The 57,671-nt window shown below is 32.4% G+C and carries 60 protein-coding genes (1 of these 60 cut by a window edge); 43 read left to right on the top strand and 17 right to left on the bottom strand.

Translation table 11 applies throughout. From position 1 onward, the window contains the following. Position 1 precedes the first annotated feature (1 nt). The 8 genes from Q0856_RS12650 to purD all read left to right on the top strand — a co-directional run bounded on the left by Q0856_RS12650 (position 2) and on the right by purD (position 8,835). On the top strand, positions 2–907 hold the full coding sequence (locus Q0856_RS12650; protein ID WP_298505530.1) for an ATP-grasp fold amidoligase family protein: 906 nt from the start codon (positions 2–4) through the stop codon (positions 905–907). A gap of 1 nt (position 908) precedes the next feature. Continuing rightward, positions 909–2,018, top strand: a complete 1,110-nt coding sequence (locus Q0856_RS12645; RefSeq protein WP_298505528.1) for a glycosyltransferase — start codon at positions 909–911, stop codon at positions 2,016–2,018. Between the two features lie 3 nt (positions 2,019–2,021). After that, positions 2,022–3,119 carry an EpsG family protein gene (locus Q0856_RS12640; protein ID WP_298505526.1) on the top strand — a complete coding sequence of 366 codons (1,098 nt, stop codon included), beginning with the start codon at positions 2,022–2,024 and terminating at the stop codon, positions 3,117–3,119. A 19-nt stretch (positions 3,120–3,138) separates the two neighbouring features. Further along, positions 3,139–3,960, top strand: coding sequence for a glycosyltransferase family 2 protein (locus Q0856_RS12635; RefSeq protein ID WP_298505524.1), 822 nt, complete (start codon positions 3,139–3,141; stop codon positions 3,958–3,960). Further along, positions 3,947–5,233, top strand: a complete 1,287-nt coding sequence (locus Q0856_RS12630) for an O-antigen ligase family protein (protein WP_298505522.1) — start codon at positions 3,947–3,949, stop codon at positions 5,231–5,233. The genes Q0856_RS12635 and Q0856_RS12630 overlap by 14 nt, the downstream gene beginning before the upstream one ends. A gap of 117 nt (positions 5,234–5,350) precedes the next feature. Then, positions 5,351–6,544, top strand: coding sequence for an MraY family glycosyltransferase (locus Q0856_RS12625; protein WP_298505519.1), 1,194 nt, complete (start codon positions 5,351–5,353; stop codon positions 6,542–6,544). Continuing rightward, on the top strand, positions 6,541–7,521 hold the full coding sequence (locus Q0856_RS12620; RefSeq protein WP_298505517.1) for a UDP-glucuronic acid decarboxylase family protein: 981 nt from the start codon (positions 6,541–6,543) through the stop codon (positions 7,519–7,521). Before Q0856_RS12625 ends, Q0856_RS12620 begins: the two co-directional genes overlap by 4 nt. A 42-nt stretch (positions 7,522–7,563) precedes the next feature. After that, positions 7,564–8,835 (top strand): phosphoribosylamine--glycine ligase, encoded by a 1,272-nt coding sequence (gene purD, locus Q0856_RS12615; RefSeq protein WP_298505514.1) that lies wholly within the window; start codon positions 7,564–7,566, stop codon positions 8,833–8,835. Here the strand turns inward: purD and Q0856_RS12610 are convergent. Then, positions 8,830–9,051: a uracil phosphoribosyltransferase gene (locus Q0856_RS12610; protein ID WP_298475019.1), complete on the bottom strand. Its 222-nt coding sequence runs from the start codon at positions 9,049–9,051 to the stop codon at positions 8,830–8,832. The two genes, purD and Q0856_RS12610, sit on opposite strands and share 6 nt — an antisense overlap. Before the next feature lie 40 nt (positions 9,052–9,091). Here Q0856_RS12610 and Q0856_RS12605 point away from each other — a divergent pair, with 40 nt between their 5' ends. Genes Q0856_RS12605 through Q0856_RS12595 form a run of 3 tightly spaced genes read left to right on the top strand, consistent with a single transcriptional unit; the run spans position 9,092 to position 11,722 of the window. Then, the gene (locus Q0856_RS12605; protein WP_298505511.1) at positions 9,092–10,027 is read left to right on the top strand and encodes a hypothetical protein; all 936 of its coding nucleotides are present in this window, start codon (positions 9,092–9,094) and stop codon (positions 10,025–10,027) included. Positions 10,028–10,058: 31 nt separating this feature from the next. Further along, complete coding sequence (locus Q0856_RS12600) at positions 10,059–10,661, top strand: DUF4254 domain-containing protein (protein ID WP_298505508.1); 603 nt, start codon at positions 10,059–10,061, stop codon at positions 10,659–10,661. 14 nt (positions 10,662–10,675) lie between these two features. Further along, entirely contained in the window at positions 10,676–11,722 is a 1,047-nt protein-coding gene (locus Q0856_RS12595) for a glycosyltransferase family 9 protein (RefSeq protein WP_298505505.1), read from the top strand. A gap of 3 nt (positions 11,723–11,725) precedes the next feature. Here Q0856_RS12595 and Q0856_RS12590 read toward each other — a convergent pair whose 3' ends face one another. From Q0856_RS12590 to Q0856_RS12555, 8 genes are all read right to left on the bottom strand, one after another. Further along, positions 11,726–12,343 (bottom strand): TetR/AcrR family transcriptional regulator, encoded by a 618-nt coding sequence (locus Q0856_RS12590; protein ID WP_298505503.1) that lies wholly within the window; start codon positions 12,341–12,343, stop codon positions 11,726–11,728. A 367-nt stretch (positions 12,344–12,710) separates the two neighbouring features. Further along, a complete protein-coding gene (gene arsS, locus Q0856_RS12585) occupies positions 12,711–13,766 on the bottom strand; it encodes an arsenosugar biosynthesis radical SAM (seleno)protein ArsS (RefSeq protein WP_298505500.1) in 1,056 nt (351 codons plus the stop codon). A 102-nt stretch (positions 13,767–13,868) separates the two neighbouring features. Beyond that, positions 13,869–14,204, bottom strand: a complete 336-nt coding sequence (locus Q0856_RS12580) for an arsenosugar biosynthesis-associated peroxidase-like protein (protein ID WP_298505497.1) — start codon at positions 14,202–14,204, stop codon at positions 13,869–13,871. A 3-nt stretch (positions 14,205–14,207) separates the two neighbouring features. After that, complete coding sequence (locus Q0856_RS12575) at positions 14,208–15,071, bottom strand: metallophosphoesterase family protein (protein WP_298505494.1); 864 nt, start codon at positions 15,069–15,071, stop codon at positions 14,208–14,210. Beyond that, positions 15,056–16,435, bottom strand: coding sequence for a sodium:solute symporter (locus Q0856_RS12570; protein ID WP_298505492.1), 1,380 nt, complete (start codon positions 16,433–16,435; stop codon positions 15,056–15,058). The genes Q0856_RS12575 and Q0856_RS12570 overlap by 16 nt, the downstream gene beginning before the upstream one ends. A gap of 59 nt (positions 16,436–16,494) precedes the next feature. After that, positions 16,495–17,943 (bottom strand): SusD/RagB family nutrient-binding outer membrane lipoprotein, encoded by a 1,449-nt coding sequence (locus Q0856_RS12565; RefSeq protein WP_298505488.1) that lies wholly within the window; start codon positions 17,941–17,943, stop codon positions 16,495–16,497. 9 nt (positions 17,944–17,952) lie between these two features. Continuing rightward, on the bottom strand, positions 17,953–21,156 hold the full coding sequence (locus Q0856_RS12560; protein ID WP_298505486.1) for a SusC/RagA family TonB-linked outer membrane protein: 3,204 nt from the start codon (positions 21,154–21,156) through the stop codon (positions 17,953–17,955). Positions 21,157–21,216: 60 nt separating this feature from the next. Beyond that, positions 21,217–21,915 carry a DUF2064 domain-containing protein gene (locus Q0856_RS12555; RefSeq protein ID WP_298505485.1) on the bottom strand — a complete coding sequence of 233 codons (699 nt, stop codon included), beginning with the start codon at positions 21,913–21,915 and terminating at the stop codon, positions 21,217–21,219. A 377-nt stretch (positions 21,916–22,292) separates the two neighbouring features. On the opposite strand from Q0856_RS12555, the gene Q0856_RS12550 reads away from it, so the two are divergent. Then, entirely contained in the window at positions 22,293–23,087 is a 795-nt protein-coding gene (locus tag Q0856_RS12550) for a patatin-like phospholipase family protein (RefSeq protein WP_298505483.1), read from the top strand. Here the strand turns inward: Q0856_RS12550 and Q0856_RS12545 are convergent. After that, complete coding sequence (locus tag Q0856_RS12545) at positions 23,084–24,133, bottom strand: ferredoxin--NADP reductase (RefSeq protein WP_298474992.1); 1,050 nt, start codon at positions 24,131–24,133, stop codon at positions 23,084–23,086. The two genes, Q0856_RS12550 and Q0856_RS12545, sit on opposite strands and share 4 nt — an antisense overlap. A gap of 133 nt (positions 24,134–24,266) precedes the next feature. Between Q0856_RS12545 and Q0856_RS12540 the strand changes: the two genes are divergently transcribed. The 23 genes from Q0856_RS12540 to Q0856_RS12430 all read left to right on the top strand — a co-directional run bounded on the left by Q0856_RS12540 (position 24,267) and on the right by Q0856_RS12430 (position 44,198). Beyond that, positions 24,267–24,605 (top strand): PadR family transcriptional regulator, encoded by a 339-nt coding sequence (locus Q0856_RS12540; RefSeq protein ID WP_298505482.1) that lies wholly within the window; start codon positions 24,267–24,269, stop codon positions 24,603–24,605. Between the two features lie 12 nt (positions 24,606–24,617). Then, a complete protein-coding gene (locus Q0856_RS12535; RefSeq protein ID WP_298505481.1) occupies positions 24,618–25,265 on the top strand; it encodes a hypothetical protein in 648 nt (215 codons plus the stop codon). Further along, on the top strand, positions 25,262–25,906 hold the full coding sequence (locus Q0856_RS12530; protein ID WP_298505476.1) for a hypothetical protein: 645 nt from the start codon (positions 25,262–25,264) through the stop codon (positions 25,904–25,906). The genes Q0856_RS12535 and Q0856_RS12530 overlap by 4 nt, the downstream gene beginning before the upstream one ends. Continuing rightward, the gene (locus tag Q0856_RS12525) at positions 25,903–26,562 is read left to right on the top strand and encodes a hypothetical protein (RefSeq protein WP_298505473.1); all 660 of its coding nucleotides are present in this window, start codon (positions 25,903–25,905) and stop codon (positions 26,560–26,562) included. The genes Q0856_RS12530 and Q0856_RS12525 overlap by 4 nt, the downstream gene beginning before the upstream one ends. A 2-nt stretch (positions 26,563–26,564) precedes the next feature. Then, positions 26,565–27,071: a hypothetical protein gene (locus tag Q0856_RS12520; protein ID WP_298505471.1), complete on the top strand. Its 507-nt coding sequence runs from the start codon at positions 26,565–26,567 to the stop codon at positions 27,069–27,071. A 256-nt stretch (positions 27,072–27,327) separates the two neighbouring features. Then, positions 27,328–27,732: a DUF2059 domain-containing protein gene (locus tag Q0856_RS12515; protein WP_298505469.1), complete on the top strand. Its 405-nt coding sequence runs from the start codon at positions 27,328–27,330 to the stop codon at positions 27,730–27,732. 173 nt (positions 27,733–27,905) lie between these two features. Continuing rightward, a complete protein-coding gene (locus Q0856_RS12510; RefSeq protein WP_298505467.1) occupies positions 27,906–30,455 on the top strand; it encodes a hypothetical protein in 2,550 nt (849 codons plus the stop codon). A 3-nt stretch (positions 30,456–30,458) separates the two neighbouring features. Then, the gene (locus Q0856_RS12505) at positions 30,459–30,881 is read left to right on the top strand and encodes a polymer-forming cytoskeletal protein (RefSeq protein WP_298474976.1); all 423 of its coding nucleotides are present in this window, start codon (positions 30,459–30,461) and stop codon (positions 30,879–30,881) included. Further along, a complete protein-coding gene (locus tag Q0856_RS12500; protein WP_298474973.1) occupies positions 30,859–31,089 on the top strand; it encodes an AtpZ/AtpI family protein in 231 nt (76 codons plus the stop codon). The genes Q0856_RS12505 and Q0856_RS12500 overlap by 23 nt, the downstream gene beginning before the upstream one ends. Continuing rightward, complete coding sequence (locus Q0856_RS12495; protein ID WP_298505464.1) at positions 31,089–31,478, top strand: hypothetical protein; 390 nt, start codon at positions 31,089–31,091, stop codon at positions 31,476–31,478. The genes Q0856_RS12500 and Q0856_RS12495 overlap by 1 nt, the downstream gene beginning before the upstream one ends. Before the next feature lie 119 nt (positions 31,479–31,597). Continuing rightward, on the top strand, positions 31,598–32,674 hold the full coding sequence (gene atpB / locus Q0856_RS12490; RefSeq protein WP_298474968.1) for a F0F1 ATP synthase subunit A: 1,077 nt from the start codon (positions 31,598–31,600) through the stop codon (positions 32,672–32,674). 32 nt (positions 32,675–32,706) lie between these two features. Next, a complete protein-coding gene (atpE, locus tag Q0856_RS12485; RefSeq protein WP_031446173.1) occupies positions 32,707–32,898 on the top strand; it encodes an ATP synthase F0 subunit C in 192 nt (63 codons plus the stop codon). A gap of 81 nt (positions 32,899–32,979) precedes the next feature. Then, entirely contained in the window at positions 32,980–33,480 is a 501-nt protein-coding gene (locus Q0856_RS12480; protein WP_298505461.1) for a F0F1 ATP synthase subunit B, read from the top strand. A 5-nt stretch (positions 33,481–33,485) separates the two neighbouring features. Then, complete coding sequence (gene atpH / locus Q0856_RS12475; RefSeq protein ID WP_298505458.1) at positions 33,486–34,025, top strand: ATP synthase F1 subunit delta; 540 nt, start codon at positions 33,486–33,488, stop codon at positions 34,023–34,025. 46 nt (positions 34,026–34,071) lie between these two features. Then, positions 34,072–35,652 carry a F0F1 ATP synthase subunit alpha gene (gene atpA / locus Q0856_RS12470; RefSeq protein ID WP_298474956.1) on the top strand — a complete coding sequence of 527 codons (1,581 nt, stop codon included), beginning with the start codon at positions 34,072–34,074 and terminating at the stop codon, positions 35,650–35,652. Positions 35,653–35,725: 73 nt separating this feature from the next. Further along, positions 35,726–36,586 (top strand): ATP synthase F1 subunit gamma, encoded by an 861-nt coding sequence (gene atpG / locus Q0856_RS12465; protein WP_298505456.1) that lies wholly within the window; start codon positions 35,726–35,728, stop codon positions 36,584–36,586. A 107-nt stretch (positions 36,587–36,693) separates the two neighbouring features. Continuing rightward, the gene (locus Q0856_RS12460; RefSeq protein ID WP_298505453.1) at positions 36,694–38,169 is read left to right on the top strand and encodes an oligosaccharide flippase family protein; all 1,476 of its coding nucleotides are present in this window, start codon (positions 36,694–36,696) and stop codon (positions 38,167–38,169) included. Continuing rightward, positions 38,150–38,584 carry a dUTP diphosphatase gene (dut, locus tag Q0856_RS12455; RefSeq protein WP_298505451.1) on the top strand — a complete coding sequence of 145 codons (435 nt, stop codon included), beginning with the start codon at positions 38,150–38,152 and terminating at the stop codon, positions 38,582–38,584. Before Q0856_RS12460 ends, dut begins: the two co-directional genes overlap by 20 nt. A gap of 141 nt (positions 38,585–38,725) precedes the next feature. Continuing rightward, positions 38,726–39,742, top strand: a complete 1,017-nt coding sequence (locus tag Q0856_RS12450; protein ID WP_298505448.1) for a sugar phosphate nucleotidyltransferase — start codon at positions 38,726–38,728, stop codon at positions 39,740–39,742. A 189-nt stretch (positions 39,743–39,931) separates the two neighbouring features. Beyond that, positions 39,932–40,885: a hypothetical protein gene (locus Q0856_RS12445; RefSeq protein WP_298505445.1), complete on the top strand. Its 954-nt coding sequence runs from the start codon at positions 39,932–39,934 to the stop codon at positions 40,883–40,885. A 15-nt stretch (positions 40,886–40,900) separates the two neighbouring features. Then, positions 40,901–41,686 carry a DUF4292 domain-containing protein gene (locus Q0856_RS12440; RefSeq protein WP_298505444.1) on the top strand — a complete coding sequence of 262 codons (786 nt, stop codon included), beginning with the start codon at positions 40,901–40,903 and terminating at the stop codon, positions 41,684–41,686. After that, the gene (locus Q0856_RS12435) at positions 41,676–42,911 is read left to right on the top strand and encodes a peptidoglycan DD-metalloendopeptidase family protein (protein WP_298474941.1); all 1,236 of its coding nucleotides are present in this window, start codon (positions 41,676–41,678) and stop codon (positions 42,909–42,911) included. Before Q0856_RS12440 ends, Q0856_RS12435 begins: the two co-directional genes overlap by 11 nt. 69 nt (positions 42,912–42,980) lie before the next feature. After that, entirely contained in the window at positions 42,981–44,198 is a 1,218-nt protein-coding gene (locus tag Q0856_RS12430) for a bifunctional alpha/beta hydrolase/OsmC family protein (protein ID WP_298505441.1), read from the top strand. Positions 44,199–44,261: 63 nt separating this feature from the next. On the opposite strand, the gene Q0856_RS12425 is transcribed toward Q0856_RS12430, so the two are convergent. Together Q0856_RS12425 and Q0856_RS12420 are read right to left on the bottom strand one after the other, a co-directional pair. Continuing rightward, on the bottom strand, positions 44,262–44,777 hold the full coding sequence (locus tag Q0856_RS12425; RefSeq protein WP_298474938.1) for an acyl-CoA thioesterase: 516 nt from the start codon (positions 44,775–44,777) through the stop codon (positions 44,262–44,264). Between the two features lie 113 nt (positions 44,778–44,890). Further along, positions 44,891–45,877: an SPOR domain-containing protein gene (locus tag Q0856_RS12420; protein ID WP_298505438.1), complete on the bottom strand. Its 987-nt coding sequence runs from the start codon at positions 45,875–45,877 to the stop codon at positions 44,891–44,893. 104 nt (positions 45,878–45,981) lie between these two features. Here Q0856_RS12420 and dprA point away from each other — a divergent pair, with 104 nt between their 5' ends. Together dprA and Q0856_RS12410 are read left to right on the top strand one after the other, a co-directional pair. Then, on the top strand, positions 45,982–47,085 hold the full coding sequence (gene dprA, locus Q0856_RS12415) for a DNA-processing protein DprA (RefSeq protein ID WP_298505436.1): 1,104 nt from the start codon (positions 45,982–45,984) through the stop codon (positions 47,083–47,085). Positions 47,086–47,329: 244 nt separating this feature from the next. Next, positions 47,330–48,085, top strand: a complete 756-nt coding sequence (locus Q0856_RS12410; protein ID WP_298505435.1) for an FKBP-type peptidyl-prolyl cis-trans isomerase — start codon at positions 47,330–47,332, stop codon at positions 48,083–48,085. Between the two features lie 31 nt (positions 48,086–48,116). Here the strand turns inward: Q0856_RS12410 and trpS are convergent, their stop codons facing one another. Beyond that, positions 48,117–49,085, bottom strand: coding sequence for a tryptophan--tRNA ligase (gene trpS, locus Q0856_RS12405; RefSeq protein WP_298505434.1), 969 nt, complete (start codon positions 49,083–49,085; stop codon positions 48,117–48,119). A 102-nt stretch (positions 49,086–49,187) separates the two neighbouring features. Here trpS and Q0856_RS12400 point away from each other — a divergent pair, with 102 nt between their 5' ends. Further along, positions 49,188–49,925, top strand: coding sequence for a lysophospholipid acyltransferase family protein (locus Q0856_RS12400; RefSeq protein WP_298505432.1), 738 nt, complete (start codon positions 49,188–49,190; stop codon positions 49,923–49,925). Here the strand turns inward: Q0856_RS12400 and Q0856_RS12395 are convergent. From Q0856_RS12395 to recA, 4 genes are all read right to left on the bottom strand, one after another. Continuing rightward, positions 49,915–51,438 (bottom strand): hypothetical protein, encoded by a 1,524-nt coding sequence (locus Q0856_RS12395; protein WP_298505430.1) that lies wholly within the window; start codon positions 51,436–51,438, stop codon positions 49,915–49,917. The two genes, Q0856_RS12400 and Q0856_RS12395, sit on opposite strands and share 11 nt — an antisense overlap. Positions 51,439–51,494: 56 nt before the next feature. Then, positions 51,495–52,058 (bottom strand): sigma-70 family RNA polymerase sigma factor, encoded by a 564-nt coding sequence (locus tag Q0856_RS12390; protein WP_298474927.1) that lies wholly within the window; start codon positions 52,056–52,058, stop codon positions 51,495–51,497. A gap of 21 nt (positions 52,059–52,079) precedes the next feature. Continuing rightward, a complete protein-coding gene (locus Q0856_RS12385) occupies positions 52,080–52,502 on the bottom strand; it encodes a hypothetical protein (RefSeq protein ID WP_298505428.1) in 423 nt (140 codons plus the stop codon). Positions 52,503–52,582: 80 nt separating this feature from the next. Continuing rightward, positions 52,583–53,593 (bottom strand): recombinase RecA, encoded by a 1,011-nt coding sequence (gene recA, locus Q0856_RS12380; RefSeq protein ID WP_298474923.1) that lies wholly within the window; start codon positions 53,591–53,593, stop codon positions 52,583–52,585. Positions 53,594–53,954: 361 nt separating this feature from the next. Between recA and Q0856_RS12375 the strand changes: the two genes are divergently transcribed. From Q0856_RS12375 to Q0856_RS12355, 5 genes are all read left to right on the top strand, one after another. Next, a complete protein-coding gene (locus tag Q0856_RS12375) occupies positions 53,955–54,986 on the top strand; it encodes a rhodanese-related sulfurtransferase (protein ID WP_298474921.1) in 1,032 nt (343 codons plus the stop codon). 6 nt (positions 54,987–54,992) lie between these two features. Continuing rightward, positions 54,993–55,241, top strand: a complete 249-nt coding sequence (locus tag Q0856_RS12370; RefSeq protein WP_298505426.1) for a hypothetical protein — start codon at positions 54,993–54,995, stop codon at positions 55,239–55,241. 127 nt (positions 55,242–55,368) lie between these two features. After that, positions 55,369–56,547: a regulatory iron-sulfur-containing complex subunit RicT gene (gene ricT / locus Q0856_RS12365; RefSeq protein ID WP_298474919.1), complete on the top strand. Its 1,179-nt coding sequence runs from the start codon at positions 55,369–55,371 to the stop codon at positions 56,545–56,547. Beyond that, positions 56,540–57,028, top strand: coding sequence for a gliding motility lipoprotein GldH (locus tag Q0856_RS12360; protein ID WP_298474917.1), 489 nt, complete (start codon positions 56,540–56,542; stop codon positions 57,026–57,028). The genes ricT and Q0856_RS12360 overlap by 8 nt, the downstream gene beginning before the upstream one ends. Positions 57,029–57,032: 4 nt before the next feature. Continuing rightward, positions 57,033–57,671 carry the 5' portion of a transglycosylase domain-containing protein gene (locus Q0856_RS12355; protein WP_298505423.1) on the top strand. The gene runs 1,722 nt beyond the window's last position, so only the first 639 of its 2,361 coding nucleotides appear in the window; it begins with the start codon at positions 57,033–57,035; the stop codon falls past the right edge of the window.

Genomic DNA, 57,671 nt, shown 5'->3' with positions numbered 1-57,671 from the left:
AATGGTCAAAACATTATTATATCCGTTTAAAAAGGTTTATGATTTTTATAGATTTTCTATTCTAACAGAAGAAACTTATATAAAAAATAGATTTAAAAGAATATTTGGGTTTGATTTGAGTCTAGAAAATCCTAAAACTTTAAATGAAAAAATTCAATGGCTTAAGTTAAATGATAGAACAGATTTGCATACAATATGTTCTGATAAGTTTGAGGTTAGAAATTATGTGAAGGAAAAAATAGGAGAAGAATATCTTATTCCCTTATTATATACAAGTAATAATTATAAAGATTTACTTCCTGAAAATATACCGACAGAAGCTCCATTTATTATAAAAACTAATCATGATAGTGGAGGGTATGAGATTATTATGAATAAATCAGAAATAAATTGGGAAAAAGTAAGAAATAGATATAAAAATTTACTTAAAAGAAATTATTACAAAGAATCCAAGGAATGGCAGTATAAAAATATACCTCCAAAAATAATTATTGAGAAATTATTATTAGAGGATAATGGCAAAATACCAATGGATTATAAGTTTCATTGTTTTCATGGGAAGGTTGAATTAATTTCTGTTGACATTGATAGGGAGACTGAGCATAAACGCAATATTTACTCTAAAGATTGGGATTTATTACCCTTTACTTGGAGTATTAAAGAAAATGAAACTATAGTATGGGACAATGGTAGGAGAATATCTAAACCACAAAACTTGGATATGATTATACCTATTATAGAAAAGCTATCTCGAGAGTTTAAATACGTAAGAATAGATTTTTATCAAATTAAAGATAAATACTTCTTTGGAGAAATGACTTTCCATCATGGGGGAGGATTTGAATGCATTCACCCTGTAGAATGGGATTATAAACTAGGAGAGAAGCTAAGGTTGAATATAGATTAATATGACAAACATTTGCTATTTTGTATCATCACTTGTTAGAACAGGGCCTACGAACCAATTATCTTACATAATAAATCATCTAGATAGGAATCAATTTAATCCTATTATAATAACATTGTTTAAAGAGTCAAATAAAACAATAATAGAATATTTCACAAGAGAGTTAAATATAGAAGTAATTTGTTTAAATACTAGTAAAATACGAGCCCTTATATCAGTAAAAAAGGAGTTATCTAATTTGCTTAAAAGTAAGAAAATTGATATTGTACAAACTCAAGGCATTCTTGCAGATTATATTTCTTTTAAGCAAATAAGTGATGATATTAAAAGAGTTTCTACAATTCGAAATTATCCATTAGATGACTATAAAAACATTTTTGGAAAGTTAGCAGGAAATATTTTAGCAAATATGCATATAAATTTGATTAGGCATAATGCACGAAGTTTTATTGCTTGCTCAAGAACAATTCACAGTACTTTTAAAAAAAAGAAAAATATTAATATTAGTTATATTCAGAATGGTGTTGATATAGAAAAATTTGCACCTTCTATGAATAAGAAAGAGAGTAAAACAAATGTGAAACTTCCTCTTGATAAAATTATATTTATTTCCGTTGGCAGTTTAATTCCTAGAAAAGATTTTACAACGTTGATAGAAGGATTTAAACTTTTTAACATAAAAAAAAGTGCTATTTTGTTAATTGCAGGAGAAGGAAAAGAAGAATTGATGTTAAAAAAAATAAGCGATAATCAAATTAAATTTTTAGGGAATGTACCTAATATTTTAGAGTATTTACAAGCTAGTGATTGTTTTATTTCTTCTTCTTTATCTGAAGGTTTGCCAAATTCTGTTATGGAGGCAATGGCATGTGGATTACCTTGTGCTTTATCAGAAATTCCTTCCCACGAAGAATTAAAAGGAAACGAAGGGCTTGGTCATGTTTTTTTTAAGGAGAAAAATATTAAGGGCTTATCCGATGCATTAAATGAAATGGTTTGTAAAAAAGATAGCCTTTCTGAAAAATCCTTTAAAATTGTTAATGAAGAGTTTTCGGCAAATGCTATGAGTGTTAAATACCAAAATTTATATATCAAAATTCTTAAAAAATAGAAAATGTTTATTTATTTATTTATAATAGTTATTTCATTTTTATTTGCTTTTTTAAGCCTAGATAAATCAATAGTTTTCTCAAAAAAAAAAATTTTTTATTTATGTACTTTTTTAAGTACAGTATTAATTTTTGTTGCTTCTATTCGCTTTGAAATAGGATTTGATTTTTTTTTGTACCGAAAAATTTTTGAAGAACTCCCCTCTTTTTTCAGTTTGTTTTCCAATATGGAATTCGAGATCGGATATACTTTATTTAGTTTTATTGTTAAATTAATCAGTAATTCTTTTCAGTTTTTTTTATTCGTAATTGCAATTACGACTATAATTTTATCTCAAAAGAGTATAATTAAACATTCTCCTTACCCACTTATCAGTATGTTTATCTATATCTGTTTTTTTTATTTTTTTGTAGTTATGGGACAAATGAGACAAGGATTATCTATGGCTGTTTTATTTTACTCATATAAATACATTATTAAAAATAATTTTAGGCATTTTTTTATAACAGTTTTAATTGCATCATCATTTCATATTAGTTCATTAATCTTTTTACCGGCGTATTTTGTTGTTAGGAAAAAGATTAAAGTTTCAAAAATATTAAAGGCTTTTATAGCTATTTTATTAATAAACACGTTTTTAATAGACTATATAGTAAAACTAGTACATACTTTGTATTTTTCTAACCCATCAAGTTATGTTTTATATAAGTTTTATATATATTCTGTTCATTATGTAGGAGATTTTTCCCCATTGGCATACTACGAGAAAATTGTTTTAGCAATTGTCATTATTGCATTATATAATAACAAAAGAATTTTGAAAGTAATTCCAGATTTTCACATAATTAGTAATATTATGTTATTAGGAATTTTTATTTATATGATATTTATTCAAAATTTTACAGTTATTGGCGCTAGAGGAGCTAATAACTTTTTGGCTTTTTCAGTTTTTATATACCCAATGTTTTTGAAAAGTACTGGAAAAATTAGTGTTAAATATTTTATTTTTTGTTTAATATCTTTTTATCCAATGATTAGATGTTTAATTAAATTATATTCAGAGGAATCGTATTTTCCTTTTCGAACTTTCTTTTTTGTTTAATTTTTTTTAGATAAATATTATGTTTATTACGATTTCATTAGTTACCTATCATAATTCTTTTAAGGATTTAAAAAAAATTATAAATAGTGTAAAATTAATAAGTGAAAAATTTTTATTTTATATTGTAGATAATTCTAATAATAGAGATATTGAAGTATTATGTGATATAGATAGCATTATTTATATAAAGAACGAAAAAAATATAGGATTTGGAGCGGGGCATAATATTGCTATTAACAAAGCAATAGATTTAAAGTCGGATTACCACTTAATAGTAAATCCAGATATATATTTTGATAAAAATGTTATTGAAGAATTAATTGTTTTTTTTAGAACTGATGAATCTATTGGATTGTTGATGCCCAAAGTACTTTTTCCAAATAAAAATACACAATACCTTTGTAAATTACTACCAACACCATTTGATTTATTTTTTAGAAGATTTTTACCGTTCAAAAAGATAAAAGAAAACCTTAATATAAGATATGAATTGCGTTTTACTAAGTATAATAAAATAATGAACGTGCCATATCTTTCCGGATGTTTTATGTTTTGTAAAACTAGTGCATTAAAGAATGTTGGGGGATTTGATGAAAGGTTTTTTATGTACCTTGAAGATATTGACTTGTCTAGAAGGATACATGAAAAATATAAAACATTATTTTTTCCTAATGTTCACATATATCATAAATTTGAGAAAGGTTCGTATAAAAATAAAAAATTATTAAAGTATCATATATCTTCTTCAATTAAATACTTTAATAAATGGGGTTGGTTTTTTGATTTTAAAAGAAAAAAAATAAATGCGAAAACTTTATCTCGACTTAATGGAAAATTTTAATAAAATTTCTATTTGTGATGTAACAAGTCTGTTTTTTTTAATTTTTTCGTTTTCAATTCCTATGATTGGATATCATGTGCCAAAATATGTTTTGGGATGTCTATTATTATTGAAATTTATAGATGTTTATACAAATCCAGAAGTTTATAAAAGTTTTTTTGTTAGAAATAAAATTAAGTTTTTATTTCTTTCATTCTTTTTCATGTTTTCAGTTTTTTCTTTTTTATATACTGATGATTTGAAAAGTGGATTTGGGTTAATTGCTAATTATTTATTTTTTATTATTTTTCAAATAATATTTATATCTAATCAATTACTGTTAAGGGACATTTTTAAATCTTTTTTGTATGGGATTTTATTTTTGGAATTTGTAAATATAGGTATCGCTATATATAATTTTGATATTACTCAAGACTATGTAAATGTGATTAATTCCATTACATATGAGAGATTGTCTAACATGGTAAAACTACATCCTGGATATTATTCTTTAATGATTTTAATTTCAATTTTCATTAATAATTATTTTGTTCAGGGTAAAAAGAAATGGTTAATATTTTTGTTCCAGGCATGTTTTCTGTTTTTTCTAGCCTCTAGACTGCTTTTACTTTTACTTTTGTTTTTTTGCATTTTTCTTATTTTTAATTTAGATAAAAAGTATAAATTAGGAGTTACCGGGGTTATATTAGTTTGTTTGTTTTTTCTTTTCAAAGTTGATTTTGTAAATGAAAGTGTTTTTAGATTCTCCAATTTTGATAATGCGTTAGGAATTATTTTCAACGAATGGAAATGTGGCATGGAAATTTGCATAAAGGAAATCACTAGTGATTTTATTGCTAGAATATATCAAATTAAATCTTCTTTGCAGTTAATCTTTAAGAGCTTTACGTCTTTTTTATTTGGTTATGGTATTGGGGACTTTAAATTTGAATTACTTAAGCAATATGAAGTAAATAATTTTGAATGGGGTATAAATGCAAAGTTTAATTCCCATAATCAATATTTGAGCACAATGTTGATTGGAGGGATATTTAATTTAGTTGCCTTGTTTATTTACATATTTTCTCCTTTAGTTTATTTGAAAAAAAGTGTATATAAGAAATTGTATATATTAATAGCTATTGTCTTTTTATTATATTCTTTAACAGAAAGTTTTTTATTGAGAGAAAATGGTGTTCTTGTTTTTACTTTTTTTGTTTCCGCATTTGCTTTAGGTAATGATTTTTTTGATACGAGAAAGTTTCTAGAGAAGAATGAAACGAAATGCATTTAATTTTTTACATGTCTCAGCTTTTTTTTGGAGAATAATATACTTTAGATTTAAGTGTTTTTAAATAAAGAAATTCTATTTTTACGAGGATATAAAATATAACAGCAAAATATAAGCAAATTGTTCTTTTTAGAAACTGCTATCGCATTATTTATAGGGGCTTTTCTCCTTACTTATTTAACAATACCTAAAATTATTAGTGTTGTTGAGCATAAGCGGTTAATGGATGATCCAAACCAAAGAAGTTCTCATGTAAGTAAAACTCCTACTTTGGGGGGGATTTCTTTTTATTATACTTTAATATTTGCTCTTTTTTTTATTAGCGGAAGAGATGCATTTAATGAAGCAATGTATTTAATTCCGGGTCTTACTATTTTGTTTATAGTAGGGCTTAAAGACGATTTGGTTATAATATCTCCCGGTGCAAAATTAATAGCCCAAGCTTTTGCTGTTGCATTTATTTTAGCAAATCCTAGCTTTACGATTACGTCGTTGAATGGATTTTTAAATGTGAATGAAATTCCATATTATTTGTATTTGGCTATAGCGGGTTTTATGATGATTACAATTATCAACTCTTATAATTTAATTGACGGAATAGATGGTTTGGCTTCCGTAGTTGGTATTGTAATTATGGTTCTTTATACCACCATTTTTTATCTAACAGAGGAATACTTCTTTGCCCTTTTAAGTATTACTTTAAATGCTAGCTTAATGGCTTTTCTTGGATTTAACCTCTCTTCGGATAAAAAGATTTTTATGGGAGATACGGGCTCGTTAATTGTTGGGTTTGTTATAAGTATACTTACTTTAAAGTTTTTGGCTTTAGGGCCAGAAAGCTATACAGAAATGCCCTTCCTTTTAGAAAATGCACCTTTGATTGCAATTAGCATTTTAATTGTTCCCCTTTTTGATACGGCAAGAGTATTTACCATACGAATTGCTAATAAGAAAGGACCTTTTTCTCCAGACAGAAACCATACCCATCATGTATTGATAGATTATTGGGGACTTAGCCATAAACAGGCCAGTTTTATTATTGGTTGTTTTAATCTTCTTTTTGTAATGCTTTTTATCGTTTTAGGAAGTAAAGCTAAAAATCTCGGGATGGTTATAATGCTCGTTTCTGTTGTAATCTTTTTAGGATATATATTCTTTAAATACAATTATAACTTTACTACGTTAAAGCAAAAAATTATGCTAAAAAGAAAAGTAGAGAGTTTTAAGTCTAAAGGCAATGGAAAAAAGAAAAAACACAAACAAAAAACAATTCATATTATAAAGGAAAAATCCAAAGAAGAAAAAGTAGAATGAAAAGAATACTCATAACAGGAGCTGCAGGATTTTTAGGGTCTCATTTATGTGATTGTTTTATTAAAGAAGGTTTTCATGTTATTGGTATGGACAACCTTGTTACAGGCGATCTTAAAAATATCGAACATCTTTTTCCTTTAAAACAATTCGAGTTTCAACATCATGATGTTAGTACTTTTGTGCATGTTGCAGGAGAGTTAGATTATATACTGCATTTTGCTTCGCCAGCGAGTCCCATTGATTATTTAAAAATTCCAATAGAGACTTTAAAAGTTGGTTCTTTGGGTACTTTAAATCTTTTAGGGGTGGCTAAACAAAAAAATGCTAGGATTTTAGTAGCCTCTACTTCGGAAGTTTATGGGGATCCTTTGGTGCACCCACAAAATGAAGAATATTATGGAAACGTGAGCCCTGTAGGTCCAAGAGGAGTTTATGATGAGGCTAAGCGCTTTATGGAGTCTATTACAATGGCATATCATCGTTTTCATGGACTGGATACTCGTATTGTGAGAATTTTTAATACCTACGGCCCTAGAATGCGTCTAAATGATGGTAGAGTAGTGCCTGCTTTTATGGGGCAAGCTTTACGTGGTGAAGATTTAACCATTTTTGGAGATGGTTCTCAAACTCGTTCTTTTTGTTATATAGATGATCAAATAGAAGGAATTTATAGATTATTAATGAGCGATTATACAGATCCTATTAATATTGGCAATCCGCATGAAACTACTATAAAAGAATTTGCAGAAGAAATTATTAAACTTACAGGTACTTCGCAAAAAGTGGTATATAAACCCTTACCACAAGATGATCCATTGCAAAGACAGCCCGATATTTCTAAAGCGAAAGAAATATTAGACTGGGAACCCAAAGTAAATCGTGCAGAGGGATTAAAAATTGTTTTCGATTATTTTAAATCTTTATCACCAGAAGAACTTCAAAAAAAAGAACATCGTAATTTTTCAAATAATATATAATTTTTAAAAGGGCAAAGAGTATTTTTGCCAAAACCTTTTACCATGAACATACTTATTCTTGGCTCTGGCGGGCGTGAACATACATTAGCTTGGAAAATAAAACAAAGCTCTAAATTAAAAGAATTATTTGTAGCACCAGGAAATGCGGGTACCGCAGAAATAGCAACTAATATACCTATTGGTGTAAACGATTTTGAGGCTATTAAAAATGCAGTTTTAGAGAATAAAATAGAAATGGTAATTGTTGGCCCGGAAGACCCATTGGTTAATGGCGTGCATGATTATTTTTTAAACGATTCAGATTTAAAAGATATTCCCGTAATAGGCCCGCAAAAAGCAGCAGCAACTTTGGAGGGAAGTAAAGAGTTTGCAAAGGAATTTATGTATAGACATAATATACCAACAGCGAAATATGAAAGCTTTACTTCGGCTAATTTAGAAGAAGGTTTTGCCTTTTTAGATGCGTTAAAAGCACCTTATGTTTTAAAGGCAGACGGTCTAGCGGCTGGGAAAGGTGTTTTAATTCTTAACGATTTGCAAGAAGCTAAGGACGAGTTAAAAGCCATGCTTTTAGATTCTAAATTTGGGAATGCTAGTGCTACAGTAGTTATTGAAGAGTTTTTAGATGGTATAGAACTTTCTGTTTTTGTTCTTACAGATGGTGAAGGTTATAAGGTTTTGCCAACAGCCAAAGATTATAAACGTATAGGCGAAGGAGATACGGGTTTAAATACCGGTGGTATGGGAGCAATTTCTCCTGTTCCATTCGCTAATAAAGAGTTTATGGATAAAATCCACGAAAGAGTTGTTGTCCCAACCGTGGAAGGCCTTAAAAAAGATAATTTACCTTACAAAGGCTTTATATTTATTGGTTTAATAAAAGTGAATAATGATCCTCTTGTAATTGAATATAATGTTCGTTTGGGTGATCCAGAAACTGAAGTAGTTGTTCCAAGGATAAAAAATGATTTAGTGGAAGTTTTCCAGGCAGTTGGAAACCAAACTTTAAATAATATAGATTTACAATTAGATAAGCGTACAGCGACTACGATAATGACTGTTTCTGGTGGTTATCCTGAAGCTTATGAGAAAGGTAAAGAAATTACTGGCTATAATGCTATGGAAGATTCTTTAGCATTCCATGCAGGCACAACAATAGAGAATAATAAGGTGGTTACTAATGGGGGTAGAGTAATGGCTATAACATCTTTTGGTAAGGATTACAAAGAAGCACTAAAAAAATCTTATCAAAATATAGAAAAACTACATTTTGATAAGATGAATTATCGAAAAGATATTGGATTCGATTTATAGGTAAGAGTGGGAGGTACTACTCTTATCTTCCTCTCCTTTCGCGTCATATTTTTTCAACTCTAACATCCAGTATACGAATGCTATAGAGCCAATTAACATAAAAAGCCAGTTAATTATGTTAGATAGCGCCCAGCTATCCATAAAACGGAAAAAATCGTACGGTACAAAAAGACCATCTACAAATAAATCCTGTATGCTTTCAAAAAATGCCTTCATCTTATAGTATATTTACGCAGCAAAAATATAAAAATCGAGGATGATTTCAAGCATTTTTGGAAAAACAAAACCAATAAACTATATAATTGTATTAACTTTTTTGTTTTTACTCTATTGGTTAGTTCAATTTTACTCAGCAACTAACACCTTTGATATTGGGCAGTTACTGGTTAAAATTGCGTCTTTTATTGCGCTGATATTGAGTGTTTTTTTTGTAAATTTTATCATTCAACGAAACAAAATAACAGGACCAAATTCTTTTGCAATTTTGTTTTTTGGACTCCTTTTTCTGGTATTTCCGGAGACTTTATTAGATTTTAAAGCTATTTTTTGCGCTTTTTTCTTAATATTAGCTACTAGAAGAATATTAAGTGTTAGGTCATTAAAAGACATTAAATTAAAAGTTTTCGATGCTACTCTTTGGGTGTTAATTTCTTCTTTATTCTGTAATTGGTCTTTGTTTTTTTTACTATTAGTTTTTTCTGCAATATATATTTATGAACCTAAGAATATTAGAAATTGGCTAGTACCATTAGTTAGTGTATTTGTTTTCGGGATGATTACCCATACTATATCAGTAGTTTTAAATACTAAAAATTTTCTTTTAGAGCAATACTCTTATTCCATTCAATTTGATAAAGGATACTTTTTAAATTGGGGAACAAGCACGAGGTTTTTATTTTATGTATTATTGGTAATTACATTAGGAGGTTGGGTTTTTATTAAACTTGGAAACTCGGGATTAGGGAAGGTTACAAGTATGCGATTATTGGGCCTCTCCTATATTCTAGGGTTGGTTGTATATATGTTTTCTTTTTCGGATGGGGATACCATTATACTCACCTTTTTCCCAGCTGTAGTTTTCCTAACTAATTATATAGAATCTATTCAAAAAGAAAAAATTAAAGAAGTTGTGCTTATTATGAGTGTTTTTATTCCTTTTTTAGTTTTTGTATCCCGTCTTATCCTTTCATAAATTAGGTATCTTTGCGCAAAATTCTTTAATTATGTTTAGTCTTTCTGCATTTGATATTTTTGAAAAAAGTATTCAGCAATATCATGTTATAAACCAAGTAGATCAACCTTTTAGTAATCCTTTTCCTAAAGATGATATAAACCATCTTTTATATAGAAAAAATTGGATTGATACAGTACAATGGCATTATGAAGATATTATTCGTGATCCGCAAATTGATCCTGTTGCTGCTTTGGCATTAAAAAGAAAAATTGACGCTAGTAATCAGGATAGAACCGACCTAGTAGAGTATATTGACAGTTATTTTTTAAATAAATACCAAAAGGTACAAATTAAAGAAAACGCAACTATAAATACGGAAAGCCCTGCTTGGGCTATAGATCGTCTTTCTATATTGGCTTTAAAGATTTATCATATGCAAGAGGAAGTAGATCGTACAGATGCTTCTCCGGATCACCTAGCCAAGTGTACTACTAAGTTGAATATTTTATTAGAACAAAAAAGCGATCTTACAGCAGCCATTGATCAATTGATTACAGATATTGAAAAAGGTGCAAAATACATGAAAGTGTATAAACAAATGAAGATGTATAATGATGACGAATTAAACCCTGTTTTAAGAGGGCAAAAGTAACAGAATATTAGGTAGTGAGTACAAAGAGACACATTCTTGTTATACGATTATCTGCTATGGGAGATGTCGCAATGACGGTTCCTGTAATCACTGCAGTATTAAAACAAAATCCTACTATTAAAATTACGGTACTTACTAGGGCTTTTTTTAAGCCTATGTTCTCCCAACTGGCAAATACAGATGTTTTCGAGGCAGATGTTAAAGGAAGGCATAAAGGTGTTTTAGGATTATGGAAATTATATACAGAATTAAAACAATTAGGGATTACAGAAGTTGCCGATTTACATAACGTTTTACGAAGTACTATTTTAAAGACTTATTTTTCTTGGGGTTCTATGCCCTTTATTCAGATAGATAAAGGAAGAAAAGAGAAAAAAAATTTAACAAGACTTGCTTCAAAAATACTAAGGCCATTAAAGACAACACCCGAACGTTATGCGGATGTGTTTAGAAAGTTAGGACTTACTGTTAATCTATCTAAAGAAGCTGTTTTACAAAGAGAGAAATTATCAGATAAAGTGTTAGAGTTGGTTGGTAATCATCCTAATAAATGGATTGGTATTGCACCATTTGCCGCTTTTTCTGGAAAAATGTATCCATTAGAATTAATGGAGAAAGTTCTGGAAGAAGTTAATAATACAAGTCCGCATACTATTTTACTTTTTGGTGGCGGAGAAATCGAAAAAAAACAATTAGAAATATGGGCTACTAAGTTTTCTAGTTGTACGAATATGGCTGGAGTTTTGCCGTTTACGGATGAATTAGCACTTATTTCTAATCTAGATGTAATGTTGGCTATGGATAGTGGTAATGCGCATTTGGCAGCATTATATGGGATTCCTACTATAACATTATGGGGCGTTACCCATCCTTATGCAGGTTTTGCACCTTTTGGGCAAGAAGTAAGCAACTGCCTTTTATCGGATATAAAAGAATACCCTTTCATACCAACCTCTGTTTACGGAAATAAATTTCCTGCTGGGTATGAAAAGGTAATGCATACTATTGCGCCAACAGATGTAACGCAAAAAATATTTGAGTTGTTAGTTAAAACCGAGTAATCTTTAAGCGTTTACTTGTTTTTGTTCAATACTTCTAAAGTACTGTTTTAATTGGCTCATAAAACGATATTTACGAGCACTTGGAGTAGATTCTGCCATTAACGTTCTAATGCCAATATAGGAACTCATAAGATATACAGCTACAGCTTCACAATCCGTATGCCTATCGATATAGCCGTTAAACTTTCCTTTTTGTAGAGCAGTTACTAGGTTTACTTCCCAAATTTTCATGATATCTTGTAAATGCTTCATTATTTTTGGATTTCTACCATTAAATTCGGACATAAAATTACTTATAGCAAAACCGAAATCGGTCTCATTATGTACTGCCGTTTCTAAAGCATTATCAAAACAATTAGTAATTTTTTCTAATGGATTATCATAACTTTCAATAGGTTCTATTAACATTCCGTATGCTTTACGTACTAATAGACCTTCAATTATCTGAATAAAAAAATCTTCTTTAGACTCAAAATGGTAATAAAAAGCTCCTTTAGAAAGAGAAAGTTCTTTTAATATATCGTCTACACTAGTGTTGTAGTATCCTTTTGTATAAAATAACTCTAGACCAGTTACTTGCATTCTTTGCATGGTTGCCATGCGTTTTAAACTCGTACTCATAAGATTTGGGTTTTGGGTTAAACAGACCGCTAAGTCTCTATACAAAGAACCGTTACATCTCTTTTTGGAGTAAGAATAAAAGATATAACGAACAAAAAACTCGGTCAAAGGTTAAATTACCGATGAATTACTTCTTTTAGGAACAAACAAACCGACTAGCCAGTTCGTTTATAGGTTTAAGAAGCCCGATAAAATACTTTTATGATCGACTTATATTTTGTTTGCACGGAAGGGATAGGAGTGTAAATCCCTTAAAAATTGTATAAATGCGGACTTGTGATGGATAACCCGACCTTTTGTGCACAACATAACATGGGGTAAAGAAAACAACCTCCCTGCTATAACGAGGAAGGTTGCGATATAATTTTTAGGCTACAGTTCCCTGGCAACTACTACCGGCTCCGGCAGTACAACCGTAGCAGTGTTGCGAGATGATAATGTTTCTATCATTAAGGATATCCTCATTATAATCTTTTATGTGTTTTATTTTACTAGCTACTTTAAGATCTAGCATTTGGTTAAAGTCGCAATCGTACAACCAACCATCCCAACTAATAGAAATGGTATTGGTACACATTACATTGGCAACTGCTGAAGGATTGTATGCTTCTACAAGAGCATACATATAATCTTCATAATTTCCTGAAGCTATTAGGTAATCTAAAAAACGAGCAATAGGTAAATTTGTAATTGCAAAAAGATTATGAAAATCAATATTAAAATCTTCTTTTAAAGCCTTTTTAAAATCGGCTTCTAATGCCATTTGGTCTCCTGGTAAAAATGCTCCAGAGGGATTATACACTAAATCTAAACGCAAATCGCTACCTGGCATACCGTAACCTCGGTCATTTAATTCCTGTAGCGCTTTTATAGATTTATCAAAAACACCATCACCACGTTGTTTATCTGTTTTACCACGAGTATAATGTGGCATAGAAGAAATAACATGTACATTGTGTTTTTTAAAAAAGTCTGGCAAATCGTAATACTTCTTATTAGCCCGAATAATGGTTAGGTTAGAACGGACTATAAAGTCTTTAATACCTGCTTTTGCGGCTTCCTCTACAAACCAGCGAAAATCTGGATTCATTTCTGGGGCACCACCAGTTAAATCTAAGGTATGCGCCCCTGTATTTTTTATAACTTCCAAGCACTGCTGCATGGTTTCTCGGGTCATAATTTCTTTACGGTCCGGTCCGGCATCTACATGACAATGCTCGCAAACCTGATTACACATATAGCCAACATTTATCTGAAGAATTTCTAACTTTTTTGGACGTAAAGGAAAATGACCAATTTTAGCAATATTATCCTTAAAATAAGGAAGCTCTCCATCTGCAAAAATACCTCCATTTAAAATTTCTAGTTGTTTATTAGCTATTGCTAAGTCTTCCCCCTTTGCTTGTAATGATTTTGTAGCCATTTTTTCTAATTAGTAAAAGTAATACATGATTAGTACTCTATTTAACGTATTACTTTCATTTAATAAAAATATTTTTTAGTTTTCCTTCAGATACTTAGAAGGTTACATAGATAATTTATCATGTTTATTCATCATTTGTACGCCATGTACTAAAACAGCACCACTTTTTATTGCAGCTCCTACATGAACTGCTTCCATCATTTCTTCTTTGGTAATACCTCTCTGTAAACCGTCTTTGGTATACGCATCAATACAATAGGGGCATTTTTCTGTATGCGCTACGGCCAACGCAATTAAAGATTTTTCGCGAGCACTTAATGCTCCTTCTTCAAAGACTTTACCGTAATAGTCAAAAAATTTACTTCCTAATTCTTCACTCCATTCCGTGATTTTTCCGAATTTTCTTAAATCTTTTGGGTCGTAATAGGAATCTGCCATATTTTAGGTTTTTATAGTTTGATGTTTATATTTTTTTGGATTAAAATTATAGGAAATACCTCGAATTTTTTGTTCTTTGGATGGTAAGATATCCATATTATCCCAGATACCATTAACTAAAGTATTGGCATATTCCAGAGGTAAGTTGTTCTCCTTCATTAAGGAAAAGGCCGTAATATAGTCATACTCTAGGTACTTATGAGTATATTGTAGCTCTTCCTCTATATGCTCTAGTATCATGTACCATACTCTTGGGCTTCCTTCATTTGCTGGCATGCCTATTACCCCAGAGTTTAGCCATAATTTATCCTTAATACTGGTATTAAAAGGTAATCCGCAATGGCCAGCTAAAATAACATCGCAACCCAATTGTTTAAAGTTTTTAAGTTTTATGTCTTCTGGGCTTGATGCAAAAATAAATTCTGAAGTAGTATCATAAGAACCATGAACAACGCTTACTTCTTTTCCAGCATAATGAAAGGAAATATGATGTGGTAAAGTCCCCATCCATTCTATGGAATTGGGGGATAGTTTACTTTGTGCATAAGGATACCATAATTTAGAAAAATTATCGCAACGACTTCCTTGGGTAAAATCACAACCGCAATCTTCTGCTTTTTCAAACAGTTGTAATTCTACATTACCAGTGATACTTTTAGCTCCCCATTCTCTGAATAATTGAACAGTTTCTTCTGGTTGTGCACAATAACCAATAATATCTCCTGTGCAAATACAGTTTTCAGGAGCAATACCTTCTTCTTTAGAAACCTCTTTTAAGGCTTGTAATGCCTGTAGGTTGCTATAAACACCACCAAAAATTAGCATTTTGCCTTTACGCTCTCCAAGATGTATTATTTTTTTATCCATGTGGGAATAAAGTATAAGGTTACACAACTAAGAATACCCCAGAAATTAATCCAAAGTAAATCTGCATATTTACCAGTAGTAAAAATTAATTGCTGTGGAAATAGTTTAAAAATCAATAAAAAACCAAAAAGGATTCCGGTAAAGACGCTTAAATGAAAACTCAATGTAGAGGCTTTTTTACTCCAAAAAATAAATACTGGAGTTAAGCCTATTACCATAGTGCCGCTTATAGTGGTTGCGGATAATATTTCAGCATCTAAGAAAACAGGAATGGTGCCAATAATTGCAATTGCAACCATAGAAATCCTTCCAAATTTTAGGGTGTTTCCAAGATTTAGGTCAATAGCTAAAAGTTTGGAAAAAGACGAAAATGTGGAATCTAGTGTAGAAGCTGCTGAGGTTATCATTATAAAATTAATTACAAGTAAAATAACTACACCAAAAGCTTTACCTACTTCTACTGCAGCTTGTCCTTTAAGCCCTGAATACTGGGCATAAACCCCTATTATGCTAAATAAAATAATACAAATTGCCCCTATAAGAGTTGCCCATAAAAAGCTTTTTAAGGTTACTTTAGGACTACTTATAAACCCTCTATCTGTAAGAACAGGATCATGAAAAGGATAACTCAATGACTGTAGTAAAGCTGCAAAGAGTAAATTTAAACCCATTTCAAAAGACCAAGTTCCAGAAGATATTACTTTAGAGGTTGTAAAAGAAGCATCAGAATTAAATATAGCTCCAAGAATAACTAGTATTAATACAGAAAATAACCCCATCTGAATTACATCCGTGAAAATGGAGCTACTCATTCCACCTTTTAATACATAGGATAAAGTAAGCGCAGTAAAAACTAAAATAGACCAATAATAACCACTAGTTCCTATAGCACCAAAGTATGAGCCTATTACCATAGTATTACTCCAAACTTCATTAAATAAACGTATAGCTATTAGAATAGAAAAGACAGCCACAGCACTTTTACCATATTTTGTGGTTAAGAATTGGTGTATACTAGTATAGTGGCCTTTGGTTCTCATCTGGTAAATGAGGATACCGGCAACAGCAAAAGAAACATAATAGGTTGCATATGCTACACCTCCTACAATTCCAAAAGATAGGCCCAGGTTAGCTGCATTGGTAATGCTTTTGGCAAATATCCAAGAGATAACCAAACTACCCATTAACATAAATGTATTTGGCGTTTTCTTCTTTTGAATTGCCATAAAAAACTGATTGGTATTTTTAGCTAATGGAGACAAGAAAAACAACACCAAACTAGATGTTATTACTAATGCCCATTGAATCCCCTCTATCCCCAAAGGGGACGATTCTATTAGCGTTATAATACCATTGTACTTCATATATTTTTATTTTCTACCGTAATAGTAACAATGTCCTTTTTTGGTAGTTAGAAGGATTATTACTCATCCCACCATACTTTTACATTTATGCTATTACCATCTGTGTTAGTAGCGGCTTCTGTATAATTGCTATTATTTAAGGCTTCTTCCTCAGCTGGGTAGGGCATACGAACAGGAAGCATATTGTTGTTTAAGCTTGCCGAGATAGTTTTAAGTTGCGGGTAGCCTGTTCTTCTATATTCTATCCACCCTTCATAACCATTTATCATATTAGAAATCCATTTTTGGGTAATAATTTGTTCTATAGGATTTTGCCCGTTTTGCCCATATGCTGCAACAGTAGTAAGGTAATTTGTTGGTAATGTTGTACCCCAATAAGCAAAAGATTCTTCTACTGCTTGTTCATATAATATCTGTGCATCAGCAGAAATAAGTAATTTTTCTGCGGCCTCTGCAAGTAAAAATTTGGTTTCCCAACTAGTCATAAAATTAGCATCTAAAACTCCAGGGTTCTCTCTAAAAATAGTTCCTGTTAAAGAATAATCTGCTAATGCAATGGAGGTTTGTGAGGCATCTATACCATTTAGTAAACCGTTGTATTCTCCTGTAGTACTATTACTAAAAGGTCTAAATAATGTAGCAAGCCTAGGATCGTTTAAATTGGTTAATATTTCGTCCATTGTTTCTGATAAAACAAAGTTGTTAAAATCTCCAATTCGTAATCGGGCTAATCTAAAGTTATTTGGTTCTCCATCCGTAAAATCAAATTTTGCATTTTGAGAATTGTTTGCAATAAACTTGTTTTCGGTATATAAGGCTTGTATTTGTGCTGCTACATTTTCTTTATCCGAAATACGCATTAAAAATTTTAATTGTAACGATTTAGCAAAACGAACCCATGCATCTAAATCGCCATTAAAAAGAATATCGCCTTCTAAGGTTATAGAACCGTTATAGTTTTCTATTGCAGTAATTCCTTTTTCTAAATTATCTAGTATACCACCTTCTTCTAAGTAAATAGATTCTTGTGTATCATAAGCCGGTGTTACCGTAATGTCTTTCCCTTTAAAAGCTTCGGAATACGGAACATCACCAAAAATATCGGTAAGTGCACCAGCCATATATGCTTTTAGTATTCTGGAAGGTCCTTCATAAACAGCAAAAGTTTCATTTTCTAAAGCTAGCGTTAGTATTTGTTCGTTATCTCTAAGATTGGTATACAATATTGGCCAAGGATTACCACCAAGTTGTGGTGATTTTAAATCATGGCGGTCAAAAAGATTAAAATCTAATGCTGTAGTATACTGCCCCAATAAGTTCCCTGCAGTAAAACCTTCATAAGACATTTGCTCTCCATAATCATAAATTACTTGTCTTAAAAGTAAACTTGGTTGTACGCTAACAGGAGCATTAGGATTCGTATTTATTTCTTTAAAGTCTTTGGTACAAGAAAATACTGTTGCAATAATGCAAAGTGTTAATAGTACTGTATATTTTTTATATATCATTATAGTATCTTAAAAATTAAATCCTGCTTTTATTCCAAAGCTTCTAGTAGTAGCGTACGACATGTCTTCTATACCGCTAATAAATCCTTGCCCTTGAACAGCTAATTGCTCGGGGTCAAAGTGTGGATTCTCTGTTATTGCAAATAAATTTTTTCCTATGAAAGAAACGCGTAGAGTAGCGTCATTTTTAAAAACTTTTAAATTATCAAAAGTATAGCCTAGAGAAACCTGACGAAGTTTTAAAAAGGAAGCATCATAGGTATTGTTTTCTTCATGGTTACGGTCATAAAATTGGCGGTAATAACTCTCTGCAGTTACGGCTGTGGTATTAGGTTCATATATTGGAGTATCTATTGTACCAACATTAACAACACCTTGAGAAACAATACCTTCTTCTGGTCTAAAAGCCGTTTCTGCTAATTGACCACCAACATTACCTAAGGCGCGTGTTCTAGAAACTATAATACCGCCTTGTCTCCAATCTAACAAAAAGCCTAAATCCCATTTTTTATAATTAAATTGATTATTAAAACCAAGCATAAAATCTGGATTGTAGTTTCCTAATTTTTGTAGATTATTATCTGGAATATAACGACCTTCATCCGTTAGGATAAAGTCGCCATCTTCATTTTTTAAATATCCAGTACCATATAAATCTCCGATACGGCCACCTTCTTCTGCTTGTAAAAATACCGTTTGGTTTTGACTGTCGTATATTCTGGAGTAGGCCAATGTTAATAAGCCACCATCTTGTGGCAAGCTCTCTACAGTAGCTCTGTTTCTACTAAAATTAAAGGTGGTGTTCCAGCTAAAATCTGTAGTAAGAACAGGAGTAGCATTAAGAATAATTTCTACCCCTTTAGAGCGTACTTCTCCGCCATTAACTACTTGTTGTGTAAAGCCCGAAGATATGCCAATAGGTAAAGAAATAATTTGGTCTTTAGTAACCGCGTTATAATAAGAAACGTCTAGGTTTAAACGGTCTTTAAAAAAACGAATATCTGCACCAATCTCAAAAGATGACGTTTGTTCTGGCTTAAGATTTGCATTTGCAATAGTATTCTGGTCGCTAAATGTGGGCTGCCCATTAAAAGGTGTTTGTGCTACAAAAGCACCTGTAGTTTGGTACGGATTTGTATCATTACCAACTTGTGCCCAACTAGCTCTTAATTTTGCAAAAGAAATTTCTTGCGGTAAATCTACTACCTCAGAAATTATAAAACTCGTAGAAACAGAAGGGTAAAAGAAAGACGTATTATCTACAGAAAACGGTGTTGCTAGTGCACTAGACCAATCGTTTCTTCCAGTAATATCTAAAAATAGAAAGTTCTTATATCCGAATTTGGCTAAACCATAGAAGCTGTTAATTCTTTTTTCCGATGCAAATTCAAATACTTCAATTGGTGATGCTGCATTAGATAGTTTAAAAATTCCTGGTTGTGCTAAACTTGTGGTTTGTGATTGGTTCGTTACTGCTCTTTGGTTCATTCTATTTGCACCTAAAGAAATATCGACTTTAAAATCACCAAATTTGTTTTTATAATTTAGAAGAAAATCGGTATTTATTTCTCTAAAAAAAACATCATGCTCAGCATAAGCACCATTGCTAAACCTGTTAGAACTATACGCACGTTTAAGTTGTCTTAATTCGCTAGAATAATCCATTCCTGTGCGTATGGTAGCACTTAAATTATTGGTAATATCATACTTGGCAGAAAGGTTACCAAAAACTCTATCTCTATTAAAAGAGTTGGTGTTTTCATTTAAGATAAAGTATGGATTATCAAAAAAGGTATAATTAAAAGAATATTGTTGTGTGCCTTCTAAGCCAGGTTGCCAATAATTTTTTAGATTATTAATATTTAAAGAACGAGGGCCCCACGCAACTAAAGAATAATTTACATTCTCGGAACCATAACCACTAGAAGGCCTATTATCACTCTGTGAATTTACATAGCTTATAGAAGAATTTATATGTAGTTTTTCTGTGGGCTTAAATCCTAAACGTGCGGCTATGGTTTGGCGATCTAAATTAACTCCTGGAATAATAGATTCACTACGCAAATCTGTAAAAGAAAGTCTTAGATTTCCTTTATCAAAATTAGAAGCTATAGCTAAGTTATTTATGGCTGTAGTTCCTGTTTCATAAAAATCTTTAAGATTGTCTGGGTTAGCGTTAAACGGAGTTGCAGTTATTGGCAAACCACTGTAAAGAGCAGTATCACCACCACGTACTACCGTACCATTTGCAAGAGTCACAGGACTATCAAATTGAGGCACTAGGTTGCCTGCATTTAATCTTGGCCCCCAACTATAGGTTATATTATCATTAGTACCTCCACCAAGGCCATCTACGTAGGCAAATTGTCCAGAATTACCTTGACCATATTCATTTTGAAAATCTGGTAAACGAAAAGCAGAATCTACAAAGAAACTGGTATTGTAACTAATACCTAAACCTTTGTTTTTAGAGCCGTTTTTGGTTTGTATTAAAATAACCCCATTAGACGCTCGTGTTCCGTATAATGCAGCAGCACTAGGACCTTTTAAAACAGATACTTCTTCAATATCATCTGGATTTACCTCCATGGCACCGTTACCAAAATCTATTTCCTGAAAACCTGCAGCGGCTTCATTGGTAAAATTAAAAACAGAGTTATTATTAATAGGAACACCATCTACCACAAAAAGTGGATTGTTATTAGAGAAGGAAGCTTCTCCTCTAATAGTTATTTTAGAAGAAGAACCAACTCCTGTTGCACCTTGGTTAATAGTTACGCCAGCCAGCTTTCCGCTTAAATTATCTAGGAAGTTGGCAGATTTTACTTCGGTTACTCCTTTGGCATTTATACTTTGTACAGCATAGCCTAGTTCTTTAGTTTCTCTTTTAAAGCCTAAAGCAGTTAAAACTACTTCATCTAACTGTTCTGAAGATTCTTCTAAAACTGCATTTACAGTTTTATTATAGTGTATAGGTATTACTTGTGTGGTATACCCTAAGGCAGAGAATTGTAATGCGCCTTGAAAATTAGGAACATCTAAGGTATAAGCACCATTTGTATCTGAGGCAGTTCCTTTTGAGGTTCCTACTAATGTAATATTTACATTGGGTATTGGGTCTCCAAAAGAATTGGTAACCGTACCAGAAATGGTTTGTTGCGAAAAGCTAAGTACGCTCATTAAAAGCGTAACGAAATGTATGGTATATTTCATTAATATGTATGAATAATGGATACTGATAACCAATTAGTATGGTTATTAAAAAAGATGGTCTTAAGAAAACTGAAAAGAAGGAGAACCCTTATTGAAATAGATTTCGGGGGAACTATTATTTGTTTTTAGGGAAATATATATCGTAATTACCTTTTTCTGAATTTGAAGTAACTCTACAAAAAGGGCATTGATTATAGAAGTGTTGGTACTATAAAGAGAGCCAATGGTAAACACATCCTTTTCAACATCAATATCTCTAAGAACTTTTAACTTAAGGATTTCAATATTTTCTTTAGAAGCCCAAGAATATACTTGCCTTTGTAATTGTGTAGTTTGCCAAGGCAGGTTTTTAAAAAAATCAGTTTGAAATTGAGTTTTGTGAAAACCCATTAAATAAAACCCGCCATCCGTTGATGCTCCAAAAACAGATTTCATATCCGTTATATTGCTGGCAGCGGTAACCAAATGTTTGGTAGTTAAATGCGGCGTGTCATTACCAATAGTAATAACGCGCTCATAACCCAAATTAAAAACGGATTGTACGGCATTGGTAAAACGCTCTCCGAAAGAATTTCCTCTCTGTTCGTGTTCGGTAAAATGGAAATAAGGAAGACCAGATTTTTTAATGGTCATTAATGTTTTTTGAGTAAGACTATGAAATAAGAGGCTACCATTGTGTATCTTTTTATGCTTTAACTCTTCTTCCGAAGAATGTGCAAAAAAGACAATTGCAGTATGCCCAGGTTTCATAATTTTCATTTTCTTAATCTGTCTATAAATTACTTTAGAGCGAGCCCAAGTGGTATTAATTTAAAAATCTCCATTATAGAGTAAAATTACATAAATAAAGATACTTTTACTTTGGTCGATGACTTCTTTTTATCATTACAAATAGCTTGTCTTTTATTTTTCTAGAGACCAAAATCTTGTTTTGTAAAGATAAATCATAAACGCAAAACGAACCGATAAGTCGGTTTTGTTTAGAATAATTGAATATGTAATTTCGTATAGTTACCGTTGTGGTACTGCTTTTTTCGGCGATTAACTTTATTCCATATAATTTGTGGTTTTGTTTAGGACAAAACATACGGTGTAGTCTGTTTGTTTACTAAAGAAATAGGTAATTTTAAGGAGATATGAATGTAATTAGTAATGATTTTAGTATTGGATTAGTACTTTCTGGAGGAGGTGTTCGGGGCATGGCCCATATTGGGGTTATAAAAGCAATGAATGAATTTGGAATAGATGCCACTATTATTTCTGGTAGTAGTGCAGGAGCATTAGTAGGAGCGTTATATGCAAATGGAAATAGTCCAGATGAAATGTTTTCTTTTTTTAAAGAGACCCCCCTTTTTAAGTACAATTTTTTAACAATGACCAAAGCCGGATTTATTGATACCGACAAATACATTAAAATTTTAGAGACTTATTTTCCAAAGAATTCTTTCGAGGCATTAAACAAAGAATTGCATTTAGTTGCTACCGATTTACAAAGCGGAGAAGAAGTGTTTTTTTCTTCGGGAGAGTTAATAAAACCTTTATTAGCATCGGCAGCATTACCACCCGTTTTTAGTCCGGTAGAATTAAATGGAATACTCTACGCCGATGGCGGAATTATGAATAATTTTCCCATTGAGCCAATACAAAAAAAGGCAAATTTTATTATTGGTAGCAATGTGTCTGTAGTAAGTAATTTAGAAAAACGAGAGCTTAAAAACTCTGTTAAACTTGCGGCGAGAGTTACTAATTTAATGGTGTACGCATCGTCCAACCAAAAACTTAAAGTTTGTGATATTGTAATGGAACCTATGGCACTAGAAAAAATTGGTGTGTTAGATAAAAGAGGAATGAAAAAAGCCTTTGAAATTGGATATAATCATGCCTGTATAGAGTTAGAAAATTATTCTAAAAGGATTGGTTTTCCGTCCTAAACATCATCAAAATCAATTTTTAAAGTAGGGGTTGTTGGGTGGGCTTGACAAGTAAGTATCAATCCTTCTTCAATTTCACCATCCGTTAAAATTTGGTTTTTAACCATTTCTGCTTTTCCTTCAGTAACCCTAGCAATACAACTACTGCATACACCACCTTGGCAAGAGTAAGGAGCATCAATATTTTCTTTAAGAACGGCATCTAAAACAATTTCTGACTTGTCCATAGATAAAGAAAATTCTTCATCGTCTACAACAACAGAAATTTGCGTTTTACCATTCGCCGTTACCGGAAGTTCCTCTTTAATTTCTGTTGTAGTAAAAAGCTCAAAATGAATTTTGTCTTTAGGTACGTCATTCTCCTCTAAAGTATTACTTGCTAACGTAATTAAAGATTCTGGACCACAAAGGTAGTAACCATCAAAAGAAACATCTTTGTGTTTGTTTTTTAGAGCATAATTTATAGTAGAAACATCAATTCTTCCAAAAAGAGAGTTCTCTTCTTTTGTTTGGCTATTGGTAAAATATACAAAAAAGCGATTGGCATATTCTAATTGTAATTTCATTAAATCGGTGTAAAACATAGTCTCTTTGTACGATTTATTACCATAGACCAAAACAAATTTACTATCAGCATTACTATCTAATACTGTTTTGGCAATACTCATTATAGGAGTAATACCACTACCAGCAGCTATTGCGGCAATGTTTTTTGCAGAAGAAGAAGTATTAAAAACAAAGCGCCCTTCTGGTGGCATAACCTCTAGAATATCACCTTCTTTTAGTTTGGTATTAGCATAGTCAGAGAAGCCACCACCATCTATTTTTTTTACCCCTATAGTAATAGAATCACTCTTAGGAGAAGAACTTATAGAATATGCTCTACGCAATTCTTTTCCTTTTACTTCCTTTTTTATAGTAATGTATTGGCCTGGCACAAAATAAAAAGTCTGTAAAAGGTCTTTAGGAATACTAAAAGTTATTGCTACAGAACTAGGTGTAAGAGATTTTATTTGTTTTACCGTTAGGGGGTGAAAATGAGCCATGCTTTACTATTTAAATAAGAATGCAAAATTAAGCAAAGCAAGTAGGTTACTAAAGTAGAATAGTAAAAATATATACCTAAGTTTATTATGCATAAGGAAATTATGTATATATTTGAGGTAAGAAAATTAATACATGAGTAATTCTAAATTATATAAAGGGAGTTTAAATACTATTATTTTAAAACTGTTAGACGAACAGGGTAAAATGTATGGGTATGAGATTACCCAAAAAGTAAAAGCCCTTACCAAAGGAGAGTTACAAATTACCGAAGGTGCTTTGTACCCTGCTTTACATAAACTAGAAGCCGAAGGTTTGTTAGATGTAGAGGTAGCCAAAGTAGATAATCGTTTGCGCAAATATTATATGTTAACAGAAGCAGGAGAAAAAGAAACCGTAAACCGCTTGGCAGAACTAGAAGAATTTATACGTAGTATGCAAAATTTAGTAAATCCTAATTGGAGTATTAATTAAAAATTAGGGACTATGCGTTTAGTGAAAGAAGACATTCTAAATATAGAGAGGTATTTAAAAGACAAGGGTATTAAGTTTTTAGATGTTCGTTACGAACTTATAGATCATTTGGTTTCTGAATATGAAGCCATGGAAAATTATCCAGATTTAGAAAGTTTTTTAATAAAACGGGTTCCTTGGTGTAAAAAAGTAGCAGAAGAAAAAAGGAAATCTATACATTGGGGGTATCAAAAGGCATTTTGGACTAGGCTTTTTAGTTTTTTAAAGAAGCCGATGACTTGTTTTTTTTTAATATTTTGGGCTGTTTCGTTACATATCTTGGTGAGTTTGCTAAGCCCTAAAGTTTTTAACGCTGTCATTATATCTATTTTTTATTGTGTTCCTATATGTCAAATAGGGTTGTTTTTTTATCAAAGACAATTAGATGGAATAAAGAAAAAGGTGTTGTCATATGATACCTTATTTAATATTTATAGTTTTCCGCATTTGTATATGTATTTTCTTCCCCTTATAGGTGATTATATGAAATCAGAACCGTATTGGCTTGCAGGTTATTGTACTATTGGGATATTATTAAATGCTACTGCTCTAATAGAAGTTGTTAATAGAAGAAAACTAATACTAAAAGAGTATAAATTTTTGAAACTGTTTTTCTCATGAGTTTATCAAAAGAGGAAATTGTATTTATAGATTCTTATTTAATAAAAGCAGATATTCAATTTATGGATATTCGCATGGAAATGGTAGATCATATTGCTGTAGGTATAGAAACTAAAATGACGGAGGAAAATATTAACTTTTATAATGCTTTTAGGGAATATATGATTGTTCATAAAAAAGGTTTAATCCAATCTTACGAGAGTCAAAAAAGAGTTTTAAAAGAAGAATCACTATTCGTTTTGCTACGTAATTTCACAAAGCCATATGCTATTGTATTAATTTTGGTGATTTCTTTTTTGAGGTTTATTTGGAAGGATATTTCTTCTATAGAATTTCCTGACTTTCAAATTGTTTTAGGGCTGGAATTGTTTACGATTTCCACATATTACGTAATTAGATTTTTTGATGGAAAAAATAGATTTTCGGTTATTGAATCTTTGGTTTGGCCTTTAAATATTTTTGGTTTTTTAGTGATAATATTGATTGACAATAACTCACTAAAGACTACACTTTATACAACTGTACCACTGATTATAGATATATCTGTCATTTTTATTATCTCTTTATATTTAATTTTTCTAATCACTTTCTTTAAAATGAAGAAAGAAGTAAAAAATAAATATTCAATTTTTATAGCATGAAATTAAGCCAATCTCAAATACAAGATATCGAAAGATATTTAGATTATCATGAACTAAAACAAGTGGACCTTAGGGTTGAGGTGCTGGATCATATGGCAGAAAGTATAGAAGCAGCTATGGAAAATGGTGTTTCGTATGTAGATGCTTTTAATCGGCAAAGAGAAAGATGGAATCCCGAGCTTGAAAGTTATTCTTCTTTTTGGTTGGGATGGGCACTTTCTGGTCCTAAAATGATGATTAAAAAGTGTGCGCAGATGATGCGGAAAATTTATCTTTTCGCTCTTCTTAGTACTGTGTTAATTTCAGGAATATTATTTTTCATTCTTAAACTATTGCCTTTAAATGTTCTTGGTAATACATTGGATATTATTATTAAAATTTTGTTTGTGATTCCTTTTTTGGTCTCGCTTCTTCTCTTGTATAAAATAAAACAAACAAGTTTAAAAACTACTTATCAGTATTTTTATAAAACCCAGGCTTGGGGGTGGAGTCTTTGTGGCACTTTATTTAATCCAATTTTAATAAGTAATAAGCCTTACTTTGGTATAGAAATTCGTTATGTAAAATTGTTGTGGCCTGTTTTTTTAATTATGGTTTGTTTACAGTTTTATAAAATTTACCAAAAACACATTAGAGTTATAAAAAGAATGGCTTAGTAATGCAACTAAATCAAGTACAAATACAACAACTTTATGCTTTTACTAGCAAGCATTTTGTAGAACATTACGATCTACAAACGGAGCTGGTGGATCATTTAGCTAATGGTATAGAAGAGCAAATTGCCATAAATCCGGAACTAACTTTTAAACAAGCCTTAAATAATGAGTTTAGAAAATTTGGCGTCCATGGTTTTGAATATGTTATTGCTAAAAGAAAAAGAGCAATGTCATTAAAATACTGGAAAATAATTTTTGGGTTTTTTAAAGACTATTTTAAACTACCAAAGATTGTGTATTTTATAAGAGCAATAGCCCTCTGTTATGTATTGTTTTCTAATTTAAATACAAGTTGGAAATATGACATAATTTTAGGTTTGTTCTTTTTGCCAATAATTTTTGTATTTGTAATGTCTATTAGAGTCAGAAAAGACAACGGGCTGGAACAAAAAAATATGGCAAAAAATGGATGCTTAAAGATCAAATTTATGAATATACGAGTGTTGTAAATATTCTAAATTTTTTTCCGATTACATTAAATCTTTCCTTTTTTAGAGATAGTATTCCAATGCATAGCAGTTTAGTCGACTTCTTTTTTGCGATAGCGTTTGTTTGCCTTGTTTTACTCTGTTACCTTATGACTTATATTATTCCTCAAAAAGCAGAAGAATTACTTGCCAAAAATTATCCAGAATATAATATAGTAAACACTTTGTAGCAAATCATCTTAATTTCACACTAACAAATAAATTTAAAACACAAACCATGAAAAAAGTAGCGTTCGCCATTATTTTATTTTTAACAGTGTATGTACAGGCGCAAGAAAAGTCAGTTTTACAGAATAAATCAGAAAAACTTATTGAGCTCACAGGTGCTGGTAAAGCTTTTGAAGATGCAATTGCACAAATAGGAGGAGGAGTTGGTGCAGATAAAAAAGAGGCATACAAAAAAGAAGCAGAAGGTACTTTGGTAGAAATATATGAAAAATTAGCAGCATTGTATGCAGAAGAATTTACGGAAGAAGAAATAGATTCGTTAATTAGTTTTTATAATACAGATTTAGGAAAAAAGCTAAGTGTTAAGCAATTAGTTATAAGTCAAAAGGCAATGATGATTGGGAAAACTTGGGGAATGAAAGTTGGAGGAATTGCTCAAAAATATACGCAATAAAAGGGCGTTAATATATGCTATAGGTAAAATAAAGGGCTGTGTATAAATTTTTATACACAGCCCTTTATTTTTTAGAAGTAACTCAACTTCAAGAAATAAAGTACATTTTACCGACCAATGGTATAATAATCGGGTTGTTTTTCTGTTTAAGTTAGGTACGAATACAGATAATTTTGAAGCTTCAACATAAATTTATACTTACAGCGATCATCGCGGGAATAGGATTTAACTCCTGTTCCACTAAAAAGGATGCCTTTCTGAATAGAAATTGGCACGCCTTAAATACCAAATACAATACGCTATATAATGGCAATATTGCTTTTGATGAAGGTAGAGAAACCTTAAATGCTAGTTACCAAGACGACTATTGGGAAGTTTTACCTATAGAGCGTTTAGAGGTAAGTGGTGAAATTAAGTTAGATTCTGAAGACAATAATCCCAACTTTATAATTGCAGAAGAAAAAGCAACCAAAGCTATACAAAAGCATAGCATGGATATTAAAGATGTGGAAAGAAACCCACAAACAGATGAAGCTTTTTTACTTTTAGGAAAAGCTAGGTATTTTGATGAGCGTTATATTCCTGCTTTAGAAGCTTTTAATTATATACTTAAAAAGTATCCAGCCAGTGATAAACTTGCAGAAGCTCGTATTTGGAGAGAAAAAGTAAATATTAGATTAGAGAATGAAGATTTAGCCATTAAGAACTTAAAAAACTTAATGAAGTATGATAAGTTAAAGGATCAAGAATATGCAGATGCTCGTGCAATGATGGCACAGGCGTATATAAATTTGAATGCTCCAGATACAGCGATTCAACACCTAAAAACAGCATCTTACTACACCAAGAAAAACCCTGAAAGAGGAAGATATTACTATATTATTGGTCAATTATATAATCAAATAGGCCATAAAGACAGCGCGAACTATGCTTTTGATAAAATTATAGATTTAAATAGAAAATCGCCAAGAGTATATATGATTAATGCGCACTTGCAAAAAATTCATAATACAGAATTAACAAGTGAGAATAAAGAAGAATTATTAGAGTATTTAACCGATTTAGAAGAGAACAGGGAGAATAGACCATTTTTGGATAAAATCTACCGTCAGATTGCGGAGTATCATTTAGAAACAGAATCTGATAGTTTAGCAATTGTTTATTTTAACAAGTCGCTTCGAAAAACAGAGAATAAGCCTAAGCTAAATGCATTGAACTATGAGAATTTGGCAGAATATAATTTTGACCAAAATCTGTATAAAAATTCTGGAGCTTATTACGATAGTGTTCTTACTAATTTAGGAGAAAATACTAAAAAATATAGAGCAACAAAAAAGAAGCTCGATAATCTAGAAGATGTTATAAAGTATGAAGATGTTGTGCACTATGCAGATAGTGTTATTACCATTTATGATATGCCTAAGGATAAGCAAATAGCGTATTATGAAAACCATGTTGACGAATTAAAGAAAGCAAAGGAAGAAGCTCAGAAAAAAGCAAAAGAAAAAATCACAGACGGTTTTGCAGCTTTTGGTGAGAGTAAAGGTGGTAAAGAAAATAAAGGAAATTTTTATTTCTATAATATAACCAGTTTAGGATATGGTAAAAACGATTTTAAGAATAAATGGGGAACAAGAACTTTAGAAGATAATTGGCGTTGGAGTAATAAAAGTACAACAGCAGCTATTACTAATGCTTTAGCAGAAAACTCATTAGAAAGCAAAGAAAATATTACAGAAGAAGATAAATTTTCTGTGGATTTTTACATGGGACAAATTCCAACAGATGTTACCATTATAGACAGTCTTAAAGCAGGAAGAAATTTTGCAAATTATCAATTAGGATTAATCTATAAAGAAAAGTTTAAAGAAAATCTTTTGGCGGTTGAAAAGCTAGAAGGGGTATTAAAATCTAATCCGGAAGAAAGATTAGTGTTACCATCTAAATACAACTTGTATAAAATTTATGAAGAAGAAGGTAGTCCTTTAGCAGAGTCTATGAAGCAAAATATTATTGATAATCATGGAGATTCTCGTTATGCAGAAATACTATTAAATCCAGAAGCAGTAATATCTGGTAATTTAGATAGTCCAGATGCTCGTTATAATACATTGTATAAAAAGTATAAAAATCAAGAGTTCTTACAAGTAATTACAGAAGCAGAAGCAAATATTAGTAGATATACAGGCGACCCTATTGTTCCTAAGTTCGAAATGTTAAAAGCAAACGCTATAGGAAGATTACAAGGGTTCGAAGATTTTAAAGAAGCATTAAATTATGTGGCGCTTACTTATCCTAATAACCCGGAAGGCAAAAAGGCAGAGCAAATGGTCGCAGAGCAATTGCCAAAACTAAAAGAGAAAGTATTTTCTTCGGAAACCGAATCTACGGGAACAGGAAACTGGAAAGTAGTGTTCCCTTTTAAAAGAAATAATAACGATGCGGCTTTAGTTTTAAAGGAGCTTTTAGAAAAATCTATAAAAGATTTAAAATATAGGAATATAGTTTCTAAAGATATTTATAACTTAGAAGACCAATTTGTGGTAGTTCATGGATTTAAATCTAAAGATTTTGCTTTAGGCTATGCAGAGCTATTAAAAAACAATAAGGATTATAAAGTTGCTAATGAGAATTTTGTAATTTTATCATCAAACTATAAAATAACGCAAGTACATAAAAATTTAGAAGAGTATAAAAAATCTCTTATAACCCCAAAACCTTAACTAATGTTTTCAGACAAACAAAAACCTAGAACTATGAATGAAGTAGGAGGACAGCCTAACAGAATTGAAAAAAACACAAAAATTAAAGGAGATATAGTATCTGAAGCAGATTTTAGAATCGATGGTAAATTAGATGGTAATGTTACCACATCTGGTAAAGTTGTTATTGGTAAAGATGGTTATATCCATGGAAAAGTAGAATGTGTAAATGCAGATATAGAAGGAAACTTTAACGGAGAGCTTTTAGTATCCGATTTACTTTCTTTAAAATCATCTGCCGTAATAGAAGGTACTGTTTCTGTATCTAAATTAGCTGTAGAGCCTGGAGCGACCTTTAATGCATCTTGTTCTATGAAAGGTAAAGGCGGAAGCTTTAACAAGCAACCAATGAGTAACACTAATAATGGAGCAGCAAAAGCATCCTAAGAAGAATAAAAATTTAAAAAATTTTGGCATCCTTTCTGGCATAGCAATAGAAATGGGTGCTATTATTTTTTTAGCCGCCAAAGGAGGTGTTTGGTTAGATGAGTATTACCAAACAGACAAAAAAATATTCACTGCATTTTCTACTATTGCAGGAGTAGCAATAGCTCTTTACTTAGTGCTAAAACAACTAAAGCGAATTAAATATTAATGCGCAAATACAAAATACTTTATAGTTTTTTAATAGCCCTTAGTAGTACACTAATACTTGTTTTTTGTATTCATGTTTTAGTATTAAAACAATTAGCGAAACCTTTATTTGGCAATATGATTATCTCTGCATATGTTATAAATGCAATACTTGCTTTAGTAATATTTGTAGTTTTATATGTTTTTAGAAATAAATGGAAAAATTATTTGGGCTTTTTATTTCTTGGGGGTAGCATGCTTAAGTTTTTAATATTTTTTATTGTTTTTAATCCAGTCTATAAAAATGATGGAGCTGTAGAAACAGTAGAATTCGCGGCATTTTTCATTCCTTATTTTCTTTCTCTTTCTTTTGAAACTCTTTTTACTGCAAGAATGTTAAATAACTTGTAGAAGGTTTGCATTTTATATTTCTTTTATAAAAAGATAAACAAACCTATAAATGCTTTTTGCTTTTTGATTTAAAAGCGTACATTTGCACGGATTTTTCGAGACCGATATTCAAAAGAGATATGCAAAAACCATTTTATTTCAAGATATTTTTAGTGGCAGCACTTTTATTAGGAGGTAATATTTTCGCTAAAGAGAATAATCATCCTGTAGAGGAGTCCAAAGGGAGTCTTAAGGCTGAAATAAAGGAATTTATTGGGCACCACCTTTTAGATTCTCATGATTTTACTCTGTATACTGTAGATGAGGAAAAGAATGAGCATGTTGGTTTTCCTCTTCCTGTAATTTTATGGGATAATGGCTTAAAGGTTTTTTCTTCTTCAAAATTTCATCATGGAGCTTCTGTAGCAGAGGTAGATGGTAATTATTATGCATTAAACCATGGTAAAATTGTAAAGACCGATGCAGAAGGAACTATTTCTTATGATGAGCATCATCATGCAACAAATGAAAAACCTTTAGATTTTTCTATTACTAAAAATGTGGTTTTCATTTTGTTGGTTGCAATTCTTATGTTTTTTATGTTTACGAAAATGGCTAAGTCCTATAAAAACAGTGCCCTGCCAAAAGGTATGGGTCGTTTATTAGAGCCAGTTGTTTTATATATAAGAGATGATATTGCAATTCCAAATATTGGTAAGAAGCATTATAAGAGGTATATGAGTTATTTGTTAACTGTATTTTTCTTTATTTGGATAATAAACTTATTAGGTTTAACTCCACTAGGAGTTAACGTAACAAATAATATAGCGGTAACATTAGCATTGGCTTTGCTTACCTATTTAATAACTACGTTTACTGCAAACAAGAACTATTGGAAACATATTTTTTGGATGCCAGATGTACCTGTTTTTATGAAATTAGTTTTAGCTCCTATTGAATTATTAGGGACTATAATTAAACCTTTCTCTTTAATGATTCGTTTGTATGCGAACATTACTGCAGGTCACGTAGTATTAATGAGTATTTTGGGAATGATGTTTATTTTTAAGAACTGGATAGGTAGTCCATTGTCGTTTGGTTTGGCATTTGCACTTTCACTTCTAGAATTATTAGTAGCCGCTTTACAAGCATATATCTTTACAATGTTATCGGCATTGTATTTTGGTTCAGCTGTAGAAGAGCATCACGACCACTAAAATTGAATGTTTAATAATTAAATATATATATTATGGAAATCCCAACTATTGTAGGAGCTGGTTTAATCGTTATCGGTGCTGGTTTAGGTATTGGTAAAATTGGTGGATCTGCGATGGATGCTATCGCTCGTCAGCCAGAAGCTTCTGGTAAGATTCAAACAGCAATGTTAATTGCTGCGGCTCTTATTGAAGGTATTGGTTTTGCTGCGTTATTCGCATCATAAAACATCTAACAACAGTTACAACGGTTGGTTGTAACTGTTGTTAATTAAACATTTAAACTTAATTTTTTTACGTTTACAAACATGGATAAATTAATAGAACAGTTTTCATTTGGGTTGTTTTTTTGGCAACTATTATTATTCGTTGGCTTACTTCTTTTATTAAGAAAATTTGCTTGGAAACCAATTCTTAATGCGGTAGAAGACCGTGAGGATGGTATAAAAAATGCTTTAGAGGCTGCTGAAAATGCTAAGAGAGAAATGCAAAATTTGCAAGCAGATAACGATAAGTTGTTAAAAGAAGCGCGTGCAGAGAGAGAGGCTATGCTTAAAGAAGCAAGAGAAATCAAAGAAAAAATGATTTCGGATTCTAAGGAGCAAGCGCAAGCAGAAGGAGATAAGATTATTAAACAAGCGCAAGCTGCTATCGAAAGTGAGAAAAAAGCAGCGTTAGCAGATATTAAAAACCAAGTAGGTAATCTTTCTGTGGAAATTGCTGAGAAAGTTATCAAAGAGCAATTATCAGATAAAGACAAGCAATTAAAATTGGTTGAGAATTTATTGGGTGATATTAAATTGAACTAATAGAAATGAGCAATTCAAGAGCAGCCGTACGTTACGCCAAAGCAATATTAGATTTAGCAGTTGAAAACAAAGCTGTAGACGCTGTTGAAAAAGATATGCGTTCTATAATTAGTACTGTTTCTGATAGTGTAGAATTGAGAGATCTATTAGAAAATCCTGTGGTTAGTGGCGAAACTAAGAAAAGTGCTTTGTTGGCAGTTTTTAGTGGAAGTAATACTATTACAGAAGGAGCTATTTCTAATTTAATCGCAAATAAGAGAATCTCTATATTAAACGAAGTTGCTTTAAAATACATAATACTTAACGAGCAGTTAAAAGGGAAAGATGTAGCGCATGTTACTACAGCTGTTCCTTTAACAGCAGACTTAAAAAAGAAAGTATTAGAGCAAGTAACTAAGTTAACAGGAAAAGAGGTTACCGTAGAAAATACTATCGATGAAAGTATCATTGGTGGTTTTGTTTTACGTGTAGGCGATTTACAGTATGATGCTAGTATCGCAAATAAATTAAGTAATTTACAAAGAGAATTTACAAGTAGTCTATAATATATTTTCGGATTTTTAGGAATCCAGAACCTTATATCTAAAACAAATGGCAGGAGTAAAAGCCGCTGAAGTATCAGCAATTTTAAAGAAACAATTATCAGGATTTGACGCTACGGCTTCATTGGACGAAGTAGGAACAGTATTGCAAGTGGGTGATGGTATCGCACGTGTATACGGCTTATCTAATGTACAATACGGAGAACTAGTTGAATTCGAGGGTGGTTTAAAAGGAATCGTTCTTAACTTAGAAGAAGATAACGTTGGTGTGGTACTTTTAAGCCCATCAAGAGACGTTAAAGAAGGTTCTGTAGTTAAGCGTACGCAAACTATTGCTTCTATCAATGTTGGTGAAGGAATTGCAGGTCGTGTGGTAAATACTCTAGGTCTTCCTATCGATGGTAAAGGACCTATTTCTGGTGAAACGTATGAAATGCCATTGGAGCGTAAAGCACCTGGTGTAATTTTCCGTGAGCCAGTTACCGAGCCATTACAAACTGGTATTAAGGCAATTGATGCTATGATACCTGTAGGTAGAGGACAGCGTGAGTTGGTTATTGGTGACCGTCAGACTGGTAAGACTACGGTTTGTATTGATACCATCTTAAATCAAAAAGAATTTTACGATGCAGGTGAGCCTGTATATTGTATATATGTTGCTATTGGTCAAAAAGCTTCTACTGTAGCTGCAATTGCGCAGACTTTAGAAGATAAAGGAGCTTTAGCATATACTACTATAGTTGCTGCGAATGCATCTGATCCTGCACCTATGCAGGTTTATGCTCCATTTGCCGGTGCTGCTATTGGAGAGTACTTCCGTGATACTGGTCGTCCTGCATTAATTATTTATGATGATTTATCTAAGCAAGCGGTTGCCTATCGTGAGGTTTCTCTTTTATTAAGACGTCCACCAGGACGTGAAGCTTACCCTGGAGATGTATTTTATCTTCACTCTAGATTATTAGAGCGTTCTGCAAAAGTTATAGCAGATGATGGTATTGCCAAAAACATGAACGACCTTCCAGATTCTTTAAAACCGATTGTAAAAGGTGGTGGTTCATTAACGGCCCTTCCAATAATTGAGACACAGGCGGGAGATGTTTCGGCTTACATTCCTACGAATGTAATATCTATTACAGATGGTCAGATTTTCTTAGAGCAAGATTTGTTTAACCAAGGGGTTCGTCCGGCAATTAACGTGGGTATTTCTGTATCTCGTGTTGGTGGTAATGCACAGATTAAATCTATGAAAAAAGTATCTGGTACATTAAAATTAGACCAGGCGCAATTCCGTGAATTAGAGGCATTCGCGAAATTCGGTTCGGATTTAGATGCAGCTACCTTAAACGTAATTGAAAAAGGTCGTCGTAATGTAGAGATTTTAAAGCAAGCGCAAAATGATCCATTTACAGTAGAAGATCAGGTTGCTATTATTTATGCTGGCTCTAAGAATTTATTAAAAGACGTTCCTGTTGAAAAAGTAAAAGAATTCGAAAGAGATTTTATCGAATTTTTAAATGCTAAGCATAGAGGTGTTTTAGATACATTAAAGGCTGGGAAACTTACAGACGAGGTTACAGATACTTTGAGTACAGTTTGTAAAGAAATGTCAGCAAAATATAAAGCTTAAAAATTGGAAGTAGTTAGTAATGAGTAAGTAGAGAGAGCTTATTACTCATCACTAACTACTAAAGACTAAAAAAATGGCAAACTTAAAAGAAATACGTAATAGAATAGCATCGGTATCCTCTACTATGCAGATTACTAGTGCCATGAAAATGGTATCTGCTGCAAAGCTTAAGAAAGCGCAAGATGCAATTACAGCTATGCGACCTTATGCGGATAAACTTACAGAGCTTTTACAGAGTTTAAGCGCAAGTTTAGATGCAGACTCAGGAAGTACGTATGCAGATAATAGACCTGTAAATAAGGTGTTGGTTGTAGCCATTACATCGAATAGAGGTTTGTGTGGTGCTTTTAATACCAATGTTCTTAAGCAATGTGCTTCTTTGGAAGAGAATACGTATGCAGGAAAGCAATTAGATTTTGTTGCAATAGGAAAAAAAGCGAATGATATTCTTTCAAAAAAACATAATGTAATTAGCAATCATAGTGAGGTCTTTGATAATTTGACTTTTGAGAATGTAGCCTTAATTGCGGAAGAATTAATGCTTCTTTTTAGGGAAGGTACTTACGATAAAATTGAAATTGTTTATAACAAGTTTAAAAATGCGGCAACGCAAATTGTTATGACAGAGCAATTTTTGCCTATTATTCCAGTAGAAGGAGCAGAAAGTAACAACTCCGATTATATTTTTGAGCCCTCAAAAATTGAAATCGTAGAGCAGTTAATACCAAAGTCATTAAAAACACAGTTGTATAAAGGTATTCGCGATTCTTTTGCTAGTGAACATGGAGCTCGAATGACGGCAATGCATAAGGCAACAGATAATGCAACCGAACTTAGAGATCAACTTAAGTTAACTTATAACAAGGCTAGACAAGCCGCAATTACTAATGAAATTTTAGAAATTGTTGGTGGTGCAGAAGCATTAAATAATTAGAACTATAGCATATAATTATTTTATAAAATAGAAAGCTCTACTTTTAAGTAGAGCTTTTTTGTTGCCTAAGTTTAAATACCTATTTTTAAACTCTAATTTCTAGACTATTGAATCCGTTAAAAAAACTTTTTAAGCAGACTTTTGTATATGGTCTTGCAACGGTATTGCCTAGAATGCTATCCTTTATTTTGGTTCCTTTATATACCTCGGTAATGGCTCCGGGTTTATTTGGTAAATTAAGTGTAATATTTGCTTGGTTTGCCATATTTAATGTAGTCTTGGCGTATGGAATGGAAACCGCTTTTTTTAGATTTTATAGTAAGTCAAAAGAAAAGAATAAGGTAGTTTCTACTTCTTTGATTTCTATTTTGGTTACTACCGGAGCATTTATATGTATTGGTTTTGTATTTTTTGAATCCTTATCAGAGCTTTTAGAAGTGGATAAAAAGTATTTAGGTTATGTGTTGTTAATTTTAGCGCTAGATGCTTTGGTAGTTGTCCCTTTTGCATGGTTACGGGCTAACGAAAAACCTATGCGTTATGCCGTTGTAAAAATACTAAACGTAGGTATTAATTTAGGGTTAAGTATTTTTTTCTTAGTAATGCTCCCAAGTTTCGTAGAAGGTAATTCAGACGGCATTTTATCTTCATTGTATAAACCAAATTTTCAAATCTCTTATATTTTTATTGCTAACGTAACTGCAAGTGGTGTTACTCTTTTATTGATGAGTGAATTGTACCGAAAAACTAATTGGTTTTTTGACAAGGCATTATGGAAAAAGATGATGCAATACGCAATGCCTGTAATGGTAGCAGGAATGGCATTTAGTATAAATGAAGTATTTGATCGTATCTTATTAGAAAAATTACTTCCAGAAGATGTCTCTGAAGCAAAAGTGGGGATGTATTCTGCATGCTATAAAATAGCATTGTTTATGACTCTTTTTGCAACAGCATTTCGTATGGGAATAGAGCCATTTTTCTTTAACCATTCTAATTCCGAGAATCCGCAAAAGGCATATGCCCAAATTACCAATTATTTTGTTGTTTTAGGAAGCATAATTTTATTAGGAGTGGTTGTTTATGCAGATATTTTAAAAATAATTATTGTACGAGATCCCGCTTATTGGGAAGCAATGCCAATTGTACCAATTATAGTACTTGCTAGTTTCTTTTTAGGAATATACCACAACTTATCTGTTTGGTATAAAGTAACAGATCGCACAAAATTTGGAGCATATATATCTATTATAGGCGCCATTTTAACCATTATTATTAATGTGGTATTCATAAAATATTTTGAGTATATGGCATCTGCAATAGCCACATTAGTTGCTTACGGAAGCATGATGTTTTTGTCTTTTTATTTTGGAAGAAAACACTACCCTATTCCTTACAATTTTAGAAAAATAGGGTTTTACCTTTTATTATCTATAAGTTTCTCTGGGATTGCCTTTTACGGATTCGATAGAAATTTAATTGTTGGTAATATATTACTTGCTATATTTTTGGGATTACTATATAAATTAGAAAACGATAACCTTAGAAAGGTATTTTTAAAAAATGGAAATAAAGATAATTAATAAATCGTCTCACGATTTACCACATTACGAAACAAGGGCATCTGCAGGAATGGACTTAAGAGCCAATATTCAAGAAGCTATTACTCTGGAGCCAATGGAAAGAACTATTGTTAAAACTGGTTTGTTTATAGAGCTTCCTATTGGTTTTGAGGCACAAGTAAGACCAAGAAGTGGTTTGGCTGCTAAAAAAGGAGTTACCGTTCTTAATGCACCCGGAACTGTAGATGCCGATTATAGAGGTGAAATAGGGGTAATACTAGTTAATTTGTCTAACGAATCTTTTGTAATTGAAAATGGGGAGCGTATTGCGCAACTAGTGATTGCAAAGCACGAACGTGCGGAATGGATATCCGTAGATGAATTATCAGAAACCGCAAGAGGAGAAGGCGGATTTGGTAGTACGGGTGTAAAATAATTCTTGCTTAAGTAAGAGTCTCTTAAAATAAAATCCTAATAATATAAATATTTCTACGTTGTACTAGGCGTAAAGATGTTCCTGCTTATGCAGGAATTAAGTGTAACCATTAACAAATACCTGTTTTTACAGGCAAATAGTATGAAAATAATAGTTCCAATGGCGGGCAGAGGCTCGCGACTAAGACCACATTCTTTAACGGTTCCTAAACCATTAATTCCGGTTGCAGGAAAACCAATTGTACATAGATTAGTGAGTGATATAGCCAAAGTTTTAAAACAACCAATTGAAGAAATTGCATTTGTTTTAGGAGACCCAGCTTGGTTTGGAGACGATGTAATTGCTAGTTTAAAAGAATTAGCAGAAAGTTTAGGGGCAAAAGCATCTATCTACAGGCAAGATAAACCTTTGGGAACAGGGCATGCAATTATGTGCGCAGAACCATCTTTATCTGGACCTGCTGTAATTGCTTATGCCGACACTTTAATTAGAGCAGAATTTGATTTGGACCCAGATGCCGATAGCGTTATATGGACAAAGAAAGTAGAGAACCCAGAAGCATATGGTGTTGTTAAACTTAACGATAAAGAGGAAATAGTAGAGCTAGTGGAAAAACCAGAAACTTTCGTTAGTGACCAAGCGGTAATTGGTATTTACTATTTTAAAGATGTAGCTGTTTTAAAAGGCAAGCTTCAAGAAATTTTGGATGAAAACATAATGAATGGTGGCGAATACCAAATAAATGATGGTATTAAACGCATGATGGCAGACGGTAGAGTTTTTAAAACCGGTACGGTAGATGAGTGGATGGATTGTGGTAATAAAAAAATAACCATTGAAACCAACCAAAGAATGTTAGGTTTTTTAGAGGCAGATGGAGAAGAACTTATCTCTAATTCTGTACAATTAGAAAATGCAAATATTATTGCTCCGTGTTATATTGGGGAGAATGTAGTTTTAAAAGATACTACAGTAGGCCCTTTTGTCTCTATAGGAAACAATTCTGTAGTAGAGAATTCTACAATTAAAAATAGTTTAATTCAAACAAATAGTATTATTACCAATGCCAATTTAGATAATGCTATGATTGGTAACCATGCTAAATTCAATGGTAATTTCGAAAGTATTAGTATAGGAGATTATTCTGTCTTGGAATAGTTTTCTCTTTAAACTAGAATTAAATGCCTCGTGAATTAACTTGCGAGGCATTTACTATTTCAGGGAATTTTTTTAACGGCTGTTAATTCCTTGTTATAGAAAAGACTTGTTTTTAGAAATATTCAAGTTTTATACTAATTTAGTAGTTCGCAAGGATTATAAAACTTCTCTTGGCTAACGAACATTCCAATGAAAATTATAAATCGTTTAAAAATTGTATTGCATTTAGGATGTTTCTTAGTGCTTTTTTCTGTGTTAGCACAAGAAGATAAAATAAATGTTGAAGAAAGCGCCGCTGTATTTTTAGAAGAGTATTCCGATAATTTTCAAGAACAATTTTTCGAAGGTTTAAAGCAAAAGGGTATTGAAAATTATGATAAAGCGATAAAGTACTTTCTAAAATGTAAAGAAATAGACGCTGAGAGTACTGTAGTAAGCCATGAATTGGCAAAAGTATATCTCTTGAATAAAGAGTATATAAATGCGCAAAACTACGCTCTAGAAGCTTTAAATAAAGAACCAGAAAATTTATGGTACTTGTATACTTTGGTTACTGCAATGCAGTCTCAAGGTGGTACTGTTGGTAGCTTAACGCAAAGTATGCCCTATGAGAATATTATATTAAGAGAGAACCTTGGTAAAATATACTATTCACAAAAAAATTATAAAGGAGCTTTAGCAGCTTTAGAAGGAATAAAAAAATCTAAAAAACAACAAGATTTATATACCAAAATAGAAGAAGCTGTAAAAAAGCAAGAAGAAGAAAAAACATCTGTTTCTTATACAGTGACTAACACTGTATCTACTACGCGAACAAAAACAGATAATGGCGTGCAGGCCTATAAGGCAAGGTTAAAAGGATTAATTTCTATTAAAGCTTATAGTATAATTAAGCAAGTAGCAACAGAAGCCGTAGAACAATACCCATTACAGCCATATTTTTACTATACCCAAGCATATGCCTTAAACCAAACAAAGAGGTATAGAGAGGCCATTGCCATATTGGAGGTCTCTTTGGATTATTTGGTGGATGATATAAGTTTGGCTAATAAAATATATAAAGAATTAGCCAATGGCTATACCGGATTAAATCAGACTTCTAGAGCAAATATGTATCTTCGTAAGATAAAACCCGGATTTTAAAGTATTATGCATACCATGAAGCAAGCCTTACTATATTTAGTACTTCCTATAATTATTCTATCTGTTTTTTCCTGTAAAACCACCAAAGTGGTTTCCGACGGTAGTGTAAACGAAAATTTATCTGCAAAGGCTATTATTAAATCGCACTATCAAAATCAACTCGATTTTAAAACGTTAAGTGGTAAAGTAAAGATTAATTATTCCGACGGAGAATCTTCTCAAGGTGTATCGGTTAGTTTACGAATGGAGAAAGACAATGCAATATGGATGAGCGCTCCACTTGGGATGGTTAAAGTACTTATAACCCCAAAAAGAGTTTCTTTCTATAATAAACTCCAAAACGAGTATTTTGATGGTAATTTCTCTTATCTGAGTAACTTATTAGGAACCGATTTAGACTTTGATAAAGTACAAGATTTATTGCTAGGGCAAGCAATTTTCGATTTACGAAAAGAAAAGTATAACGCAACCGTTACGGATAAAAAGTATCAATTAAAACCTAAAAAAGCAGGAGATTTATTTAAAACATTTTTTCAGATAGAACCTACTAATTTTAAAATGGCATCACAGCAACTCTCGCAGCCTTTAAAGAAAAGAGTTTTGGAGATTGATTATAAAAACTATCAGAAAATAGAAAACAAAGTGTTGCCTAATACTATCGTTATTACAGCTATAGATAAAAAGGTTACCAATACTATAGATTTGGAATATAGGAATATAGAGTTTAATAGGGCATTGAATTTTCCATATAAAATTCCGAAAGGTTTTGATGAGATTGTATTAAAAGGTAATGGGAAGTAAATCGTTTTTAAATTTTATTCTAGTTGTGCTTATAACCGTTGTTTCGGTTACCAATACACATGCGCAAACCAAAGAGCAAAAATCATTAGAAGCAAAAAGAGAGAAACTGCAAAAAGAGATTCGCGAAATAAATAGATTGCTTTTTGCTGAAAAAAAGGAAAAAGGTGATGTTCTAGATCAAATGGAAGCCCTGGATAAGAAGATAAACGTACGCCAACAACTTATTAGGGTTACCAACCAACAATCCAATTTATTAAACCGTCAGATAAATGCAAATATTCGTAGTATTTCTAAACTAAATAAAGAGTTAAAGACAGTAAAAGATGAGTATGCAACGATGATTCGGAAATCGTATCAAAATAAGTCTCAGCAAAGTAGACTTATGTTTCTGTTATCTTCCGATAATTTTTACCAAGCCTTTAAAAGACTGCAATATATACAGCAGTATACAGAATACCGTAAAGAACAAGGAGAAGAAATTGCCATAAAAGCAGAAGAACTAGACCGACTTAATAAAGATTTAAATGCCGAGCGTAAAGTAAAAGAAGTTCTTCTAGCGCAAAATAGAAAGGCAAAAAATAAACTTTTTGGAGAAATAAAAACACAGAAAGAATTATTGAATAGTATTCGTAAAAACGAGAGTAAATATACAAGTGTAATAAACAAGAAGAAAAAGGAAGCCCGTAAAATAGATAAGCAAATAGAAACTTTAATTAGAAAGGCCATTGTAGCATCCAATAAAAAGATAGGAAAGAAAACTAAAAGTAATTCTGCGAAATTTCTTTTAACACCAGAAGCTAGTGCGGTTGCCAATAGTTTTTCTTCTAATAAAGGAAAGCTAATATGGCCCGTAGAAAAGGGAATTAAAAGTCAAGGATTCGGAATTTACAAAGATGCGGTATACCCAGGTATAAAACACCAGAGTAATGGTGTTATCATAGCAACCGATGAAGGTGCTAAAGCGAGAGCAATATTCGAAGGGGAGGTAATTGCCATACTTGCCGTTCCTGGAGGTAATAAAGGAGTGCAAATAAAACATGGAAATTTTATAAGCACCTATTATAATTTGTCTGATTTATATGTTAAAAAAGGAGATAAAGTATCTGTGAAAACAGAATTAGGCACCATTTATACCAATCGGTCTAACGGGCAAACCCGCTTAAAATTCTACTTGTACCAAGATACGGTTAGGCTTAACCCTGAGGATTGGGTGTATCAATTATAAGTCTCTTTATTTGGTAATTTTTATTTTCTTTTTACGACTACCTACTTCCTAAGTAAAGTATAAAGAATCATGAAAAACATTAAACTGCATATAGTAAATAATAAAGGTTTTAAATTACAGGCATATCTAGAATTACCTGCAAATCAAAAACCCAATAACTATGCAATATTTGCGCACTGCTTTTCTTGCAATAGTACTTTAAGTGCTGTTAAAAATATAAGCAGGTCTTTAACTAATCATGGGTTTGGAGTAGTGCGTTTTGATTTTACGGGTTTAGGTAGGAGTGAAGGGGAATTTGCAGATAGCCATTTTTCAGGGAATGTAGATGACTTGCTTGCTGTTAATGCATTTATTACCAAAGAATATAAAGCTCCGAGCTTGTTGGTTGGGCATTCTTTGGGAGGAGCTGCAGCTATTGTAGCCGCATATAAGTTAGATAATATTAAAGCTGTTGCTACTATTGGAGCGCCGGCAACTGTAGATCATGTTACCCATTTGTTTTCACATGATGCCGCAGAAATTGCGGAGAAGGGAGAAGTTGAGGTACATATTGGAGGTAGGCCTTTTAAAATTAATCAGGATTTTGTTCGCGATTTTAAAAAGACCAACTTACCAGAAATAACTAAAAAATTAAGAAAACCAATTTTAGTTATGCATTCGCCTACAGATACTATTGTTGGTGTAGAAAATGCGCAACAAATATATCATAATGCGCATCACCCTAAAAGTTTTATTAGTTTAGATAGTGCAGATCATTTACTTACAAATACAGTAGATAGTATGTATGTCGGTAGTATAATTGGCTCTTGGGCGCAACGTTATTTTCCCCAAGAAGAAAATAGTATGATTTCTACAGAAGGGGAGCAATTGGTGGGGCATTTAAATTTGCTAGAAGATAATTTCACAACCTCTATTCAGACCAAAAAGCATTCTTTTATAGCTGATGAACCTGAGAGTATTGGTGGGGACGATTTTGGGCCATCTCCGTATGATTTTCTAAGCGCCGGTTTGGCTGCTTGTACAGTAATGACTCTAAAAATGTATGCCGAGCGTAAAAAATGGGATTTGCAAGAAGTGTTTGTATATATTACCTATTCTAAAAAGCATAGCGATGATTTAGGTTTATCAGTAGATAAACCCACCCGTTTTGATTATTTAGAAAAGAAACTAAAATTTGTAGGGAATCTAGATGAATCCCAAGTGCAGAGATTAAAAGAGATTGCTAGCAAATGTCCCGTTCATAAAACACTCCAAAGTGAGGTTATAATAGATACCAGTATGGTTTAAACTACAGAAAGATATACTCGGTAATTGAGATTTAAATGCCAAGTAGACTTTCTATTTGGAGGCCTACTCTCCCATGAACAACGCACGAAGCTCTGTAGCTTCATTAGGCTTCATTTTTCCGGCTAGCACAAGACTTAACTGTTTTCTTCGCAAAGCACCGTTAAAACGTTCCTTTTCTAACTCTGTTTCCGGTTTTAATTGTGGTACTTTCGTTGGTTTTCCATTTTCATCCACAGCTACAAAAGTATATATAGCTTCATTTGCTTTGGTGCGTTCTCCACTAAATCTATCTTCCATCCAAACATCTAAGTACACCTCCATGGAGCTATTGAAAGCTCTAGAAACAGCAGCTTCTACAGTTACTACACTACCAACAGGTACAGCTTGGTTAAATGCAACATGATTTACAGAAGCAGTTACTGTAATTCTTCTACTATGTCTTCTGGCGGCAATACTTGCAGCTCTATCCATTCGCGCTAAAAGTTCGCCGCCAAATAAGTTGTTTAACGGGTTGGTTTCGCTAGGTAAAACCATATCCGTCATTAATGTCCTAGAATTATTGGGTGTTTTAAATTCCATACCATATAATTTTTAACAAAGATACGCCCTTAAAATGAGCATAGCTGTAATTAATTATAACCAATACAATTATTAGTTATAGTATTTGTTTAGAAAAATAGAGTAAATAGTTGCTATTTAGCAGAAAGTAGCCATGCGTCCTTGGAGTGCGAGTTTTTTATAGAGCGTAATGTTTCTAAGGCAGTATCTACATCTGTAAAACGTTCATAAGTTACCATGTGTAAACCATGCGCATTTGTTCCAAAATAAGCCGCATTATACCCACGTCTTTTTAGTTGCCTTATCTTCTTTTTGGCATTGGTTTTGTAGCGAAATGCACCCGCTACAATATGATGTACTGTTTGAGAGGCATCTTCACCAGCATTGTCGTTAATTGCATTCTTAATGGTTGTGGTCGTTGCATCTAAAGTAATAGAAGGCAGCTCTAATGGAGTAGTATCAAAAAAAGTAGCTTCCTGTATGTGTTTAGAAACCTGGTTTTGGGCATCTTGTTGTACTAATTGCTCTGTAGTTACAGAATGTTTATACCCTCTATATGCCGTTAGTCCTGTAGAAAGGGCTAGTAAAAATATAGCAGCATATTTTAAATAAGGTCTAAAAGAGGATTCTTCCCTTTTTTCAGGAGTAATTATAAAAGGTATTCTTTCTTCTAATTCTTCTACTTCCTCTTTTAAAACTTCACGAGTAATGGAAGAAGAGGAAAATGAAGACAAACCAAAAGAACTGGTAAGGTAATTTATTTGCGATTGCGGTTGAAATAGAACTTTACCTTCCGAGCTTAATGTTAAAAGACCAATTTTTTCTAAATGAATTCTTCCAACATTTTGTAATTGAGATTTCCAATCCTGCGTTAATGTATCCATCTTTGATAATACATCTTCATAGGTAGTTTTTTCTACTTCTGCAATATAAGAAACCAATAAACCATCATTGGTTGTTAATTGTGCATTAAAAGAAACTTCTTTAGTTGGAGCATGAAATGTATTCGTATCTCCTACTAATTGTGCTCCTCTCTTATTAGTTAAGAAGGCTCCAAAATTAGGAACAACAACACAGTTATATCTGTATAGTAAATCGCTTATATAGTGTTCTAATACCATCAACACAAATATGAAAAAAAAATGGGGTCTAAGAAACACTTCGCATAACTTTTTATTAACATTATATTTTTAGTATTTTGTGAATAACTAAGCACAATTTATAAATGACTACTACTGAATTAATTGCAGTTTTACGATTGCAGAGAGTACCTAATATTGGCGATGTAACGGCTAAAAAATTAATTACACATTGTGGTAGTGCCTCTGCTATTTTTGAAGATAAATTGCAAAATCTTTTAAAAATCGATGGTGTAGGAATGCATACTTTAAAAGGTTTATTTGATGGAGAACATTTGGAGTCTGCAGAATCAGAATTTGCCTATATTCAAGGTAATAATCTGGAATATAGTTACTTCGCTAATGAGGATTATCCGAGATATCTAAAACACTGTATTGATAGTCCTATATTATTGTTTAAAAAAGGAAAAATAGACCTAGGAGACCGTAAAATAATTAGTGTAGTTGGCACAAGAAAGATAACAAGTTACGGAACCGCCTTTTGCGAAGAATTTATAGAGAGTATAGCTCCTTTAAATCCAGTAATTGTTAGTGGTTTTGCTTATGGAGTAGATATTTGTATTCAAAAAGCGGCTATAAAACATGGCTTACAAACTATTGGTTGTTTGGCGCATGGGCTAAATCAAATATACCCTAAAACCCACGCAAAATATGTTTCAGAAGTAGAAAAGAATGGCGGGTTTTTTACCGAGTTTTGGAGTACTAGTAATCCAGAAAGAGAGAATTTCTTAAAACGTAATAGAGTAATTGCGGGTATGGCAGAAGCTACGGTTGTCATTGAGTCAGCAGAAAAAGGAGGAAGTTTGGTAACGGCGGATATTGCGAATAGTTATAGTCGCGATGTTTTTGCGGTGCCCGGCAGAGCAAAAGACAAATATAGTTTAGGTTGCAATAACCTTATAAAACAGCAAAAAGCGCATATGCTTACTTCAGCGGCGGACTTAGTTTATATGTTAGATTGGGAAATGGAGGTGAAGAAAACTCCAACAATACAAAAACAACTTTTTGTAGAACTAGATACAGAAGAGAAAATAATTTATAGCTATCTTCAAAAAGAAGGAAAGCAACTTTTAGATGTTATAGCTTTGGAATGTAAACTACCAGTTTATAAAATTTCTTCTACCCTTTTAAATATGGAAATGAAAGGTGTAATACGACCTTTGCCCGGTAAGATTTTTGAAGCTTTATAAGAGAAATGGTATTTATAAAACAGACTGCCGGGTTTGTTTTTTGGCATTTTAAAGAGAAAGGGTAAATAGTAAAATGCCTTTATCGGATAAAGAAAACAAGATATCCTTACCCGAGTAATTTTGTCCTAATAATATAAGGTTGGCCACAAACTAAGCGGTTTGTTTCATCATTTTTTAAATAGATAAAGTCCAAAGCCTTTCTATTTTAGAATTTGATTATTTTCGTGCCAAATTATATAGTAAAATGAAGAATTTAATATTGGTGGCAATGGTTCTATTTATGAGCGTTGCTAGTTTTGGTCAAAAAAAGAAAGATCTAATAGCTGAGGTAGCTAAACTAAAAGCCGAGGCTACAGAAATGAAAGTGCAACTAAATCAGATTAAAAAATCTAGAGAAGTAAATTTAGAAGATACGCTTCATAAATTTAGTTACGCTTTTGGAGTAGAAATTGGATCTAACTTAAAGACGGTAGGAGTAGATTCCTTAGCTTATAATGTATTTGCAATAGCTTTGGAAGATACTTTTAAAGGAAAAGAAAAGATATCTTCAGAAGAAGCACGTGCAGAAGTACAAAAGAGCATTCAGGAAATTCAGGAGAAAAAAGCAAAAGAATTAAGTGAGGCCGGGGAACTTTTCTTAGCAGAGAATGGTAAGAAACCAGGAATTATAACCACAGAAAGTGGTTTGCAATATGAAGTTTTAACTGCTGGAAATGGGGAAAAACCAATAGCATCTGATAAAGTAAAAGTACATTATGAAGGGAAATTAATTGATGGGAAGGTTTTTGATAGTTCTATAAAAAGAGGAGAACCTATAATTTTTGCAGTATCACAGGTTATATCTGGTTGGACAGAAGCTTTACAATTAATGCCAGTTGGTTCTAAATGGAGAGTTTATATTCCTCAGAATTTGGCATACGGACAAAGAGGTGCTGGGGGGTCTATACCTCCATACGCAGCTCTTATTTTTGATGTAGAGTTATTGTCTATTGAAAAGTAAATAGATGTATGTAAGAGTAAGAAAAAATTTCTTAATACCCGAGTTTTGTTCTTACTCTTGCTAATACATCATCAGCTACTTTAGAGGCTTTTTCTGCTCCAAGAGCCAAAGCAGCATCAATCTCTTCTAGATTATTCATATAGTAGTTAAACTTTTCTCGAGCTTCCCCAAATTGATCTACTATAACTTCATATAAAGCTTGTTTTGCATGGCCGTAACCGTAATTTCCATTTAAGTAATTCGAACGCATTTCAGCAATCTGTTCTTCATTAGCCAAGATTTTATATAAAGCAAACACATTATCGGTCTCTGGATCTTTAGGGTCTTCCATGGGAGTACTATCGGTTTGTATCCCCATAATTTGCTTACGCAATTTCTTATCTGTTTGGAATAGATTAATTAAATTCCCTTTGCTCTTACTCATTTTGGCTCCATCTGTACCAGGGATGTACATGGTTTCTTCTTGTACTTTAGCGTCTGGTAAAACAAAGGTTTCTCCTAATTGCGCATGAAAACGAGAAGCAACGTCTCGGGTCATTTCTAAATGCTGTAATTGGTCCTTGCCAACTGGTACTATTTCGGCATCGTATAAAAGAATATCTGCGGCCATTAGCATTGGGTAGCTAAACAAACCTGCATTTACATCTTCTAAACGGTCTGCTTTATCTTTAAAAGAATGCGCAAGAGTTAGCCTTTGGTATGGAAAGAAACAATTTAAGTACCATGTAAGTTCTGTAACTTGTGGAACATCACTCTGTCTATAAAATACAGTCTTATTAACATCTAATCCAAAGGCAAGCCACGTCGCAGCAGTTGCATAGGTGTTGTTGCGTAAAGTTTCTCCGTCTTTTATTTGGGTAAGAGAATGCATATCTGCAATAAATAAGAAAGACTCACTTTTTGGGTCTTGCGCCATTTCAATTGCTGGCATAATTGCTCCTAAAATATTTCCTAAATGTGGTGTTCCCGTACTTTGTATTCCTGTTAAAATTCTAGACATGGCATTACCTGAAATGCAGGTATCTTTTTAAAGAGTTAAACAAAAAGCAAAGGTAATTTTTTTAATAGAATAGCTCGTTACAATTATGTATTTTTGATTTCAATGATTGTTTTTAAATATATATTCTGGCTTCTATATCGTATTTGGTTTTATGTTTTAGTGGCTATTCCTATATTTTTGTTTTTTCCTTTTTTGGTTTTATTTTCTATTAAAGAAAAATGGTACCCTCAGTTTTTTTGGTTGGCAAGAAATTTATGGGCAAAGCCTATTTTATATGGTATGGGTTGCCCACCTAAAGTACTCCGTGAGCAAAAATTAATAAAGGGAAAAAGCTATATGCTTGTTGCAAACCACACCAGCATGTTAGATATTATGCTAATGCTCTACGTAAGTAAAAATCCTTTTGTTTTTGTTGGAAAAAAGGAATTGGTTAAAATCCCTGTATTTGGGTTTTTCTATAAGCGGGTCTGTATTTTAGTAGATCGTGAGAGTACCAAAAGTAGAACAGGAGTTTATAGAAGGGCGCAACGAAGATTGCAACAAGGATTAAGTATTTGTATTTTTCCTGAGGGAGGTGTCCCCGAAGAACATATTGTTTTAGATAAATTTAAAGATGGAGCTTTTAAAATGGCTATTGCTCATAGTATTCCTGTTGTACCTATGACTTTCTTTGACAATAAAAAAAGATTCTCTTTTACTTTTTTTAGCGGCTTTCCGGGTACAACAAGAGCAAAATTACACTCTTTCTTCGAAACTGGTATATTGGCTGAAGAAGATAAAATTACGTTACGAGAAGAAGTTAGAGAGGTTATTTATAAGGAGTTAACTTCTAAAACTTAAAAGTTAACCCGCTATATACACCTATAGAATAAGGTTCAAAAGTTCCTTCTGTATTAGAGAATGTGTTTAATTGATATTTAAACATGGGTTCTACATTAATTTTTATTTTAGAAGTGAATTTGTAATTTAAGCCTAGGCCAATATTGGTGCTAAAGTTTATGCTGTTCATATTATTAGCTTCTCCTAGTGTTGTTGTAATGCTCCCTGATGAAAGAAGTACAGAATTGTCAAGTAAGAATAAGGAGCTTACACCACCAATTAAATCTACTCCAAATTTAGAATCTACCAATTGGTATTTAAGTTCTAAGGGAACTTCTAAATAATCGAATTGTTGAGACATAACACCATCTCTTGTTGGACTTTTGGAAGATAAAACGTCATTGGCTACAAATTTTTCTTTTGGAGAATCAGCAGTTAACGCTTCGGTACTTGCACTTAAAATTTCTAAATTAGAGGAAGAAGAGTCATAGTTTATAGTGCTTATTTGTTGATTTGTTCGGCCATTAAAATTAGACGAAAAACGAACATTATTGGTGTTATAGGCGTAATCTACTTTATGTATTCCTGAGCGGATACTTAATTTATTACTTACCTCATAGGCAATAGATAATCCATAACTAAGATTGGTTTCTCCAGATTTAGAATTGGATACAAACATTTCGCTAACAGGAGAGCCTTCTCCTAAAGCATTAAAATATACAGGGGCAATACTGGCACCGGCAGACCATTTGTTTGGTTTTGTATTTGCAATAGCTTCTTCTTTCTTTTCTGTTTTTTGAGCTTCTATTTCGTCGTAAATAGATTTTTTTTCTTTCTCTTTTGCAGTATTTTGCTTTTCGTTAATAACGGCAATAGTATTTACTGTTTTCTGGGATTTTTCCAGAACTTTTTCAACTTGGTTGGTGGTATGTAACTTTTCAGTAGAAATAGTTTCCTTTTTCTGATTTCCTTGGGCAATAGTATTTTCTATAGGGGTTAAGGAAAGGAGAGTATTTGTTTTTTCTTTGTTTTTACTAGTGTTGATTTGCTTATTTGCGTGTTCTTTTTCTTTAGAATCGTCATTAGTAGCAATTGCAGTAGTATGTTGTACTACATTTTGGGGAGTAGGAGTATTGCCGTTTTTGGAGGGTTTTAAAGTAAGATTTTGCTCGCTAGAAGAGCTGTTAGAGTTTATTTCAGCAATCTTTGTGGTTTCTGTTTCTTGCGAGTTTACCTTCTTTATTTCGTTTTCAATAGAAGTTCTTTTATCTTTTAAAATTTTCTCAGGATTTTCCGTATCTGTGATTACAGAAGGAGATATAGTTTCTGTGGTTGTAAACGGATTAATTAGGAATAATCCTAAAACCAATATTGCAGCAATGCTGCCTATTTGCCACCAAAGTGGTATAATTCTCCGTTTTTTATCCTTCTGGTTTAAGGATGCTTCTATGGTCTGCCAGACTTTTGAATCTGGGGACTCTTGGAAGCTGCTAAACTTTTCCTGGAAAAGTTTGTCTAAATTCTTCTTACTCATCTTTATACTATCTTATGCCTTTATAATTTACTGGTTTAGGTAAATTAGGTGGCGTATTATGTGTTTTCCAATCCAAATATTAATATGCCTACTATGGATTGAACGGTTTTGGTTTCTATTTTTTCTTTTAATATGGACCTAGCTCTTGCAAGGTTAGATTTTGAAGTACCCACAGTAGTACCCAAAAGTTCGCTTATTTCTTTATGTGAATGCCCATCTAATACATACAAATTAAAAGTGGTTCTGTATTTTGTTGGTAGTTCCTGAATGTAGCCTAGTAAAGTTTGTAAGCTTATATCAGCATCCTCTTGTTCCACTTCTACTATGTCTTCTGTGTTTTCTGTAACTGCGTTTAGGTATTCTTTTTTTCGATACTTCTGTAATACGGTGTTTACAGTTATTCTTTTTAACCAACCCTCGAAAGAACCTTTAGATTTGTATTGCCCTATTTTTTCATAAATGGTCATGAAGCTATCGTGTAGATTATCTTCGGCCTCTGTTTTATTGCTAGAGTATTTTAGGCAAATACCAAAAAGTACAGGAGAAAATGTTCTGTACAATTCCGCCTGAGCCTTTCTTTCGTTCTTTTTACATTTTTGTATGAGTTCTTCTAGACTCAAATTAAGTATGGTTTTTTATTGTTACGGAATAACAGGAACATTAATTTCTAAATATTCATCCTCGCCAGAAGCTGTTTCGCCTAGCCAGAACTTAAAGGTATAAGTTTCATTGTAAAGTACAACAAAATTAAATGTGGCTTTTTGTTCAACGGCTTGTTCTGTACAATCATCGGTATCTATGCGTTCAGAGCCAACTACAACTACATTACGTACGGTTTGGTCTTCTTTGGTGACATCAAAACCCTCGTATAAGGTACAACCATTTGGTTTAATAAATGAAACTTGTATTTGGTAGGTTTCATCTAAATTAAAAGATTCTGGTAATTCTGCACTAACTATTTGTAGGGGAACAAACTGAAAGTTTGGACTGTCATCTTCTGCGCTACAGTTGCTCAGGAGGAACCCAAGAAAAACTGTAGAAATGACGGAAACAAGCCTTTTCATAAGCAAACATTTTATTCTAAGATGTTTGCTTATGTCAAAGGTTGCGTTTTAAGGTATTATTTAAAGGAAGTACGGAAGGTTTAAGCTTCTTTTACAGCATTAATTGCTTCACGAATTTTTGTTTCTAGTTCTTCAAATAATTCCGGATTGTCTAAAATCAATGCTTTTACGGCATCTCTTCCTTGCCCTAATTTAGTGTCGCCATAGCTAAACCAAGAACCACTTTTTTTAATTATCTCGTATTCAACTCCAAGGTCAATAATTTCACCTACCTTAGAAATTCCTTCGCCATACATAATATCGAACTCTGTAGTTCTAAAAGGAGGGGCTACTTTATTTTTAACCACTTTTATTCTGGTTTTGTTTCCTTGAACAGCACCATCTGTATTTTTAATTTGTGTAGATCTTCTAATGTCAATACGTACAGAAGCGTAAAATTTTAAGGCATTACCACCAGTGGTAGTTTCTGGGTTACCAAACATAACTCCAATTTTTTCTCTTAATTGGTTAATGAAGATTACAGTACAATTGGTTTTACTAATAGACCCCGTTAACTTACGCAATGCTTGCGACATAAGTCTTGCATGAAGTCCCATTTTAGAATCTCCCATTTCGCCTTCAATCTCACTTTTAGGAGTTAAGGCAGCAACAGAATCGACTACAACAATATCTATAGCACCAGAACGAATTAAGTTGTCTGCAATTTCTAACGCTTGCTCTCCATTATCTGGTTGTGAAATAATTAGGTTATCTATATCTATACCTAATTTTTCAGCGTAAAAACGGTCAAAAGCATGTTCTGCATCAATAAAAGCAGCGATACCTCCATTTTTTTGAGCTTCTGCAATAGCATGCAGAGTTAAAGTAGTTTTACCTGAAGATTCTGGCCCGTATATTTCTATCACACGACCTTTTGGATAACCTCCAACGCCTAAAGCAATGTCAAGACCTAGAGAACCAGATGGAATCACCTCTACATCTTGTATAACACTATCTCCTAGTTTCATTACAGCTCCCTTGCCGTAGGTCTTATCTAATTTATCTAGGGTTAGTTTAAGGGCTTTTAATTTCGCATCTTTTTCAGAACTCATTTTCTATTTTTTTAGGCTAGCTAAATTACCAATTCTTTTATCAAAATAGCAATACCAATTTTAATTTTATTAACAGATTAAAAGAAAAATGAGATAGATTATTAAAAATTACGCAACCTTTTTAAAAAAGATGCATCTTGTAAAAAAGTATATATACTAACTCAATATATAATCTACTGTTTTTAGTGGCAGTAGGCAATGATGACCATCTCCTTTTAGCAAAACTCAAAGAATGCTATGAAAAAGATTAATCGGACTGGTCGATAAAGAGTCTTGAATTTTCAAGACTCTTTTTTGTTTTCAATACAGTAATGTTTAATTTTACCATCAAAATATTCTTTTAACTTAAAATTAGTATAGCATGCAACTGTACAATACATTAAGTGCAAAGGAAAGAGCTGCTCTTATTGAAGAGGCGGGTAAGGAGAGACTTACCATTTCTTTCTACAAATATGCACAAATAGAAAATACTTCTGTTTTTAGAAATCACTTATTTATTTCTTGGAATAATTTGGATGTTCTTGGACGAATTTATGTGGCCCATGAAGGTATAAATGCCCAATTATCTGTTCCGGCAGAAAATTTTGATGCATTTAAACATCATTTAGATAGCATCTCTTTCTTAGAAAATGTTCGCCTAAATATTGCTATTGAGCAAGACAACAAATCCTTTTTGAAACTAAAAGTTAAAGTACGTCATAAGATTGTTGCAGATGGTCTCAATGATACTACTTTCGATGTTACTAATAAGGGAATACATGTTGGCGCTGAAAAGTTTAATGAACTTATAGAGGACCCAGACACTGTTTTGGTAGATATGCGTAATCATTATGAAAGTGAAATAGGGCATTTTAAAAATGCAATTACGCCAGATGTAGATACGTTTAGAGACTCTTTAGACATTATTGAGCAAGATTTAAAAGACTCTAAAGAAGATAAAAAACTTGTAATGTATTGCACAGGAGGAATCCGATGTGAAAAGGCAAGTGCATATTACAAGCATAAAGGATTTAAAAACGTATACCAATTAGAGGGAGGAATAATTGAATATACTAGACAAGTAAAGAATAAGAGCTTAGAGAATAAATTTATTGGAAAAAACTTTGTTTTTGACCATCGCAGAGGGGAACGTATTTCCGATGATGTAATTGCCAATTGTCATCAATGTGGCAATCCTTGTGATGAACACGTTAATTGCGCAAATGAAGCATGTCATTTATTATTTATTCAATGTGAAGATTGCGCGAAAAAAATGAACAATTGTTGCTCCGATGATTGTAAAACAGTTCACGAACTGCCATTTGAAGAACAAAAACAATTACGAAAAGGGAAAACCGTAAGTAATAAAATTTTTAAAAAAGGAAGATCCCCAGTTCTAAAGTTTAAAAAATAAATAATTGTGGAAGTTCAACAAAAATTAAAGTTACAGAGATTAGGAGGGGTATTGGCTCTTTTCGGATTAGGGTCAATTATACTTTCTTTCTTTGATTATAATTTTATTTTATTGGTTTGGATGGATTTTTTTGGACCCACTCTTGCTTGGATATTTAGAATAAGTTTAGTGATTATTGGAGCGGTATTATATTTTAAGTATGATTTAGATGATGCAGAAGTTTTTCCCGAAGATTATGATGATGAAATGGAATAAGGCATATTAATTATCCTAAAGACCATTCTCTTTTTATCACATTAAAAAATAGTATCTTTACATTTAAGATTAATATGAACCTTTTTTGAAAGGCGATTTTCTTGCTTTTCAAATCTAGATATAAATTATGGGTTGCAGTAGTTGTTCAACCGGAAAGGACGGACAACCAGGGGGGTGTAAGAACAATGGTACTTGCGGAACGGATGGTTGTAATAAATTAACGGTTTTTGATTGGCTTTCTAACATGTCGCTTCCTAATGGGGAAAAACCTTTTGACTTTGTTGAAGTACGATTTAAAAATAGTAGAAAAGAATTTTTTAAAAATACAGAAAGTTTAACGCTTTCTATAGGAGATATTGTTGCTACTCAGGCACAATCTGGTCATGATATTGGTATGGTTACGCTCACAGGAGAATTGGTGAGAGTACAAATGAAAAAGAAAAAAGCCAATGTTTCTGCTGAAGATTCATCTAAAATTTACCGAAAAGCTTCGCAGAAAGACATAGACATTTGGCAAAAATGTAGAGACCGCGAGGAAGAAATTAAAAAGCGTGCTCGTGAAATAGCCATCGTTTTAAAACTGCAAATGAAAATTTCGGATGTAGAATTCCAGGGAGATGGCTCTAAGGCTACATTTTATTACACAGCAGAAGAAAGGGTAGATTTTAGGCAGCTTATTAAAGATATGGCAAAGGCCTTTGGTATTCGAATAGAAATGCGTCAAATTGGTTATCGCCAAGAAGCACAACGTTTAGGAGGTGTTGGTTCCTGTGGTAGAGAGCTTTGTTGCTCTACCTGGCTAACAGATTTTAGATCCGTTAGCACCTCTGCTGCACGTTATCAGCAATTATCTTTAAATCCTCAAAAACTTGCTGGTCAGTGTGGTAAGTTAAAATGTTGCCTTAACTATGAGTTAGATACTTATTTAGATGCTCTAAAAGGCTTTCCTGGACAGGATACAAAACTATATACAGAGAAGGGGCTTGCTTATTGTCAAAAAACAGATATTTTTAAAGGGCTTTTGTGGTTTACTTATAAGGATGAGCCTTCTAATTGGCATGTTCTTTCTAAAGAGCAGGTAACAGAGATTCTTACAAAGAATAGAAAGAAAGAAAAAGTTACAAGTTTAGAAGAATATGCTATAGATAATACTATAGAAGAAAAAGTTGTTTTTGAAAATGTTGTGGGGCAGGATAGTCTTACTCGTTTTGATCAGCCAAAACGAAGAAGTAAAAACAGAAACAACAATAAAAATAGGAATAAGAAAAGAAGGAACAACAAAAATAGAAAACCCAAAAATGCTTAGGTCTTTTTTAATTTTAGTTGCAGTATTTCTTACTGCAGTTTCTTGTGATAATGCCATTGTAAAATCTGAATTTCAAACTCTAGATGATGCCAGTTGGAACAAGAATAATGTTATTACATTTAATTTTTCGGAGATAGACACGGTACAAAAGCACCATATGTTTATTAATATAAGGAATGACCAAAACTACCCGTATAGTAATTTGTTTTTAATTACAGAGCTTGGGTATCCTAATGGAGATGTTGTTAAAGATACTTTGGAGTTTAATATGGCTTTGCCAGATGGGACATGGTTAGGCAAGGGACAAGGAAGTATTAAAGAAAGTAAATTGTGGTATAGAGAGAACATCGTTTTTCCTAGTTCTGGCGTATATACTTTAGAAATAACACATGCTATGCGTAAGAACGGAAGTATTCCAGGAGTTATTGACTTAGAAGGGGTAACTGATGTTGGTTTAGAAATAGTAAAAAGCAAAGAGTAAACATATGGCAAAGAAAGCTGTAAAGAAAAAAGAAACAAGGAGTTTTTTTAAGTTTATAAAGTGGTTTTGGATACTGTTTGTTGCAGGAATATCGATGGTTGCTTTAGTTTTTATTTTAGCATCCAGAGGTTGGTTAGGTGAAATGCCTACATTTGAAAGTTTAGAAAATCCGCAAACAAATTTAGCTTCGGAAGTAATTTCTGGCGATGGGGTATTACTTTCAAAATATTATTTAGACGATAATAGAACCCCCATAAAATATGAAGATTTAAGTCAAAATTTAATAGATGCTTTAGTGGCCACAGAAGATGTGCGTTACTATGAGCATTCGGGAATAGATGCAAGGAGTTTTTTCAGAGCCTTATTTGCTAAATTAACTTTTAGAAATGCAGGTGGGGGGAGTACCATTTCTCAGCAGTTGGCTAGACAGTTGTTCGTAGGTGTTAGGGTTAAAGATTGGAGAAAATATACTCAAAAACTAAGAGAGTGGGTAATTGCAACAAGACTAGAACGCAATTATACCAAAGAAGAAATCATGACTATGTATTTTAATATTTATGATTTTGGTAATAATGCAGATGGTATTCGTTCGGCGTCGAAAATTTATTTTGGTAAAGAGCCTAAAGATTTAAAGCTAGAAGAG

The sequence above is a fragment of the uncultured Maribacter sp. genome, assembly GCF_947496775.1.
Taxonomy (GTDB): domain Bacteria; phylum Bacteroidota; class Bacteroidia; order Flavobacteriales; family Flavobacteriaceae; genus Maribacter_B.
This window is presented reverse-complemented; position numbering and strand designations above follow the sequence as displayed.

Excerpts from the sequence above, each read along its gene's own strand:
- Q0856_RS12650 (WP_298505530.1), top strand. The coding sequence starts at position 2 with ATGGTCAAAACATTATTATATCCGTTTAAAAAGGTTTATGATTTTTAT.
- Q0856_RS12645 (WP_298505528.1), top strand. The coding sequence starts at position 909 with ATGACAAACATTTGCTATTTTGTATCATCACTTGTTAGAACAGGGCCT.
- Q0856_RS12640 (WP_298505526.1), top strand. The coding sequence starts at position 2,022 with ATGTTTATTTATTTATTTATAATAGTTATTTCATTTTTATTTGCTTTT.
- Q0856_RS12635 (WP_298505524.1), top strand. The coding sequence starts at position 3,139 with ATGTTTATTACGATTTCATTAGTTACCTATCATAATTCTTTTAAGGAT.
- Q0856_RS12630 (WP_298505522.1), top strand. The coding sequence starts at position 3,947 with ATGGAAAATTTTAATAAAATTTCTATTTGTGATGTAACAAGTCTGTTT.
- Q0856_RS12620 (WP_298505517.1), top strand. The coding sequence starts at position 6,541 with ATGAAAAGAATACTCATAACAGGAGCTGCAGGATTTTTAGGGTCTCAT.
- purD (WP_298505514.1), top strand. The coding sequence starts at position 7,564 with ATGAACATACTTATTCTTGGCTCTGGCGGGCGTGAACATACATTAGCT.
- Q0856_RS12610 (WP_298475019.1), bottom strand. The coding sequence starts at position 9,051 with ATGAAGGCATTTTTTGAAAGCATACAGGATTTATTTGTAGATGGTCTT.
- Q0856_RS12605 (WP_298505511.1), top strand. The coding sequence starts at position 9,092 with ATGATTTCAAGCATTTTTGGAAAAACAAAACCAATAAACTATATAATT.
- Q0856_RS12600 (WP_298505508.1), top strand. The coding sequence starts at position 10,059 with ATGTTTAGTCTTTCTGCATTTGATATTTTTGAAAAAAGTATTCAGCAA.
- Q0856_RS12590 (WP_298505503.1), bottom strand. The coding sequence starts at position 12,343 with ATGAGTACGAGTTTAAAACGCATGGCAACCATGCAAAGAATGCAAGTA.
- arsS (WP_298505500.1), bottom strand. The coding sequence starts at position 13,766 with ATGGCTACAAAATCATTACAAGCAAAGGGGGAAGACTTAGCAATAGCT.
- Q0856_RS12580 (WP_298505497.1), bottom strand. The coding sequence starts at position 14,204 with ATGGCAGATTCCTATTACGACCCAAAAGATTTAAGAAAATTCGGAAAA.
- Q0856_RS12575 (WP_298505494.1), bottom strand. The coding sequence starts at position 15,071 with ATGGATAAAAAAATAATACATCTTGGAGAGCGTAAAGGCAAAATGCTA.
- Q0856_RS12570 (WP_298505492.1), bottom strand. The coding sequence starts at position 16,435 with ATGAAGTACAATGGTATTATAACGCTAATAGAATCGTCCCCTTTGGGG.
- Q0856_RS12565 (WP_298505488.1), bottom strand. The coding sequence starts at position 17,943 with ATGATATATAAAAAATATACAGTACTATTAACACTTTGCATTATTGCA.
- Q0856_RS12560 (WP_298505486.1), bottom strand. The coding sequence starts at position 21,156 with ATGAAATATACCATACATTTCGTTACGCTTTTAATGAGCGTACTTAGC.
- Q0856_RS12555 (WP_298505485.1), bottom strand. The coding sequence starts at position 21,915 with ATGAAAATTATGAAACCTGGGCATACTGCAATTGTCTTTTTTGCACAT.
- Q0856_RS12550 (WP_298505483.1), top strand. The coding sequence starts at position 22,293 with ATGAATGTAATTAGTAATGATTTTAGTATTGGATTAGTACTTTCTGGA.
- Q0856_RS12545 (WP_298474992.1), bottom strand. The coding sequence starts at position 24,133 with ATGGCTCATTTTCACCCCCTAACGGTAAAACAAATAAAATCTCTTACA.
- Q0856_RS12540 (WP_298505482.1), top strand. The coding sequence starts at position 24,267 with ATGAGTAATTCTAAATTATATAAAGGGAGTTTAAATACTATTATTTTA.
- Q0856_RS12535 (WP_298505481.1), top strand. The coding sequence starts at position 24,618 with ATGCGTTTAGTGAAAGAAGACATTCTAAATATAGAGAGGTATTTAAAA.
- Q0856_RS12530 (WP_298505476.1), top strand. The coding sequence starts at position 25,262 with ATGAGTTTATCAAAAGAGGAAATTGTATTTATAGATTCTTATTTAATA.
- Q0856_RS12525 (WP_298505473.1), top strand. The coding sequence starts at position 25,903 with ATGAAATTAAGCCAATCTCAAATACAAGATATCGAAAGATATTTAGAT.
- Q0856_RS12520 (WP_298505471.1), top strand. The coding sequence starts at position 26,565 with ATGCAACTAAATCAAGTACAAATACAACAACTTTATGCTTTTACTAGC.
- Q0856_RS12515 (WP_298505469.1), top strand. The coding sequence starts at position 27,328 with ATGAAAAAAGTAGCGTTCGCCATTATTTTATTTTTAACAGTGTATGTA.
- Q0856_RS12505 (WP_298474976.1), top strand. The coding sequence starts at position 30,459 with ATGTTTTCAGACAAACAAAAACCTAGAACTATGAATGAAGTAGGAGGA.
- Q0856_RS12500 (WP_298474973.1), top strand. The coding sequence starts at position 30,859 with ATGGAGCAGCAAAAGCATCCTAAGAAGAATAAAAATTTAAAAAATTTT.
- Q0856_RS12495 (WP_298505464.1), top strand. The coding sequence starts at position 31,089 with ATGCGCAAATACAAAATACTTTATAGTTTTTTAATAGCCCTTAGTAGT.
- atpB (WP_298474968.1), top strand. The coding sequence starts at position 31,598 with ATGCAAAAACCATTTTATTTCAAGATATTTTTAGTGGCAGCACTTTTA.
- atpE (WP_031446173.1), top strand. The coding sequence starts at position 32,707 with ATGGAAATCCCAACTATTGTAGGAGCTGGTTTAATCGTTATCGGTGCT.
- Q0856_RS12480 (WP_298505461.1), top strand. The coding sequence starts at position 32,980 with ATGGATAAATTAATAGAACAGTTTTCATTTGGGTTGTTTTTTTGGCAA.
- atpH (WP_298505458.1), top strand. The coding sequence starts at position 33,486 with ATGAGCAATTCAAGAGCAGCCGTACGTTACGCCAAAGCAATATTAGAT.
- atpA (WP_298474956.1), top strand. The coding sequence starts at position 34,072 with ATGGCAGGAGTAAAAGCCGCTGAAGTATCAGCAATTTTAAAGAAACAA.
- atpG (WP_298505456.1), top strand. The coding sequence starts at position 35,726 with ATGGCAAACTTAAAAGAAATACGTAATAGAATAGCATCGGTATCCTCT.
- dut (WP_298505451.1), top strand. The coding sequence starts at position 38,150 with ATGGAAATAAAGATAATTAATAAATCGTCTCACGATTTACCACATTAC.
- Q0856_RS12450 (WP_298505448.1), top strand. The coding sequence starts at position 38,726 with ATGAAAATAATAGTTCCAATGGCGGGCAGAGGCTCGCGACTAAGACCA.
- Q0856_RS12445 (WP_298505445.1), top strand. The coding sequence starts at position 39,932 with ATGAAAATTATAAATCGTTTAAAAATTGTATTGCATTTAGGATGTTTC.
- Q0856_RS12440 (WP_298505444.1), top strand. The coding sequence starts at position 40,901 with ATGAAGCAAGCCTTACTATATTTAGTACTTCCTATAATTATTCTATCT.
- Q0856_RS12435 (WP_298474941.1), top strand. The coding sequence starts at position 41,676 with ATGGGAAGTAAATCGTTTTTAAATTTTATTCTAGTTGTGCTTATAACC.
- Q0856_RS12430 (WP_298505441.1), top strand. The coding sequence starts at position 42,981 with ATGAAAAACATTAAACTGCATATAGTAAATAATAAAGGTTTTAAATTA.
- Q0856_RS12425 (WP_298474938.1), bottom strand. The coding sequence starts at position 44,777 with ATGGAATTTAAAACACCCAATAATTCTAGGACATTAATGACGGATATG.
- Q0856_RS12420 (WP_298505438.1), bottom strand. The coding sequence starts at position 45,877 with ATGGTATTAGAACACTATATAAGCGATTTACTATACAGATATAACTGT.
- dprA (WP_298505436.1), top strand. The coding sequence starts at position 45,982 with ATGACTACTACTGAATTAATTGCAGTTTTACGATTGCAGAGAGTACCT.
- Q0856_RS12410 (WP_298505435.1), top strand. The coding sequence starts at position 47,330 with ATGAAGAATTTAATATTGGTGGCAATGGTTCTATTTATGAGCGTTGCT.
- trpS (WP_298505434.1), bottom strand. The coding sequence starts at position 49,085 with ATGTCTAGAATTTTAACAGGAATACAAAGTACGGGAACACCACATTTA.
- Q0856_RS12400 (WP_298505432.1), top strand. The coding sequence starts at position 49,188 with ATGATTGTTTTTAAATATATATTCTGGCTTCTATATCGTATTTGGTTT.
- Q0856_RS12395 (WP_298505430.1), bottom strand. The coding sequence starts at position 51,438 with ATGAGTAAGAAGAATTTAGACAAACTTTTCCAGGAAAAGTTTAGCAGC.
- Q0856_RS12385 (WP_298505428.1), bottom strand. The coding sequence starts at position 52,502 with ATGAAAAGGCTTGTTTCCGTCATTTCTACAGTTTTTCTTGGGTTCCTC.
- recA (WP_298474923.1), bottom strand. The coding sequence starts at position 53,593 with ATGAGTTCTGAAAAAGATGCGAAATTAAAAGCCCTTAAACTAACCCTA.
- Q0856_RS12375 (WP_298474921.1), top strand. The coding sequence starts at position 53,955 with ATGCAACTGTACAATACATTAAGTGCAAAGGAAAGAGCTGCTCTTATT.
- ricT (WP_298474919.1), top strand. The coding sequence starts at position 55,369 with ATGGGTTGCAGTAGTTGTTCAACCGGAAAGGACGGACAACCAGGGGGG.
- Q0856_RS12360 (WP_298474917.1), top strand. The coding sequence starts at position 56,540 with ATGCTTAGGTCTTTTTTAATTTTAGTTGCAGTATTTCTTACTGCAGTT.